General features: G+C 73.7%; 39 protein-coding genes, 4 tRNA genes and 1 riboswitch (1 of these 44 only partly in view). Of the genes, 24 read left to right on the top strand and 19 right to left on the bottom strand.

Features of this window, described 5'->3' with window-relative positions:
• Both ACUW6W_RS01860 and ACUW6W_RS01865 read left to right on the top strand, forming a co-directional pair.
• Positions 1 to 653: the 3' portion of a thioesterase family protein gene (locus ACUW6W_RS01860; RefSeq protein ID WP_036381633.1), read on the top strand. The gene continues 214 nt to the left of window position 1, outside the view; the window shows 653 of its 867 coding nt (coding positions 215-867); the start codon falls outside the window, past its left edge; its stop codon occupies positions 651 to 653.
• Positions 650 to 1,420 (top strand): lipoate--protein ligase family protein, encoded by a 771-nt coding sequence (locus ACUW6W_RS01865; RefSeq protein ID WP_036381636.1) that lies wholly within the window; start codon positions 650 to 652, stop codon positions 1,418 to 1,420. The genes ACUW6W_RS01860 and ACUW6W_RS01865 overlap by 4 nt, the downstream gene beginning before the upstream one ends.
• Positions 1,421 to 1,447: 27 nt before the next feature.
• Here ACUW6W_RS01865 and ACUW6W_RS01870 read toward each other — a convergent pair whose 3' ends face one another.
• The 3 genes from ACUW6W_RS01870 to ACUW6W_RS01880 are packed head-to-tail and all read right to left on the bottom strand — an operon-like array spanning position 1,448 to position 3,851.
• Entirely contained in the window at positions 1,448 to 2,068 is a 621-nt protein-coding gene (locus ACUW6W_RS01870; protein ID WP_036338950.1) for a uridine kinase family protein, read from the bottom strand.
• Positions 2,069 to 2,100: 32 nt separating this feature from the next.
• Complete coding sequence (locus ACUW6W_RS01875; protein ID WP_004167600.1) at positions 2,101 to 2,757, bottom strand: MBL fold metallo-hydrolase; 657 nt, start codon at positions 2,755 to 2,757, stop codon at positions 2,101 to 2,103.
• The gene (locus tag ACUW6W_RS01880) at positions 2,757 to 3,851 is read right to left on the bottom strand and encodes an S-(hydroxymethyl)mycothiol dehydrogenase (protein ID WP_454179695.1); all 1,095 of its coding nucleotides are present in this window, start codon (positions 3,849 to 3,851) and stop codon (positions 2,757 to 2,759) included. Before ACUW6W_RS01880 ends, ACUW6W_RS01875 begins: the two co-directional genes overlap by 1 nt.
• Positions 3,852 to 4,055: 204 nt before the next feature.
• Here ACUW6W_RS01880 and ACUW6W_RS01885 point away from each other — a divergent pair, with 204 nt between their 5' ends.
• The 4 genes from ACUW6W_RS01885 to ACUW6W_RS01900 all read left to right on the top strand — a co-directional run bounded on the left by ACUW6W_RS01885 (position 4,056) and on the right by ACUW6W_RS01900 (position 5,851).
• Positions 4,056 to 4,304 (top strand): hypothetical protein, encoded by a 249-nt coding sequence (locus ACUW6W_RS01885; protein WP_036313195.1) that lies wholly within the window; start codon positions 4,056 to 4,058, stop codon positions 4,302 to 4,304.
• A gap of 1 nt (position 4,305) precedes the next feature.
• Positions 4,306 to 5,157, top strand: coding sequence for an SOS response-associated peptidase (locus ACUW6W_RS01890; protein WP_036313197.1), 852 nt, complete (start codon positions 4,306 to 4,308; stop codon positions 5,155 to 5,157).
• A gap of 92 nt (positions 5,158 to 5,249) precedes the next feature.
• Positions 5,250 to 5,609: a hypothetical protein gene (locus ACUW6W_RS01895; RefSeq protein WP_020628069.1), complete on the top strand. Its 360-nt coding sequence runs from the start codon at positions 5,250 to 5,252 to the stop codon at positions 5,607 to 5,609.
• Positions 5,606 to 5,851 (top strand): hypothetical protein, encoded by a 246-nt coding sequence (locus ACUW6W_RS01900; protein WP_036313199.1) that lies wholly within the window; start codon positions 5,606 to 5,608, stop codon positions 5,849 to 5,851. Before ACUW6W_RS01895 ends, ACUW6W_RS01900 begins: the two co-directional genes overlap by 4 nt.
• Before the next feature lie 68 nt (positions 5,852 to 5,919).
• On the opposite strand, the gene ACUW6W_RS01905 is transcribed toward ACUW6W_RS01900, so the two are convergent.
• On the bottom strand, positions 5,920 to 6,390 hold the full coding sequence (locus ACUW6W_RS01905; protein ID WP_036313201.1) for a PKD domain-containing protein: 471 nt from the start codon (positions 6,388 to 6,390) through the stop codon (positions 5,920 to 5,922).
• A gap of 494 nt (positions 6,391 to 6,884) precedes the next feature.
• The gene (locus ACUW6W_RS01910; RefSeq protein ID WP_036313203.1) at positions 6,885 to 7,604 is read right to left on the bottom strand and encodes a DUF6318 family protein; all 720 of its coding nucleotides are present in this window, start codon (positions 7,602 to 7,604) and stop codon (positions 6,885 to 6,887) included.
• 473 nt (positions 7,605 to 8,077) lie between these two features.
• Here ACUW6W_RS01910 and ACUW6W_RS01915 point away from each other — a divergent pair, with 473 nt between their 5' ends.
• From ACUW6W_RS01915 to pgsA, 5 genes are all read left to right on the top strand, one after another.
• Entirely contained in the window at positions 8,078 to 8,404 is a 327-nt protein-coding gene (locus ACUW6W_RS01915) for a DUF6504 family protein (protein WP_036313205.1), read from the top strand.
• Positions 8,401 to 12,099, top strand: a complete 3,699-nt coding sequence (locus ACUW6W_RS01920; RefSeq protein ID WP_036313208.1) for a DNA polymerase III subunit alpha — start codon at positions 8,401 to 8,403, stop codon at positions 12,097 to 12,099. The genes ACUW6W_RS01915 and ACUW6W_RS01920 overlap by 4 nt, the downstream gene beginning before the upstream one ends.
• 109 nt (positions 12,100 to 12,208) lie before the next feature.
• Positions 12,209 to 14,227 carry a threonine--tRNA ligase gene (gene thrS / locus ACUW6W_RS01925; protein ID WP_049159811.1) on the top strand — a complete coding sequence of 673 codons (2,019 nt, stop codon included), beginning with the start codon at positions 12,209 to 12,211 and terminating at the stop codon, positions 14,225 to 14,227.
• Positions 14,224 to 14,904: an HIT family protein gene (locus ACUW6W_RS01930; RefSeq protein WP_036340811.1), complete on the top strand. Its 681-nt coding sequence runs from the start codon at positions 14,224 to 14,226 to the stop codon at positions 14,902 to 14,904. Before thrS ends, ACUW6W_RS01930 begins: the two co-directional genes overlap by 4 nt.
• Positions 14,904 to 15,515 carry a phosphatidylinositol phosphate synthase gene (gene pgsA / locus ACUW6W_RS01935; protein ID WP_063189619.1) on the top strand — a complete coding sequence of 204 codons (612 nt, stop codon included), beginning with the start codon at positions 14,904 to 14,906 and terminating at the stop codon, positions 15,513 to 15,515. The genes ACUW6W_RS01930 and pgsA overlap by 1 nt, the downstream gene beginning before the upstream one ends.
• Positions 15,516 to 15,539: 24 nt before the next feature.
• On the opposite strand, the gene ACUW6W_RS01940 is transcribed toward pgsA, so the two are convergent.
• Genes ACUW6W_RS01940 through ACUW6W_RS01950 form a run of 3 tightly spaced genes read right to left on the bottom strand, consistent with a single transcriptional unit; the run spans position 15,540 to position 17,455 of the window.
• Positions 15,540 to 16,058, bottom strand: coding sequence for an aminoacyl-tRNA deacylase (locus ACUW6W_RS01940; RefSeq protein ID WP_069941367.1), 519 nt, complete (start codon positions 16,056 to 16,058; stop codon positions 15,540 to 15,542).
• Between the two features lie 7 nt (positions 16,059 to 16,065).
• The gene (locus ACUW6W_RS01945; protein WP_020624761.1) at positions 16,066 to 16,524 is read right to left on the bottom strand and encodes a SufE family protein; all 459 of its coding nucleotides are present in this window, start codon (positions 16,522 to 16,524) and stop codon (positions 16,066 to 16,068) included.
• A 37-nt stretch (positions 16,525 to 16,561) separates the two neighbouring features.
• Positions 16,562 to 17,455: a sulfurtransferase gene (locus tag ACUW6W_RS01950; protein WP_063189621.1), complete on the bottom strand. Its 894-nt coding sequence runs from the start codon at positions 17,453 to 17,455 to the stop codon at positions 16,562 to 16,564.
• A gap of 222 nt (positions 17,456 to 17,677) precedes the next feature.
• Between ACUW6W_RS01950 and zapE the strand changes: the two genes are divergently transcribed.
• Positions 17,678 to 18,733 (top strand): cell division protein ZapE, encoded by a 1,056-nt coding sequence (zapE, locus tag ACUW6W_RS01955; RefSeq protein WP_081339234.1) that lies wholly within the window; start codon positions 17,678 to 17,680, stop codon positions 18,731 to 18,733.
• Positions 18,734 to 18,808: 75 nt separating this feature from the next.
• Here zapE and ACUW6W_RS01960 read toward each other — a convergent pair whose 3' ends face one another.
• From ACUW6W_RS01960 to ACUW6W_RS01980, 5 genes are read right to left on the bottom strand one after another with little or no spacing between them, the layout of a single operon-like run.
• Positions 18,809 to 21,514 carry a GNAT family N-acetyltransferase gene (locus ACUW6W_RS01960; RefSeq protein WP_063189625.1) on the bottom strand — a complete coding sequence of 902 codons (2,706 nt, stop codon included), beginning with the start codon at positions 21,512 to 21,514 and terminating at the stop codon, positions 18,809 to 18,811.
• The gene (locus tag ACUW6W_RS01965; protein ID WP_052520015.1) at positions 21,511 to 23,346 is read right to left on the bottom strand and encodes an IucA/IucC family protein; all 1,836 of its coding nucleotides are present in this window, start codon (positions 23,344 to 23,346) and stop codon (positions 21,511 to 21,513) included. The genes ACUW6W_RS01960 and ACUW6W_RS01965 overlap by 4 nt, the downstream gene beginning before the upstream one ends.
• Positions 23,343 to 23,987: a GNAT family N-acetyltransferase gene (locus ACUW6W_RS01970; RefSeq protein ID WP_223246401.1), complete on the bottom strand. Its 645-nt coding sequence runs from the start codon at positions 23,985 to 23,987 to the stop codon at positions 23,343 to 23,345. Before ACUW6W_RS01970 ends, ACUW6W_RS01965 begins: the two co-directional genes overlap by 4 nt.
• 5 nt (positions 23,988 to 23,992) lie before the next feature.
• Complete coding sequence (locus tag ACUW6W_RS01975) at positions 23,993 to 25,318, bottom strand: lysine N(6)-hydroxylase/L-ornithine N(5)-oxygenase family protein (protein WP_454179701.1); 1,326 nt, start codon at positions 25,316 to 25,318, stop codon at positions 23,993 to 23,995.
• Positions 25,315 to 26,910 (bottom strand): pyridoxal phosphate-dependent decarboxylase family protein, encoded by a 1,596-nt coding sequence (locus tag ACUW6W_RS01980; RefSeq protein WP_052833454.1) that lies wholly within the window; start codon positions 26,908 to 26,910, stop codon positions 25,315 to 25,317. Before ACUW6W_RS01980 ends, ACUW6W_RS01975 begins: the two co-directional genes overlap by 4 nt.
• 161 nt (positions 26,911 to 27,071) lie before the next feature.
• Between ACUW6W_RS01980 and ACUW6W_RS01985 the strand changes: the two genes are divergently transcribed.
• The gene (locus tag ACUW6W_RS01985; protein WP_049147987.1) at positions 27,072 to 27,962 is read left to right on the top strand and encodes a siderophore-interacting protein; all 891 of its coding nucleotides are present in this window, start codon (positions 27,072 to 27,074) and stop codon (positions 27,960 to 27,962) included.
• Positions 27,963 to 28,062: 100 nt separating this feature from the next.
• Here ACUW6W_RS01985 and ACUW6W_RS01990 read toward each other — a convergent pair.
• From ACUW6W_RS01990 to ACUW6W_RS02005, 4 genes are all read right to left on the bottom strand, one after another.
• Positions 28,063 to 28,136, bottom strand: a tRNA-Gly gene (locus ACUW6W_RS01990).
• 28 nt (positions 28,137 to 28,164) lie between these two features.
• Positions 28,165 to 28,236 (bottom strand) — tRNA-Val (locus tag ACUW6W_RS01995).
• 58 nt (positions 28,237 to 28,294) lie between these two features.
• A tRNA-Cys gene (locus ACUW6W_RS02000) sits at positions 28,295 to 28,365 on the bottom strand.
• 18 nt (positions 28,366 to 28,383) lie between these two features.
• Positions 28,384 to 28,457 (bottom strand) — tRNA-Gly (locus ACUW6W_RS02005).
• A 158-nt stretch (positions 28,458 to 28,615) separates the two neighbouring features.
• Here ACUW6W_RS02005 and ACUW6W_RS02010 point away from each other — a divergent pair.
• The 11 genes from ACUW6W_RS02010 to ACUW6W_RS02060 all read left to right on the top strand — a co-directional run bounded on the left by ACUW6W_RS02010 (position 28,616) and on the right by ACUW6W_RS02060 (position 38,743).
• Positions 28,616 to 29,602, top strand: a complete 987-nt coding sequence (locus tag ACUW6W_RS02010; RefSeq protein ID WP_044659673.1) for a PD-(D/E)XK nuclease family protein — start codon at positions 28,616 to 28,618, stop codon at positions 29,600 to 29,602.
• Positions 29,599 to 30,183 carry a peptide deformylase gene (gene def, locus ACUW6W_RS02015; protein ID WP_044659674.1) on the top strand — a complete coding sequence of 195 codons (585 nt, stop codon included), beginning with the start codon at positions 29,599 to 29,601 and terminating at the stop codon, positions 30,181 to 30,183. The genes ACUW6W_RS02010 and def overlap by 4 nt, the downstream gene beginning before the upstream one ends.
• Positions 30,184 to 30,197: 14 nt before the next feature.
• Entirely contained in the window at positions 30,198 to 31,280 is a 1,083-nt protein-coding gene (locus tag ACUW6W_RS02020; protein ID WP_230278126.1) for a methionyl-tRNA formyltransferase, read from the top strand.
• Positions 31,277 to 32,908, top strand: a complete 1,632-nt coding sequence (locus tag ACUW6W_RS02025) for an RsmB/NOP family class I SAM-dependent RNA methyltransferase (RefSeq protein WP_060973833.1) — start codon at positions 31,277 to 31,279, stop codon at positions 32,906 to 32,908. Before ACUW6W_RS02020 ends, ACUW6W_RS02025 begins: the two co-directional genes overlap by 4 nt.
• A gap of 16 nt (positions 32,909 to 32,924) precedes the next feature.
• Positions 32,925 to 33,596 (top strand): ribulose-phosphate 3-epimerase, encoded by a 672-nt coding sequence (gene rpe, locus ACUW6W_RS02030; protein WP_060973834.1) that lies wholly within the window; start codon positions 32,925 to 32,927, stop codon positions 33,594 to 33,596.
• An 89-nt stretch (positions 33,597 to 33,685) separates the two neighbouring features.
• Positions 33,686 to 33,830, top strand: a riboswitch (FMN riboswitch).
• Positions 33,831 to 33,912: 82 nt separating this feature from the next.
• Positions 33,913 to 34,617, top strand: a complete 705-nt coding sequence (gene pnuC / locus ACUW6W_RS02035) for a nicotinamide riboside transporter PnuC (protein ID WP_004167571.1) — start codon at positions 33,913 to 33,915, stop codon at positions 34,615 to 34,617.
• The gene (gene ribD, locus ACUW6W_RS02040; protein WP_044659919.1) at positions 34,614 to 35,747 is read left to right on the top strand and encodes a bifunctional diaminohydroxyphosphoribosylaminopyrimidine deaminase/5-amino-6-(5-phosphoribosylamino)uracil reductase RibD; all 1,134 of its coding nucleotides are present in this window, start codon (positions 34,614 to 34,616) and stop codon (positions 35,745 to 35,747) included. Before pnuC ends, ribD begins: the two co-directional genes overlap by 4 nt.
• Positions 35,748 to 36,404 (top strand): riboflavin synthase, encoded by a 657-nt coding sequence (locus tag ACUW6W_RS02045; RefSeq protein ID WP_044659920.1) that lies wholly within the window; start codon positions 35,748 to 35,750, stop codon positions 36,402 to 36,404.
• Positions 36,401 to 37,714, top strand: coding sequence for a bifunctional 3,4-dihydroxy-2-butanone-4-phosphate synthase/GTP cyclohydrolase II (locus ACUW6W_RS02050; RefSeq protein WP_044659921.1), 1,314 nt, complete (start codon positions 36,401 to 36,403; stop codon positions 37,712 to 37,714). Before ACUW6W_RS02045 ends, ACUW6W_RS02050 begins: the two co-directional genes overlap by 4 nt.
• Positions 37,711 to 38,193 carry a 6,7-dimethyl-8-ribityllumazine synthase gene (ribH, locus tag ACUW6W_RS02055; RefSeq protein WP_044659922.1) on the top strand — a complete coding sequence of 161 codons (483 nt, stop codon included), beginning with the start codon at positions 37,711 to 37,713 and terminating at the stop codon, positions 38,191 to 38,193. Before ACUW6W_RS02050 ends, ribH begins: the two co-directional genes overlap by 4 nt.
• A gap of 418 nt (positions 38,194 to 38,611) precedes the next feature.
• Positions 38,612 to 38,743 (top strand): hypothetical protein, encoded by a 132-nt coding sequence (locus tag ACUW6W_RS02060; protein WP_020624531.1) that lies wholly within the window; start codon positions 38,612 to 38,614, stop codon positions 38,741 to 38,743.
• Positions 38,744 to 39,009: 266 nt separating this feature from the next.
• On the opposite strand, the gene ACUW6W_RS02065 is transcribed toward ACUW6W_RS02060, so the two are convergent.
• Together ACUW6W_RS02065 and ACUW6W_RS02070 are read right to left on the bottom strand one after the other, a co-directional pair.
• Positions 39,010 to 40,017 (bottom strand): IS481 family transposase, encoded by a 1,008-nt coding sequence (locus tag ACUW6W_RS02065; protein ID WP_101967801.1) that lies wholly within the window; start codon positions 40,015 to 40,017, stop codon positions 39,010 to 39,012.
• A 113-nt stretch (positions 40,018 to 40,130) separates the two neighbouring features.
• A partial coding sequence (locus ACUW6W_RS02070) for a transposase (RefSeq protein ID WP_454179703.1) occupies positions 40,131 to 40,526 on the bottom strand: 396 nt, incomplete at its 5' end.

Genomic DNA, 40,526 nt, shown 5'->3' on the forward strand with positions numbered 1-40,526 from the left:
CTCCCGGGCTGCGGGTGGGACGGCTCTCCTACGACATCCTGGGCACGCTCTGGTCGGGCGAGCTCGAGGTGGTCACGCGCACCCTGCGTCCGGGCCGGACCATCGAGCTCGTCGAGTCCGTGCTCCACGCCCGGGGCCGCACCGTGCTGACCCTGCGGGCCTGGCTGCTGTCCACCTCGGACACCTCCGCCGTCGCCCAGCTGCCGGACGAGCCCCTCCCGCCGCGCTCGCAGGCGCAGTCGCACAACGCGCTCCACGGATGGGGAGGCGGGTACATCGCCTCCCTCGACGGCGTCATCCTGCCCGGCCACGGGCCGGGCCACGGCCGGGTGTGGCTCACCACGGACCGCGAGATGGTGGCGGGGGAGAGCACGAGCGACCTGGTGCGCCTGATCAGCCTCACCGACGCAGCCAACGGGATCGCCCCGGCCCTGCCGGCGAAGCCGGGCGGGTGGTTCTTCCCCAACGTGGACCTGCAGATCCACCTGTACCGCGAGCCCACCGGCCACTGGCTCGGCCTCGCGGGGCAGGTCACGGTGGGCCCGGACGGCGTGGGCCTGACCAGCACCGTCCTCCACGACGACGACGGCCCCTTCGCCCACGTCGAGCAGACCCTCACCCTGCGCTCCTGGCCGGTCGAGGGCGGCCTGTGAGTGCAGCTCCCCGGCTGCGCTGGGCTGTGCAGGAGCGGACCCTCGGGGCCGTCGAAGACCTCGACTGGGCCATGGGCGAGCTGGCCGTCTTCCGCGCCGCCGCGGCCGAGGGAAGGGCCCTCGACGATCTGATCCGCGTCTACGTGCCCGAACCGACGGTCGCGTTCGGCCAGCGCGACGCGCGGCTGCCCGGTTTCGCGGCCGCGGCTGCGGCGGCCCGGGCCCACGGCTTCGCGCCGGCGGTGCGCCGGGCCGGCGGGAGGGCGGCGGCCTACCATCACGGCTGCCTGGTGGTGGACCACCTGAGCCAGCAGGAGGACGCGGCACTCACCCAGCAGGCCCGGTTCGCCGAGTTCGCCGACCTGTTCGTGCGGGCGTTCGCGCGCATGGACGTGCCCGCCTCCGTGGGCGAGATCCCGGGGGAGTACTGCCCGGGCGAGTTCTCCGTGCAGGGTCCTGCGCCGACGTACCCGGTGAAGCTGGCCGGCTCCGCGCAGCGCGTGGTGAAGGGGGCGTTCCTGTTCTCCACCCACGTGGTGGTGTCCGACCCCGCTCCGCTGCGGGCCGTGCTCGTCGACGTCTACCGGGAGCTCGGCCTGGACATGGACCCCCGCACGGCGGGCGCGGCCGAGGACGTGCGTCCCGGGGTGAGCGTTCCCGCGTTCGCCGCGGCCCTGCGGGAGGAGTACACGGCGTGGGCGGCCGCCGCCGGGATCGAGGTCGTGGCCGAGCAGCTCGCCGTCCTCGGCGCGCGCACCTCCGGCTGAGGGCACGGACTGGCTGCGGGCGGGCCGTCAGGCCGTGAGATCCGCGATGATCTCCCGCTTGCGTCGCGGGGTGAAGCCGGCCGCCACGGCCGCCGCCCGGCGCGCCGCGTCCGTCCGGTACAGGGACCAGCCCCGCTGCACGAGGAACGGCACCGGCTTGCGGCGTTCGGCGACATCGCGCACGAACCGGCGGGCCGCCGTCGTGGTCCGCGCCTGGTCGATGTACCAGGCCGCGTAGCGGACTCCGGCCCGGTCCAGGGCGGCGGGCATGCGCTCGGCGAAGATGCCCTCCGCCACGATCACCCCGCCCGGCTCGAGCGCGACGGTGCTGTGCCCGCGGACGGAGGACGTGGAGATGTCGTAGTCGGGCACGCGCGTGGCGCCCTCCTCGAGCAGTTCGACGACGGCGTCCACGGCCGCCTGCTCATCCCACGTTCCGGGGTGGTCCCAGTCGATCTCACCGTAGGGGGTGCGCGGGAACACGGGGCCGGGCCCGCCCGCGGCGCCGTCGTCGGACTGCGGACGGTAGAACGCATCGAGCGAGAGGTGGGGCCGGCCGTGCCGCCGGGCCAGGTAGGACTTGCCGGAGCCCGACGCGCCGCCGAGCAGGATCACGGAGGGAGGGGGCGAGGCGGGGAGGATGGTCACGGGGGACCATTCTTCCCCACCTCGGCGCGTCCTCAGTGGCCGCGGTCGATCCACTCCTGCAGGTGCGGCTTCTCCGTGCCGATTGTGGTGGAGTCGCCGTGGCCGGTGTGGACCACGGTGGCCTCCGGCAGCGGGAACAGGCGCTCGCGGATGGACTCGATGATCGTGTCGAAGTCCGAGTACGAGCGGCCGGTGGCGCCGGGCCCGCCCTGGAACAGGGTGTCGCCGGAGAACACGACGCCGGTCGGGGCGCCGTCGTCGCCGGCCTCGCCCAGCGCGGGGGCGTACAGGCAGACCGAGCCGGGGGAGTGGCCGGGGGTGTGCAGCACCCGCAGCTCGACGCCGGCCACGCGCAGGACGTCGCCCTCGGCGAGCGCGCCGTCGGGCTCCTCGTCGGGGAAGACGTCGTCCCAGAGCATGCGGTCTGCGGGGTGGAGCAGCACGGGGGCGTCCACCATCTGGCGGAACTCCTGGACCTGGCGGATGTGGTCGTCGTGGCCGTGGGTGAGGACGATGGCCAGCACCTGGCGGCCGTTCACCTTCTTCCAGACGGCCGAGGCGTCATGGGCCGGGTCGATGACGACGCACTGCTCCGCGCCGCCGACGATCCACACGTTGTTGTCCACGTCGAACGTCTCCCCGTCCAGGGAGAACGTGCCGGAGGTGACCAGGTGATCGATGCGCGCCATCAGAGCACCACCACCGAGCGCAGGACGTCGCCGGACTTCATCGTCTCGAAGGCCTCGTTCACCTCGTCCAGGGCGATGGTCTCCGTGACGAACTCGTCCAGCGGCAGGCGGCCCAGGCGGTACTGGTCCACGAGCATGGGGAAGTCGCGCTCCGGCAGGCAGTCGCCGTACCACGAGGACTTCAGCGCGCCGCCGCGGCCGAACACCTCCGGCAGGGGCAGCTTCAGCTCCATGCCGGGGGTGGGCACGCCCACCAGGACGACGCGGCCGGCCAGGTCCCGGGCGTAGAACGCCTGCTCGTAGGTCTCCGGGCGGCCGACCGCCTCGATGACCACGTCGGCGCCGAAGCCGCCGGTCGCCGCGCGGATGGCCTCCACGGGGTCCTCGTCCTTCGAGTTCACGGTGTGGGTGGCGCCGAGCTCCTTGGCCTTGGCGAGCTTCTTGGCGTCGATGTCCACCGCGATGATCGTGGTGGCGCCGGCGAGCTTCGCCCCGGCGATCGAGGCCACGCCGACGCCGCCGCAGCCGATCACGGCCACGGACTCGCCGCGCTTGACCTCGCCGGTGTTGATGGCCGCGCCGATGCCGGCCATGATCCCGCAGCCGAGCAGGCCGACCGCGGCCTGTTCCTCGGGCGTGTCGACGCCGTCGACCTGGGTGCACTGCTTGGCGTGGACGAGCGTCTTGTCCGCGAACGCCCCGATGCCCAGGGCCGGGGACAGCTCCGTGCCGTCCTCGAGGGTCATCTTCTGGGTCGCGTTGTGGGTGTTGAAGCAGTACTTCGGCTCGCCCTTCCGGCACGCGCGGCACTCGCCGCACACGGCGCGCCAGTTGAGGATCACGGTGTCGCCGACCTTGACGTGGTCGACGCCCTCGCCGATCGCGGAGACCACACCCGTGGCCTCGTGGCCGAGCAGGTACGGGTACTCGTCCCCGATCCCGCCCTGCTGGTAGTGCAGATCCGTGTGGCAGACGCCGCAGGTCTTGATGTCGACGACGGCCTCGCCGGGTCCCGGATCGGGGATGACGATGGTCTCGACGGTGACGGGGGCGTCCTTCGCCATGGCGACGACGCCGCGGACCTTCTGGGACACGTTGTTCCTCCTGGTGGTGGGGTTCTGCCCGACGCCGCGCATGCGTGGGGCGGCGCGGCGTGCGGGCTCGTTCTGCCCATCCCATCACAGGACCCTGTGCGACGCATCGGTGAGCAGCCGGGGGCCTGGTGTGTGGCGTCACCGCAGTGGCCGGGGGAGACTGCAACCTGAGCCGCAACATCGATGTGAACGGAGGGGCGAACCGTGGCACGACATGGCAGAGACGAGGACGAGGCCCACGAGGCTCCAGCCGGGGCTCCGGCCGGTGCCGGCACGCTCGCTCAGTGGCGCATCCCACTGGTGGGGCTGCTGATCGGCGTCGGGCTGGGCGTGGTGTTCGGACTGGGCACCGAGAGGCCCTGGGGCACCGTGATCGGCTGCGCGATGATGGGCTTCGCCCTCGGCATCGCGTGGATGTATGTCGAGCGCGGCCGGGACGGGAGGGACCGCTGACGTGTGCGGCCGCTACGTGATGGCCCGCGCCACGAGCGACCTGGTGGCCCTGGGCGATGCCGAGGCGAATGAGGACCTGGTGCTGCGCCAGAGCTGGAACGTGGCGCCGACAGCCGAGGTGCCGATCCTCGTGGCGCACGCGGACGACGTCGGCGCCGGAGGCGCCCGTGGGGGCGACGGCGGTGCCGGGGTGACCCGGCGGATCCACGTGGCCCGCTGGGGCCTGGTGCCGCCGTGGGCGAAGGAGCTGTCCGTGGGGTCCCGTGCGTTCAACGCGCGCTCGGAGACCGTGGCCTCCAAGCCGACGTTCCGGGCCGCCGTCCGCGCCCGCCGCTGCGCCGTGCCGGTGGAGGGCTACTACGAGTGGAAGGCGCCGGAGCCTGGTGCCAAGGGTCCCGACGGGCGGGCCGCGAAGAAGCAGTCCTACTACGTGCACCCGGCCGGGGCCGGGGACGGCGAGGGGCCGGTCATCTGGTTCGCCGGCCTGTACGAGTGGTGGCAGGACCCCGAGGCCAAGGCCGCGGGGGAGGACGCCTGGGTCCTCTCGACGACGATCCTCACCATGGCCGCGCCCGACGCGGACGACGACGATCCGGTGCTCGCCGCGCTCGGCCAGCTGCACGACCGGCTGCCCGTGCCCATGGATGCCGAGACGATGGACCGGTGGCTCGCTCCGGACACGCTCGGGTCTGCCGAAGAAGCCGACGCCCTCGTGGGCCAGGTGTGCGCCGGCGCGTACGACGTCGCGGCGGGCTGGTCGCTGCGGCCCGTGGGGAGCGCCGTGGGGAACGTCCGGAACAACGGGCCAGAACTGATCCAGGAGATGAGAGAGCAGCAGGGAACGCTGCTCTGAGAGACGGGGCGACGGGGATGACCTGCCCGTGAGACGCGGAAGCGCGGTGCCGCGGTGAGGCCGGAGACGGTCATCTCCTGTTCACCCTGTCCGTGGGCGGCACCCCGGTGGCCGCCCTCGACGACGAGACCGCCGGCATTCCGGAGGGCAACAGAGGCCCCTCTGCCGGGCTCGTCTACGCGTGGGGCGAGCACAGCCGGGCCGACCCCGTGTTTGGGGACTACCCCGAGCGGGTCCTCGCGCTGAAGTACGCCGAGCCGGGCGTGGAGCTGCCATTGTGGTCCAAGCGCCAGGGCGACGACGCGTCGGTCGCGGAACTCTCGTGGGGTCCGCGCTGGGGCACCCTCTGGCGCGACACCGCGTTGGAATTTTCACCGGGTTTCACTACCTCGCCGACGCGACATACCCGACCGACGACCGCCTCGTTCGCGACTGGTCGCTGGACGGGGTGACCAGGAGTGAGGACGTCATCATCACCCAGGACGCGGAGCGGTCCGACGTCTTCGCACTCGTGGAGTCGCTCGCGGATGGGCAGAAGCCCCGGGCCCTGAACGTGCCGGCGGGGGAGGACGCCCACACGACCCCGGACACGGTCGAGACCGGGCGTGAGGTGCCGGCGGGCGCGCTCGGAGCGCTCGCGGCCGTCGGCGCGGGACTCGTGTTCCTGGCCCGGGGGTGGGTGCGCCGGGTCTGACGCACCTGCCCGACGAGTGGGCCGCGGGGCGGTGGACGGGAGACCGTCGGCCGCCCCGCGGTCTGTGCTCAGCCGGCCGGAGTGGATTCGATGGGGCCGGTGCAGCCCCAGGCTGAGGAGTCGACGCTGCAGTCATCGGCGACATTGCGGGTGATGGTGCGCCAGATGTCCGCGGTGACGGGGGCCGAGTCGAGGCTGATGGTGCCCGGGATGAGCACCCACTCGCCCCCGGCCTCCCGGTATTCGCCGATGTAGACGGTGGTGAGGCGGACCGTGTACTGCCCGGTGTCCTCGTACACGTGGCTCGTGGGGGTGGGGACGTTGAACTCCGGCTGGCTCTGGCCTGCGACCGAGGTGGTCTTGGTGGGGGACCCGTCCCCGTAGTCCCAGCGGAAGCTCACCGGCGTGGCGCGGAGTTCGACCTCGACCCCGTTGAGGGTGGTGACGAGCGTGCGCGTCTCGGCGTCTGCGTAGAAGTTGGTCTCCGCATTGCGGATCCCGCGTCCGCCATTGTCCGACCGGATCTCAGGCTTCAGCACGAGGAGCGTGCGGACCTCGTCGATGGAGACGGGCGGGGCGCCGTCTGTTGCTGGGCCTGGCGAAACCGCAGTAACGCATTCCGGCCGGCTGTAGTAGGGATCCCTATCTGGGCGAGTTGTGTCGACGAACTGCTCACGTACCCATGCCCCTTCTGGGCAAAAGGCCTCGGTCTGTTCGCGACACGTCCCAAAATCGGAATTGTTTTCTTGATTCGGGAAACAGGCGTCTACAGTGCGCTGCTCGATTGCCGGCTTTTCTCTGGCTCCTGGAGCGGTAACTTCGGATACCGGTTCGGAGGCCGGCTGAGGGGGCTGTGTTCGCGACTGTTTCTTGCACTGCGTTCGAATCCTAAATTCGACGTCTTCTCGCTTGCCGCTAATGGGAACATCGGTGCAGGTATTCGCGCGCTGTGCGTGCGCCGATGGCGCTTGAATCAGCGTTAGGGCGATGCAGGCAGTTGCTATTGCAATCAGAATACGCGAGATAGAAAGCATTATTGCGCATCCTGTTGATTTTGCATTTCATCGATCACCCAGTGGCCCTTGGAGGGTTCGTAGACTACGTCGGCCAGCCAGGTCTCGTCGTGAGTTTCCGCCCCACTGGCAGAGTCGTCTCTAACGCCCTGTGAGTCGAAGACATCTACAGCGGATGCGTCACGAACAAGAGTAGCGGTGTAGCCAAACTCTGACGGGGTGAGAGTTAACGATTTGATCGAGGTGTGCTCTCCCGTTGACCAGCCACCTTCTTTGTAGTGCTGGGCAGTTGAGTCGGATACGGCTTGGCAAAGCTCGCAGTATTCGCTGTATGTCGAATCAAAATCAGCAGTTTCCCCGGTCTGGTCGGTGTAGTAAATGGCCTCCCAGAAGTAGCGAATCGCCGCCTCGGCGCCCTCCTTGGTCTCTTCCTTCATGGCGGCGGGCATCTCCGGCTTGGGCACGTTCCGCGCGGGGCCGTCGGCAGACGCGGGCACGTATTCGCCGGACCCGCTCTCCGTGGCCGTGGGGGATGAGCTGACGCCCGCGGTCGCGCTCGTGCTCGCGGGCGCGGACGTCTCGACGGCGGGCTTGGCGGACGAGGGCGACGTCGTCGACGACTCGGCGGGCTCGGACTGCCCGCCGCAGGCGGTCAGCGTGAGCGCCAAGGCCACGCTGAGCGTGCCGGCCTGGGCGAATCGGTGGCGGCGCAGGGCGCGCCCGGGTGCGGTGAGAGACATTTCCCCTCCAACTGGATGTCCGTCGTGTGTCCGCGCCTCCCGCGCTGATCCCGCAGTGCGGTGCCCGTGGTATGCGAGGCCCGGTTGGTTCGGAGTATACGCAGACGGATTGTGGTCCTGCTCGCATTGTCCACAGGGCCGTGCCGGCGCACTTCTTCCGGCCCAGAGACGATTTTCTCGTGCATGTGCGCCCCAGGGTCGGGTTCGAGACCCACGGCCAGGACTCGGTCAGCCGGCCTCACGAAAGGGCGTTCCCGGCCTCGCCCGTCTCGGGGTCATGCGTCCTTAACGTGTCCGGCGGCTGCCCTACGTTCGCACCCATCGCATTCGAACACATGTTCGAGTACGATCGGGGGTGCGGCCCCACCTTCCCACTTCTTCCCCGCGTCCGGTCCGCCGGACGGGCCGCGCTCCCATCGCCCGACGGCACCCCGTCGTCGGTCCGGTCAGCAGTGCACAGGGAGAGAAGCAGAATGGGAGTCCTCACACAGTCGGTGGCGGTGGAGTGCGGGGCAGACGGCACCCCGCAGGGGCTGCGCTGGAACGGGCGGGACTACGTCCTCGCAGAGCGCCCCATGCGCTGGTTCGAGCGGCGCCGCTGGTGGGCGGAGGAGGTCCGCGCGGAGAAGGGCCGCGGCGCCGGTCTCGTGGACCACGAGATGTGGCGGCTGCAGGTCCGCCTGGCCCGGGCCGGCGCCGCGCCCCTGCAGACCCTCGACGTCGCCCACCACCTGGACTCCGGCCGGTGGCGGCTCGTGCGCGTCCACGAGCACGCCCAGGATCTGAGGCGGTCGGCATGAGCCGGGCCGCCGCGGCCGGACGCACCGTCGCACCCTTCGCCCACCTGCACGTCGCCTCCGCGTTCAGCGCCCACTACGGGGTCAGCTGGCCCGAGGACCTCGTGGCCGCCGCCGCGGCCGCGGACATGGACCTGCTGGCCTGCACCGACCGGGACGGGCTCTACGGCATGGCCAAACACGTGGGCGCCTGCCTGCGCCACGGCATCACCCCGATCGTGGGCGTGGACCTGGCCGTCCGGTGGAGCGAGGACGAGGACGCCGGCCGCGTGGTCGTGCTGGCCCGAGGAGGCTGCCACGGCTCCGGCTACCGCTCCCTGTGCGAGCTCGTCTCCGCCGCCCACGCCCGCACCACCGGGGGAGCGGCAGGTGGCAGCCCCTGGGCCAGCGTCGCCGAGCTCGCCGCCGCGGCGGCCGGCCGTGTCCCCACCGCCGCCAACCGGGACAACCCGCCCACCCCCGAGCTGTTCGTCCTCCTCGGCCCGGACTCGGACGTCGGCCGCCACCTGGCCCGCCGCCGGTACGCGGCCGGCCTCGCCGCCCTGCACCGCTGGAAGGCGGCCCTGCCCGCAGGCAGCCCCCACGCCGACGTCGTCACCCACCTCTCCGCCCCCGGCCGCCGCCTCGACACCGGGCACGCCGTGAAGACCCTCCGCGCCGCCCGCCAGGCCCGCATCCCCGCCGTCCTGACCAACGCCGTGCGCTACGCGGCCCCGGACGGTGCCGCCACCGCGGACGTCCTCGACGCCGTCCGTGCCCTCAGCTCCCTCGACGCCCTCCACGACCTGCAACCCAACGGGCAGGGCTGGCTCAAGTCCACCGCCGCCATGCACCGCATCGCCCACGAGGTCGCCTCCGCCGCCGACGACCGCCCTGCCCCCCTGCTCGAGGCCACCCGCCGCCTCGCCGAGGCCTGCGCGCTCGACCCCGAGACCGACCTCGGCTGGGGCGTGCCCCGCGTCCCCGAGGCCGCCGTCATCGGCATCGACGGCCCCCCGGAGCACGTGCTGCGCGCGCGCACCCGCACCGGCCTCCTCGCCCGCTACCCCCACCTCCACACCGGGGGAGGCCTCCCCGGCACCAGCCAGGCGGCCCGGGACCTGCAGGACCGCGCCGAACACGAGCTCGGCATCATCACCCGACTCGGCTTCTCCTCCTACTTCCTCACCGTGGCCGCCGTCGTCGACCTCATCGAGGGCATGGGCATCCGCGTGGCCGCCCGCGGCTCCGGCGCCTCCTCCCTCGTCAACCACGCCCTGCGGATCTCCCATGTCGACCCCATGGCCAACGGCCTGATCATGGAGCGCTTCCTCTCCACCGACCGCTCCACCCTCCCGGACATCGACATCGACGTGGAGTCCGCCCGCCGCCACGAGATCTACCATGCCGTCGTCGAGCGCTTCGGCGCCGAGCGCACCACCCTCATGAGCATGCAGAACGCCTACCGGGCCCGCGGCGCCGTCCGCGACGCCGGCCTCGCCCTCGGCATGCCCGAACCCGAGGTGGACGCCATCGCCAAGCAGCTCTGGCGCTTCTCCGCCTCGAACTTCCGCGAGGCCCTCCAGCGCATGCCCGAACTCGGCGGCCTCTCCCGCCGCATCGAGTCCGGCCGCGCCGAGGGCGACCGCCAGCTGGACCTGCTCGTCGACCTCACCGAACGCCTCGACCGCCTGCCCCGCCACATCTCCATGCACCCCTGCGGCGTCATCCTCGGCGACGCCGCCCTGCTGCACCGCACCCCCGTCCAGCCCTCCGGCATGGGCCTGCCCATGAGCCAGTTCGACAAGCACGACATGGACCCCATGGGCTTCCTCAAGCTCGACATCCTCGGCGTGCGCATGCAGTCCGCCATCGCCTACACGATCGCCGAGGTCGAACGCACCACGGGCGAGCGCATCGACCTCGAACAGGTGCCCCTGGACGACGACGCCACCTACGCGATGATCCGCACCACCCACACCCTCGGCTGCTTCCAGATCGAGTCCCCGGGCCAGCGCGAACTCGTCGGCAAACTCGCCCCCCGCGAGTTCAACGACCTCACCGTGGACATCTCCCTCTTCCGCCCCGGCCCCATGCAGTCCGACATGGTCCGGCCCTTCCTCGAACAGCGGCACGGCTGGGCACCCGCCCACTACCCGCACCCCGACCTGCGGCCCGTCCTCGCCGAGACCCACGGGGTCACCGTCTTCCACGAACAGGTCCTGCGCACCATGGACGTCATGACCGGCTGCGGACTGGCCCGCGCCGACGAGCACCGCCGCCTCCTCGGCGGCCCGCAGGAACACCTCGTCGAAGAGGCCTTCCGCACCGGCGCCCTCGCCCGCGGCTACTCCCCCGAAGTCATCGACGAGGTCTGGGCCACCCTCTCCGCCTTCGGCTCCTTCGGCTTCTGCAAGGCCCACGGCGCCGCCTTCGCCGTCCCCACCTACCACTCCGCCTGGCTCAAGACCCACCACCCCGCCGCCTTCATGGCCGCCATCCTCGAACACGACCCCGGCATGTACCCCGCCCGCCTCATGGTCGCCGAGGCCCGCCGCATGGGCATCCCCGTCCTGCCCGTGGACGTCAACGCCTCCTCGCGCCACGTCCACGTCGAGTGGGTCCCCGCCCACCCCGAGGTCGACGACGGCGCCCCCGGCCGCTGGGGCATCCGCCTGCCCCTCACCAGCCTCTCCGGACTCAGCGAAGCCGAGACCGACCGCCTCGACGCCGGCCGCCCCTACCGCTCCCTCGCCGACGTCCGCGACCGCGCCCGCCCCACCGCCCGCAACCTCGAACGCCTTGCCCAGCTCGGCGCCCTCGACTGCCTCCTCCCACCCGGCGGCGCCTCCCGCACCGACCTCGTCCACCACCTCGAACTCCAGCACTCCACCACCCGCGGCACCGCCCCCGGCCGCACCGCCCCGCGCTCGCGGTCCGCCCGTCCACGGCAGGTGGAGGGCCAGATGGCCCTGGACCTGCCGGACACCGAGCTCACCGCCCTCGCCCCGCTCTTCCCGGACCCGGCCCCGGCCGCCCGGGTCCGCACCGAGCTGGAGCTCACCGCCCTGGACGTCACCGCCCACCTCATGGACTCCCACGCCCCGTACCTGGACGCGCTCGGCGTCACCCGGGCGAAGGACCTGCTCGGGCTGCGCACGCAGTCCCGGGTGCTCGTGGCCGGGGTGCGTGTGGCCACCCAGACCCCGCCCATGCGCAGCGGCAAGCGGGTGGTGTTCCTCTCCGTGGACGACGGCACCGGCTGCGTGGACGCCTCCTTCTTCACCGAGGCCCAGCACGCCTCCGGGGAGATGCTCTTCTCCGCGCGCCTCCTGCTGATCGAGGGCACCGTCCGGCGCACCGGCGGCCGGGCCGTGTCCGTCCAGGCCGTGCGCGCCTGGGACCTGCACCGACCCCAGACGCTCCCGGACCCCGACTACCTGGACGCCACCCGGCAGCAGTGGCGGGACTGGCTCGCGGCGGACCGCCGAGCCGCCGCCGCGCGCCGCAGCGGCCGGGCGGGCACCGGGGCGCAGCCCCTGCCGGACATCCCGCACCACGGCACGGGCGGTTGGCCCGTGAAGGTGCGCACCGACGTCGGGCCGGCCGGCGGGGCCCGCCCCGGCCGCACGGCACCCGATCGGCCCGCTCCGGAGCACACCCCGATCCCGGTGCCCCACCCGGAGACGTGGGAGCTGCTGCCCACCCCGGACAGATGAGACCGTCCGCCTCCGTGCCCCGCCGTCCGGCCGCGCCCCTAGAATGGGACGCGGCCGACGGTGGCCCCCGTACGCCACCGATCCCGAAGCCAGACCTCGAAGGAGCACCGTGTCGGAGCCGAAGAACATCCTGCTGACCGTGGACGGAGAGCTGCGGGAGGTGACGCACGGCACCACCGGCCTCGACCTCTTCCGCGAGAAGCCGACCACCGCCGTCATGCGGGTGGACGGCCTGCTCTGGGACCTGGCCCGCGAGATCCCCGCCGGCGCGTCCGTCGAGTCGGTGGACATCACGGAGCCCGAGGGCCTCGAGGTGCTGCGGCACTCCACCGCCCACGTGATGGCCCAGGCCGTGCAGCAGCTGCGCCCGGGCGCCAAGCTCGGCATCGGCCCGTACATCACGGACGGCTTCTACTTCGACTTCGACGTCGACGAGCCCTTCACCCCCGAGGACCTCAAGCAGATCTCCTCGCTCATGCAGAAGATCGTGAAGTCCGGCCAGACCTTCCGCCGCCGCGTCGTGGACGAGGAGACCGCCCGCGCCGAGATGGCGGACGAGCCCTACAAGCTCGAGCTGCTCGGCAAGAAGGACGCCGCGGACACCGCCGGCGAGGGCGCCTCCGTGGAGGTCGGGGCCGGGGAGATCACCATCTACGACAACGTGGACCGCAAGACCGGCGACGCCGTGTGGTGCGACCTCTGCCGCGGCCCGCACCTGCCCTCCACCAAGCTCATCGGCAACGGCTTCGCGCTCACCCGCTCCGCCGCCGCCTACTGGCTCGGCAACGAGAAGAACAAGCAGCTGCAGCGCATCTACGGCACCGCCTGGGCCAGCAAGGACGACCTCAAGGCCTACCAGGAGCGCCTCGCCGAGGCCGAGCGCCGCGACCACCGCAAGCTCGGCGCCGAGCTGGATCTCTTCTCCTTCCCGGACGAGCTCGGCTCCGGCCTGCCCGTGTTCCACCCGCGCGGCGGCATCATCCGCAAGGAGATGGAGGACTACTCCCGTCGGCGCCACACCGAGGCCGGCTACGAGTTCGTCTACACCCCGCACATCACCAAGCAGCACCTCTACGAGGTGTCCGGCCACCTCGACTGGTACGCGGACGGCATGTTCCCGCCCATGCACATCGACGAGGTCCGTGATCCCGAGACCGGCGAGATCACGCGCCAGGGGCAGAACTACTACCTCAAGCCGATGAACTGCCCCATGCACAACCTGATCTACCGCTCCCGCGGCCGGTCCTACCGTGAGCTGCCGCTGCGGCTGTTCGAGTTCGGCTCCGTGTACCGGTACGAGAAGTCCGGCGTGGTCCACGGGCTCACGCGCGTGCGCGGCATGACCCAGGACGACGCCCACATCTACTGCACCCGCGAGCAGATGAAGGAGGAGCTGACCACCACGCTCAACTTCGTCCTCGACCTGCTCAAGGACTACGGCCTCAACGACTTCTACCTCGAGCTCTCCACGAAGGACCCGGAGAAGTTCGTCGGCTCCGACGAGATCTGGGAGGAGGCCACCCGCACCCTCGCCGAGGTCGCGGAGGCCTCCGGTCTGCAGCTCGTCCCGGATCCGGGCGGCGCCGCGTTCTACGGCCCGAAGATCTCGGTCCAGGCCCGGGACGCCATCGGCCGCACCTGGCAGATGTCCACCATCCAGCTGGACTTCAACCTGCCCGAACGCTTCGACCTCGAGTACCAGGCCGCCGACGGCACCCGTCAGCGCCCCGTGATGATCCACCGCGCCCTCTTCGGCTCCATCGAGCGCTTCCTGGGCGTCCTCACCGAGCACTACGCCGGCGCGTTCCCGGCCTGGCTCGCCCCCGAGCAGGTCGTGGCCATCCCGGTGGCCGAGGCATTCAACGACTACCTGGACGACGTCGTCGCGAAGCTGCGTGCCGAGGGGATCCGGGCGCGCCTGGACGACTCCTCGGACCGCTTCCCGAAGAAGATCCGCACCGCGGCCAAGGAGAAGGCGCCGTTCGTGCTGATCGCCGGCGGCGAGGACAGGGAGGCGGGCGCCGTGTCCTTCCGCTTCCGCGACGGCACCCAGGACAACGGCGTGCCGGTGGAGGAGGCGATCGAACGCATCGTGAAGGCGGTGCGCGAGCGCGAGGTCACCCCATGACCAGCCCCGGCACCGGCGGATCCGACGCGCGGGCGCAGGCCCGCGCGTCGGCGGACGCCGCCGCCACGGACGGCTTCGAGCTGCCCGGCGCCCCGGACGCCTTCGAGCGGTTCTGGAACGCCCACCGCATGGCGTACGTGTCCAAGGGGACGGGCCAGGTCAAGGACGAGCACACCTGCCCGTTCTGCGCGGCCCCGCAGCGCGACGATGAGGACTCCCTCATCGTCCACCGCGGCCGCACCGCCTACGTGGTGCTGAACCTGTACCCGTACAACCCCGGTCACCTGCTCGTCTGCCCCTACCGCCACGTGCCCCTGTACACGGACACCACCACGGAGGAGGCCGCCGAGATGGCGGAGCTGACCCAGACGGCGATGCTCGCCCTCGGCCAGGCCGCCGGCGCGTCCGGCTACAACCTCGGCATGAACCAGGGGGCGGTGGCCGGCGCCGGGATCGCGGCCCATCTGCACCAGCACGTGGTGCCGCGGTGGACCGGCGACGGCAACTTCCTGCCGATCATCGCCCGGACCAAGAACATGTCGCAGACCCTGGGGGAGACCCGGCAGATCCTCGCGGACGTCTGGGACCGGGCCGCCCGGGACCACGCCGCGCGCCAGGCGGCCAACGCCCGTGCCGCGGGCGAGCATCCTCGCCCGGGGGCCGGAGGCCCCGCCTGATGCTGGACCGTCACGCGCGCGGCGTCACCACCCGCCTGTTCACCCCGGTGGCCCGTACGCTCCTGCGGGCCGGGGTCAGTCCGGACACCGTGACGGTCGTGGGCACGCTCGGCGTGAGCCTGGGCGCGCTCGTGCTGTTCCCCCTGGGGCACCTGTTCTGGGGCACGCTCTTCATCACCGCGTTCGTGTTCTCGGACCTGGTGGACGGGATCATGGCGCGCGAGGCCGGGTCCACCGGCCGCTGGGGCGCGTTCCTCGACTCCACCCTGGACCGTGTGCAGGACGCGGCCGTGTTCCTCGGGCTGTGCCTGTGGGGCTTCGGCGTCGGCGCCGCACCCGCGGTCGGCGCGCTCTCCGGGGCCTGCCTCGCCCTGGGCATGCTCGTCTCCTATGTGCGTGCCAAGGCGGAGGCCCTCGGCTGGGACGCGCACGTGGGCATCGCCGAGCGAGCGGAACGGCTCGTGGCCACCCTCGTGGTCGCCGGCCTCACCGGCCTCGGTCTGCCCCCGGTCGTCCTGGCCGTCACCTTGGGGCTGCTCGCTGCCGCGTCCTTGGTCACCGTCGGCCAGCGCATGGTCGCGGTGCGCCGCCAGGCGCGCGACGACGCCTGACCGGTCCGCCGCAGGACTCGCCCGTCAGTCCGCCGCGATCTCCGCGACGACGGCGCCCGTCACCTGCACGAGGTCGGCGGGGGCGATCTCGACATCCAGGCCGCGTTGCCCGCCGGAGACGTACATGAGCTCCGCGTCGAGAGCGGAGGAGTCCAGGACGACGGGGTGGGGCCGGCGCTGGCCCAGGGGCGAGACGCCGCCCCGCACGTAGCCGGTCCGGCGTTCGACGACGGCCAGATCCGCCAGGGCGAGTCGCTTGACGCCCAGCACCGCGGCGGCGGCCCGCAGGTCCAGCTGACCGGACACGGGCACCACGCATGCGGCGAGCGCGCCGTCGGGGTCCGCCACCATCAGCGTCTTGAACAGTCGGTCGGCGGGCACGCTGAGCGCCCGGGCGACCTGGACGCCGAACCGCTCGCCGCCGGCGTCGAGGGCCACGTCGAAGGTGTGCAGCCGGTACGGGACCCCGGCGGCCTCGAGTGCGGCGACGGCCGGCGTGGCCGCCCCGTGCCGGGCGCCGCGATCCTTCTTGCGCTGGCCCACGGCGGACTCAGGCGATCCCGGCCTGCTCGCGCACGTTGCGCTTGATGCGGCCGAGCATGGCGGACATGCCGCGCAGGCGCAGGGGGGTGAGGGCCTTGGCCAGGCCGAGGCGGGTGGGGATGTCTTCGGGCACGTCCACGACCTCGAGGGCGCTCAGCCCGTCCAGGCCCTGGGTGAGCACGGAGGCGAAGCCGCGCGTGGTGGGCGCCTCCGGGGGAGCGGTGATGAAGAGGCGGACCGGGGCCTGCGGGCCGGGCTCACCCTCGAGTTCGACGGCCAGGAACAGCGGGGTCTGACACTCCACGACCTGCTCCATCTCGGCCTCGTGGCCGTCGTAGCGCTCCGGCAGCGCCGGCAGCTCGTCCGAGAACTCCAGCAGCAGCTCGAGCTTCTCGGGATCGGGCACCCCGGCGAAGTCGTCGATGATCTCGGCCAGGGCGGCGGGCACGGCGTGGTTCTCGGTCATGGTGTCCCAGTCTAGTGATCCACGCCGTGCCGGGGGCTCAGCGCGCGGGGGCCTCGCCCGGCTCTTCGCCGACGGCGATGGGCAGGCGCACGGCGTTGCCCCACTCGGTCCAGGAGCCGTCGTAGTTGCGGACGTCCTCGTGGCCGAGCAGGTACTTGAGCACGAACCAGGTGTGGGAGGAGCGCTCGCCGATGCGGCAGTAGGCGATCACGTCGTCGCCCTCCCGCAGCCCGGCGTCGGTGCGGTAGACCTGCTCCAGCTCGGCGCGGGACTTGAAGGTGCCGTCCTCGTTGGCCGCGGACGCCCACGGCACGGACGCCGCCGTGGGGATGTGGCCGCCGCGCAGGGTGCCCTCCTGCGGGTAGCCGGCCATGTGCGTGGTCTCGCCCGTGTACTCGGGACGGGAGCGGACGTCGATCAGCGGGGTGGTCCCGATGGCCTGCAGGACGTCCTCGCGGGCGGCGCGCTCGGTGTGGTCGTCGCGCTCGATCACCGGGTACTCGGCGCGGGCCACGGTCGGGACCTCGCGGGTGGTCTCGCGTCCCTCCGCGATCCACTTGTCACGGCCGCCGTCCATCAGGCGCAGGTCCTCATGGCCGTAGAGGGTGAACACCCACAGGGCGTAGGCGGCCCACCAGTTGGACTTGTCGCCGTAGAACACCACGGTGGTGTCCCGGGAGATCCCCTTGGAGGCGGCGACCTCGGCGAAGGCCTCGGGGCCGACGAAGTCGCGGGTGACGGGGTCGTTGAGCTCGGTGTGCCAGTCGACGCGCTGGGCGCCGGGGATGTGGCCGGTGGAGTAGAGGAGTGCGTCCTCGTTGGACTCGAGGACCACGACGTCCTCGTCGTCGACATGGTCGGCGACCCACTGCGTGGACACCAGCTTCTCGGGGTGGGCGTACTCGGAGAACTTCGCGGCGGTATCGGTCATGGCACTGCCTTCCTTCGCGTCGGGCGGGCCCGCACGGGCCCGGGGCGGGCGGCACGACGACGGCGGGTTCCGTGTCCGTGCCCTGCGCGACAGATTACGGCACATCGGTGTCACGTAAGAGGGTAGGGGCCCCTCAGTCCGGGACACGCGAGGTCACATGGGTCGGGTCCGCGGCCCGATAGCATGGCCCGGAATCCCCGTCGTCGACCCTGGGAGTGTCCCGTGGCTCAGATCGTCCACCTCGCCGACCGTTCGCCGCAGGTCACCCCGGACCAGCTGCTGGCCGGCTTCCACCCGTCGTACCGCTTCGGCACGGTGTCCTTCGACACCTACATCCCGGACCCCGCGCACCCCTCGCAGGCACAGGCCGTGGAGCGGCTGCGCCGGTTCGCGGCAGACCTCGGCCGGGGCGGCTCGGGCGGCGGGTTCCTCGGCGGCCTGTTCGGCGGGAAGAAGCGGGCGGCGGGGCCGGCCGGCATCTACCTCGACGGCGGCTTCGGCGTCGGCAAGACCCACCTGCTGGCCTCGACGTGGCACGCGGCCCCCGGGCCCAAGGCGTTCGGCACGTTCGTGGAGTACACCAACCTCGTGGGCGCCCTGTCCTTCCGCAAGGCGGTGGACGAGCTCAAGGAGTACACCCTCGTGTGCATCGACGAGTTCGAGCTCGACGACCCGGGGGACACCGTGCTGATGTCCCGGCTCATGCGCGAGCTGGCCGACGCCGGCGTGCGCCTGGTGGCGACCTCCAACACCCTGCCGGGCTCGCTCGGCGAGGGACGCTTCGCGGCGCAGGACTTCAAGCGCGAGATCCAGGTCCTGGCCGACCAGTTCGAGGTCATCCGCGTGGACGGCGAGGACTACCGCCACCGCGGCCTCTCCGCCGCCCCGTCGCCGCTGGACGACGCCGTCGTCGAGGCCACCGCCCAGGAGAACTTCCCCGACGCGGGCGTGCTCGCCGTGGACGACTTCGCGGACCTCACCGCGATGCTCTCCCGCGTGCATCCCTCCCGCTACCGCGAGCTCGTCAAGGACGTGGACGTGCTCGCCCTCCACGACGTGCACACCATCACGGAGCAGGCCACGGCCCTGCGCTTCGTGGTGTTCGCGGATCGCCTGTACGACAAGGACGTGCCCGTCCTCGCCTCCGGTGTGCCTTTCGACGCCCTGTTCACGCAGGAGATGATGCACGGCGGCTACATGAAGAAGTACTTCCGCACGGTCTCCCGCATGACCGCCCTGGTCCGGGAGGGACAGACGGGCGTGGCCGAGCACAAGTGAGCCACCGCCCCTGACCGGCAGGATGACGGCGCGCACCCGAGGCGGGTGCGCGGCGTCGCCGTGTGCGGGGCCGGGTCAGCGCACGTCGCGGAAGCACAGCGCCGCCCGCTTGCCCGGCAGCTCGACCTCCCGGTCCACCGTGAAGCCCAGAGCCCGGGCGGTCTTCACGGCCCGCGTGTTGCGGACGTCCGGCTCGATCACGAGCCGACGCGTGCCGGGGCGTGCGCCCAACCAGTCCACAATGCTCCGGTAGGCCGTGGCGCGGGCGCGCCCCTGCAGGCCGCCGGGGGCGGTGATGAAATGGAATCCGAGGTCCCCGTCCCGCACCTCGTAGGCGCCGCCGACCTCCTCCGCGCGAGGGTCGTAGGTCTGCACGAGGGCCACGAGGGTCCCGCCGTGCCACACGAGGTGGTTCGCGTGGGTGGGCTGGAACTCGAGGAAGTCGTAGACCTCCTCGACGTCCTGCACGCTGTGCCCGCGCATCCCGTAGAACTCCGCCCGCGGCTCCGTGACGAGTGCGTGGATCAGCGGGGCGTCCAGGGCCGGGCGGACGCGCGTCATGGTCAGGCCCAACGCCCCGACGCCGACCTCGGCCACGATGCGTCCCGGAGGGGCCCCGCCGGGGACGGAGCGGGCGGGTGCGACGCCGCTGCCGGCGGACGGGGGGACGGGACGGGACGGCACGGGCAGCAGGCGGCCGGCGGCCCACGCGTCCAGCTGATCCGTCACGTGCCCGCCTCCGAGACCGGAGGCGCCGAACGGGACGACCCACCGGCTGCGGGTGCGGTCGCCGAGGTCGAACACGACCCGGGCCACCGGCCCGCGGTGGGTGCCGACGGCCAGGCCGGGGGCGTGCGAGGTGGCGCAGACCGCGTCCGCGGTGCCGCCCACCCGGACGGACCCGATCGTGTCGAGCACGTCGGCGAGCCCCGGCTCGTCCGGCCCGCCGGGATGCTCGTGCGTGAACAGGAACGGGGTCAGGGCATGCGCCTCGCCCCAGGTCCGGGCCGCGCCGTCGGGGCCCGGCGGCTCGGCGGCGTCGTCGACGGCGGCGACGGCGGCCCGCACGAGGTCCCTCGTCGACGCTGTGATCCCCAGGGCCGCGCGCAGCGGCTCCGGCCCGCGCTCGGCGAGCGCCGCGCCGACCCATGCGGCGGCGTCGCCCCACGGTGCCCACGGGCCGCCGAGCAGGGCCCGCGAGGCGGGCGGCAGGTGCGCGATCAGGGCGGCGGCCACCTCGTGCTCCACGAGGAGCCACCAGCGGGCCGCGGCCGATCCGGCGGCGGCGTCGCCGGCCCACGCCGGGACGGACTCCGCGGCCAGCACGCCGTCCGCGACGAGCGCGTCGACGGCGTCGGCGAGCCAGGCCCGCGGCGCGCCCGGGGTCCGGGTGTCCGTCTGCAGGGCGGCCATCGCGTCCACGGTCCGCTCCTGCGGTGCCAGCGCCTCGAGGGCTTCCCGGATGCGGCGGGACCGCCACGGCGCGCACGCGTCCACGGTGAGGCAGGCGGTGTCCGGGTGGGGCTCGTTGGCCGCCACCACGACGTCGTCCGCCGCGGCCGGCGCGGGCCAGCGCACCCAGCGCTGATCGAGGGACCCGTCGGCGGAGCCCCGGCCCAGCGCGGAGGCCCGCGCCGCACCCCAGGCCGAGCGTCGATCCCGGCGCCGCACGGCCCCGGCGTGCCGGGTGAGCACCGTCCGCCGGTCCGCGACGATCACGCGATTGACCGGCTCGACGTGCCCGTCCAGCACCGCGCAGGCCTCCGCGGCGCTCGCGGCCGTGAGCAGCCGGCGCGCGCTCGGCAGGCCGGTGTCGGCGCGGTCCCAGGCGGGGAACCGCATGCTCACCGGGCCGGCGCCGGGCACGTCCACGAGCCGCCCGCGCGGGGTGTGGGCCACCCGCACGTCCACGGGGTCGCCGCCGCGCACGTGCACCCGCTCGGTCCGGGCGTCGAGGACCTCCGGCCCCTCGGGGGCGTCCTCGAGGACCATCTCGAGCGAGGACACCATCGCCGAGGTCGTCACCCACGCGACGTGCTCGGACTGCCCCACATGCGGGACGCCCGGCACACCGGGGAAGGCCAGGCCGACGACGTCGACGCGGTCCCGGGGACGCTCGGCCTCCACCACGAGGCGCACCTGCTGGTAGACGCCGGGCAGCTCGAGCAGCCGGTGCGGGTCGGCGGCCACGAGCGGAGCGCCCTCGGCGCCGACGCGCACCGCCCAGGCGTTCGAGCCGTCCGCGTCGGGGCGCGGCGAGATCAGCGCCGCGGCGAGCGCGGGGAAGCGCTCGGCCAGCAGGGTGCGGAACAGGGCGGCCGGCGCGTTGGTCAGCCAGACGTTGTAGCCCAGGTGCAGGGCGAGCGCCGTGTGCGGGTCGAACGGCAGCGGCTTCACCCCGTGGGCGGCGAACTCGGGCGCGCGCCGGGCCCCGGCGTCCAGCCCCGCGTTCACGCCGTCGGCGAACCGGGTGAACCAGGCCCGGTCCTCCGCGTCGTCGAGGGCGTCGAACGCCCGGCGGGCCGCGCCGTCCAGGTCCATCTGCCGGGCGGCGACGTCGTTCGCCACCGCCGGCGGGCCGAACACCTCGGCGCCCATGCCGGTGACCCGGCGGTGCTCGCAGTCGACCTGCCAGGCCCGCTCCGTCGCCACGTGCCACCCCTGGAGGTAGGCCAGCTCGGGCAGGGACGCGGCCACGAGCGTCGGCACGCCGTGCGCGTCCCGGTGGCAACGGCCCGCCACGTCACCCGTCGCCGTCCCGGTCCACGCGTCCGCGCTCATGCCGCGGCGTCCTGCCGGAGCTCCGCCAGCGCGCGGCGCAGCGGCGCGGACACCGGGTTGGCCAGGCGACCGGCGTAGAGCAGCGAGCCCGACGGGTCCGTCAGGTCCACCATCTGCGTGGCGTTCCGCAGCTGCAACCGGTTCAGGCACGAGTGCGCGAAGTCCTCCGCGTCCAGGCCGAGGCGCTCCACATCCGCGAGCCCCAGGGCCGTGTACTCGGCGAGGACCCGCCCCACCACGGCGTAGAACTCCTCCGCCGGCAGCAGGGCGTCCGCGTCCATCACGTCGGCCAGATGGCGCAGCACGCCGTCCAGCATGTCCGTGAAGAAGGAGAGGGAGAGGTCCTCGTCGGTGAGGTCGATGCGGATGCGCCGGGTCTGCTCCGTGAGCGGGACGCCGTCCGCGCCGACCACCACCTCCTCCCCGATGTCCTTGAGGAAGGCGCCGGTGACCCGTCCCTCCCGCAGGCGGAGCACGATGTTCTCCCCGTGGGGCATGAACACGGTCGAGTAGGCGGCGGCCAGATGCACCAGCGGGGTCACGTAGGCCGTCACCACCCCGTGCAGCCACTGCGCCGCCGTCAGCCCCGAGCGCTCCACGAGCGCCCCCGCCACGGAGCGGCCCCCGCCGTCCCGGTGCAGCAGCGCCGCCATGGTCATGACCCGCTCGCCCTCCGCCAGGCGCGGCAGCGGACTCTCCCGCCACAGGGCGGCGAGCATCTTCGTGTGAGGACCCTTCGAGCCCACGGCATGGAAGGCGTCCCCGGTGTACCCGGCCGAGGCGTACTCCCGCAGCACCCCGAAGCCCCACCTCGCGAGCAGGGGGTCGGAGTCCACGAGGTCGGCCACCACCGCGTTGATCGCCGGGGTGACGGACATGTACGCGGGGGAGAGGCCGCGCACGAACCCCATGTTCTGCACGGACAACGCCGTCTTCAGCTGCGGGGCGTGCGGGTCGCTCGCGTTGAACAGGGTGCGCACCGCCTGCATGGCCGTGAACGCGTCCGGGTCTTCGCCCACGTGCACCAGCCGCCCCGCGGCGAGGTCGGGGGCGAACGCCACCTGGATCCGGTGCTCCCACTGCCACGGGTGCACCGGGATCAGCGTGTACGCCTCCGGATCGACGTCGAGCGCCGCCGCCCGCTCCGCCCACAGGCCCGCCACCGCCTCGGTGATCGGCGGGGGCGGCGCCGGCACGGCGGCGCCCGCGCTCGCGGTCTTGGGCCAGGTCCACCGTCCCCCGAGCTCGGAGGGGAACGCGAGCCACACCGGGTGCAGCGCCCGCCCGCCCTCGGGGGCGAACATCGCGTACTCCGTGGCCCCCCAGCCGATGCGGCCGTTGGTGGCCACGAAGCCCGGGTGTCCCTCGCTCATGGCGGCCTCCACCGCCGTGTAGTCCGCGTCCACCAGGTCGGCGGCGGACGGGCGCTCGCCGGCCAGGGTGTGGCACCGGGCGGCGAAGGTGGAGGCGAGCTCCTCGAGATAGACGTCCAGCGCCTCGCCGGCCAGCCCGAGCACCTCGGCCGCGTCGAGGACGAAGCGGTCGACGGCCACCGCGTCCGGATCCCCGGCACGGCACACCGAGTCCGGATCCACGCCGAGGTGCTCGAGCGGGAGGGCACGCGCGGTGAACGTCCACCGCACCCCGCCCAGGGTGAGCGTGTAGGCGTGGCGGCCGGCGTCGTCGACCCGCTCGCCGCGCACCGGCGTCAGGAGCCGCTCATGGGTGAACTCGCGGATCGCCTTGGCGACGAGCAGCCGGTGGGCGTGCCGGGCGGTCGGCGCCGTCAGCGCGTCCAGGCGGGACGGGGAGGACGGGGGGACGGGGGTCATGCGGACACCTGCCTGTCGGGGGTGAGGAGGAGCGGGGGCTCGGGGAGGGTGAGGTCCAGCCCGGCGGCGAGGACGCCGATCCGGCTGGCAGTGAAGGACTCGGGCGTGGCGATCGAGAGCATCGCCGTCTTGGATCCCAGCGCCACGGGACCGAGCTCCGTGAACCCGGCGGCCAGGTTCTTCGCCCGGATGGCGGCGTTGCGCTCGTCCGGCTCGACGACGACGCGCCGCGCCCCCGGCTGGGCCAGGCACCAGCGCACCACCGCGGCCATCACCAGGTCCGTGGTCCCGGGCACCGGGGTGTCCGTCGGGGCGACGAGCACGTGCAGGCCGACGTCGCCGGGCGCGCCCGCATACCGTCCGGCCAGCTCCGAGTGGGCCGGGTCGTAGACCTCCACCAGGAAGGTCGCGGTCCCGTCCACGAGCCCCACGTGCGCGTGGTGGTGCGGGTGCGCGGCGATCGCCTCGTACTCGGCCACGACGTCGGCCAGACCCGCCTCCGTCATCTCCCAGTACACGGCGTGCGGGGACGTCACCCACCGGTGCAGCAGCGGATGGTCCTGCGCGCCCACGGGACGGAGCTCCACACGACGGGCCGCGCTCGCGGCCGCACCGTCCACGGTGGTCTGCGGCGGCGTCACGGCGCTCACCGGACGCCCGCCGCGACGGCACCGAAGTCCTGGAACGCGATCGACTCGGCCTGCGCGTAGACCTGGCGGCCGGCGATCGTGCTGAGGATGCGGCCGCTGTGCTCCGCCGCCATGCCCAGGTCCGGGCCGGTGAGACCCAGGGGCTGTTCGGCGGTGTTGTGCACGAAGATCCGGCGGCCGCTCACGTCGATCGCGTGGTCCGCGTTCGCCGTCGTCCGACCGTCCTCCGCGCGCAGCAGGTGCCGCACCGGCTCCAGGAACGGATGGTCCGGGTGGCGGTAGCCCGTGCCCGCGACGACACGGTCCACCACGCGCCCCCCGGTCACCCCGGTCTCCTCGTCGCGCAGGGTGACCTCCACCCGGGGCGCACCCGGGCCCGCGACCAGGCGGGCGTCCGTCACCGACGTGCCCGGCCACAGCCGGGCCGGGTCCAGCGGACCCACCTGGCGCTCGTACAGCGCGTGGTAGACGTCCTCGATCGTGTACTCGCTGATCCCCTTGTACAGGGACCGGTGGGATGCGTTGATCTCATCCCGCCGCGCCCGGGGCAGAGTGGCGAAGTGCCGCTCATAGTCCAGCGAGGTCAGCTCGAGCGTGAGCTGGCCGACCTCCATGCCGAAGAACCGGGGTGAGCGCGTGACCCACGTGAGGTCCGGGTGGCCCGCGTTCAGCAGGTCCAGGGCGCACTCCGCCGCCGACTGGCCGCTGCCCACCACCAGGACCGACCCGGCCCCGGCGATGTCCTCGCGACGGCCCATGTACTCACCCGTGTGCACCACGGGGGACGCGCCGACCCGGGCCGACTCCTCCGCGACGCGCGCGAGCGGCGCGGGCAGGGACGGCACCGTGCCCGTGCCCACCACCACGTGGTCGGCCCGGTGCGTGCTGGTCCCGGCCGCGGAGGCCGCCTCCACCACGAACTCGTCCGCCTGATCGTCCCACCGCACCGCCGTCACCGTGGTCGCGTAGGCGATGCCGGGCAGCTGGGCTGCCACCCACGCGCAGTAGTCCGAGAACTCCCGCCGCAGCGGGTACCAGGAACCCCGGATGTAGAAGCGGTGCAGCCGGCCCATCGCTTTGAGATACGCCAGGAACGAGTACGGGGAGGTCGGGTCCGCGAACGTCACCAGGTCCGCGAGGAACGGCACCTGGATCTGCGCGCCCGGCAGCATCATGCCCGGGTGCCACACGAACGCGTCGCGGCTCTCCACCACCTCCACCTCGACGTCGGGCAGCGGGTGGGCCAGCGTGGCCAGGCTCAGGTTGAACGGGCCCAGCCCGATCGCGAGCACGCGGCGGGGGGACGTGGACGCCGGGCTCATGCGCACACCTGCTCTCCGTGCTCGTCCACGCGCGCCGCGGACGGACGTGGCCCCGCCGAAGCGGGGAGCGTGCAGGACACGGCGACCGACGGGCCATGCGGACGGGTCCGCGCCACCCCGCGCCACCGATGACGGCTCGCCCGCACCGCGTCGACGTGCCGCAGCGCCGCCTCCTCCACGACGTCGACCAGCTCCTCCAGCTCGCCCGAGGTGACCGCGGGGTTCAGGATCGTGAACTTCAGATGGGGCACCCCGTCCACCACCGTCGTCGCGATCAGCGCGCGCCCGCCGGCCACGAGCTCCCGGTGCGTCGCCGCCTGCACCGCCGTGCACTCCTCCTCCGACAGTCCCTCGGCCCGCACCCGGAACAGCACTGTCACCAGCGTCGGATCCTCCAGCACCGCGAACGTCGGCCGGGCCCGCAGGATCCCGCACGCCTGCCGCGTGCGTTCGCGCGCCCCCGCGAACAGGGACACCACCGCCTCGGCCCCATGCTCACGCAGCGTCAGCCACAGCTTGAGCGAGTCGAACCGGCGGCTCGTCTGCAAGGACCGATCCGCCAGGTTCGGATGGACGCTGTCCTCCGGGTTCAGGTAGTCCGCATGCACCGTCACATGGCGCAGGCTCTCGGCGTCCCGCACCACCAGCGCGCTGCAGGCCAGCCCCACGTAGAACGTCTTGTGGAAGTCCATCGTCACCGAGTCCGCACGGTGCAGCCCCGGCAGCTCGTGGCGCGTCGCCGCGCTCGCGGCGAGGATCCCGCCCACGGCCGCGTCCGCATGGACCCACATCCCGTGGCGTTCGGCGACGTCGGCGATGGCCGGCAGCGGGTCGATGGCGCCGCGGTCGGTGGTCCCCAGCGTCGCGACGACGACCATCGGCACGGCACCGGCGGCCACCTCACGTTCGACCGCCTCGGCCAGGGCCCCGGGGTCCAGACGCCCGGCGGCGTCGGTGGGGACGACGACCACGGCGTGGCGACCCAGCCCGAGCAGGCCGGCTGCCTTGGCGATGCTGTAGTGCGTGGCGGCGCTGACGAAGACGCGCAGCGAGCCGAGCACCTCGGCGGGCAGGTCGGCGAGCCCGGCGTGGCCGGTGAGGCGCTGCACGGCGCGGCCGCGGGCCAGCGTCATGGCCTGCAGGTTGGAGGCCGACCCTCCGGAGGTGAAGACGCCGTCGCCCGCGGCGAACCCGCACCAGCGTCCGACCTCGGCCAGGAGCCGCTGCTCCATGAGCGCCGCGGAGCGGGCCTGGTCCCAGGACTCGACCGCCGTGTTGAGCGCCCCGAGCACGGTGTCCGCTGCGGTGCTGGAGAGCAGGACCGGGCAGTTGAGGTGAGCGGCATAGCGCGGGTGGTGGTAGGCGGTGGTCTGGTGGGCGTAGAGCTCCGCGACCTCGGCGAGGGCGTCGTCGAGGCTGCCCGTCGGCTGCGAGAAGTCGACGGCGCCGACGGCGTCGGCCAGGTGCGTCGACGGGGTGTCCGGGTGGACCCCCGCGCGGTCGTAGGCGGTGTCGACGGCCACCCGGGCCGCCCTGCCGGTGGCGTCGAGGTAGGCGGCTGGATCGCCGAGTCCGAACAGGCGAGGGAGCATGGGAGGGCCTTCCGTGAGGGGGTCGTCGGCTCCGGGCGGCGTGCGCCACGGACGTCCCGCACAGTAGGGAAGCCTTACCTAAGAAAGCAAATACGCAACAATGACGTGACGTATTCAAAGGGAGGACTCCAGCAAAGGTGAGGCTCACCTATGATGACCGGATGACGAGCTCCTCCGTCCTCCCCCCGCCTGCCGCCCGTCCCTCGCGTGTCGAGGCCCTGCAGATGAAGGCCTACCGCGGGCTCGCGGCCCTCGGCCAGGCGATGCCCGTTGACCGCGACGAGTATCCGCAGTGGACCATGACGGTCCGCGCCACGTGGCTGCTCGCCCCCCGGCTGCGTCGTCTCACGTTCGCCGCGGAGGAGTTCCGCACGTTCACCCCGCAGGGCTGCGACGAGTACTTCGGGCTGCTCACCCCGCCCCCGGGGCGGGCGCTCGTGATGCCCGATCCCGCGGCGCTCAATGCGCGGCGAGCGGTCGGGCGGATCCCCGAGGACGTGCGGCCGGATCTGCGGTGGTACACGGTCGCCGAGCACCGGCCCTCCGTCGGTGAGATCGACGTCGACGTCGTCGTGCACGACCATGCGGGCCCCGCCGGCACGTGGGCGCGCACCGCACGTCCGGGCGACGTCGCCGGCTTCCGCACCGGGACGGGCGCCTATCGTCTGCCGGCGGCGGGGGAGTCGCACCTCGTGGTGGGGGACGAGACCGCAGTCCCGAGCATCGCCGCCGCCCTCGCCGCGCAGCGTCGCACGCCGCGCGGGGGCCGGATGGACGTCGTCCTGGAGGTGCCCGGCCGTGACCACGTCCCCGCCCTCGAGGTCCCGGAGGGCGCCACGCTCACGGTCCTGCACCGCGGAGACGCCGTGCCGGGCGCCCTGCTCACGCCGCACCTCGAGGACCTCCCCGCCGCGCCCCGCGACCACGTGTGGGCGTGCGGCGAGCAGTCGCTCGCGACGGCGGCGCGGCGGGTGATCGTCCGCCGCGGCATCGCACCGAAGCGCGCGATCATGTTCAGCGGCTACTGGCGGGTGGACGGCCCGCGGCTCTGATCCCGTCCGACGGTCGGCGTCCGTGCTCCGAGCACGAGGCCGACCGCACGCCCCGGAACGACGAAGGGCCCCTCCGTCAGGAGGGGCCCTTCGTGTGGGGAGCGGATGACGAGATTCGAACTCGCGACCTCCACCTTGGCAAGGTGGCGCTCTAGCCAACTGAGCTACATCCGCCTGAGTCGATCGTCACGGATCGTCTCCGTGCGCGATACTGGGTTCGAACCAGTGACCTCTTCCGTGTCAGGGAAGCGCGCTACCGCTGCGCCAATCGCGCTCGTCCACCTCCGAAGAGGTGGTGAACATGCCGCCACTCCCGGTCGGAGAAGGCTGCGAGGTCGGGACGGGATTCGAACCCGCGTATACGGCTTTGCAGGCCGCTGCCTCGCCTCTCGGCCACCCGACCAGGGGTGAAGGTTGAGCGAGCGGATGACGAGATTCGAACTCGCGACCTCCACCTTGGCAAGGTGGCGCTCTAGCCAACTGAGCTACATCCGCGTGTCGGTGCCGCCGGGATCCGCTCGTCCGAGCCGCTCACCTGCGTTTTCCAACGAGAAAGAACTCTAGGCCATCTCCGCCCGGATGCAAAATCGGCGTCCGCTGGCGTGTCGGGCCACCCCGTCGGGGGTCCGCGGACCCTGCCAGAATGGCTGACCATGACCCAGCCACGCCTCGCGCATCAGACCCCCCACGGGCGCATGTACGCGCGCTCCCTCTCGGGCCTGCCCGAGGTCCCGTCCATCACCACCGTGATCGGCATGGAGAAGACGGACCTGGACGGCTGGGTCGGGTGGATGGCGGCCCAGTCCGTGACCCAGGATCCGCGCCTGGCGGAATCCGTGGGCTCCGCCGCGCGCCTGAAGCAGGTGGCCCGGCAGTCCGCCGACGCCGCCGCCCGCTACCGGGACGCCGCGGCCGAGCGCGGGGACCGCGTGCACGACTACGCCGAGCAGGTGGCCCAGCGCGCCCTCGGCCGCCCCCACACCATGGCGGAGGCCCGGGCCCGGCTGATCGAGCACGGCGAGGGCGCCTACGCGGACCGCTTCGACGAGTGGTGGGACCTCTACGACGTCCGGCCGATCGCGGCCGAGATCACCGTCTGGAACCACACGGTGGGCTACGCGGGCACGCTGGACCTCGTCGCCCGGATCGGCGGCCGGCTGTGCCTGATCGACTACAAGACGAAGGGCACGGGGCGGGACGGACGGGTCAAGGCGCTCGATCCCAAGGTGGTCATGCAGCTGACCGCCGGCCTGAAGGCGGAGGAGTCCCTGGTGGACCCCGAGGCCGGCACCTGGGAAGAGTGGCGGCACGGCCAGGCCGAGATGCTGCTCGGCGTCGCCCTGGGGGAGACCGAGGTCGCCGTGCACCAGGCCAACCCCGGTGTGCTGCCCCGCCACTGGCACAAGTTCTGGGCCCTGCGCCAGGTCTGGAAGCACGCGCAGGCCGTGGACGACGCCGGCCCCGCGCTCCGCGTCATCGGCCCGCCTCCGCCGTCGGTCCCGGCGTCGGCGGCCACCGGACTGCAGGCCGTGCGCGCCGCGGCGTTCGGCGGCGGCTCCCACGCCGCCCCGGACGTGGCGCCCGACGGGTCGTCGTCGCGCCCGGCGTCTGCCGAGGGCGGCGATAGGGTGACGGCGTGACCGTCCTGCCCGTCCGCACCATCCCCGACCCCGTCCTGCGCACCGCCGCGTCGCCCGTGCCCCCGGGCGCGGATGTGCGCGCCCTCGTGGCGGACATGATCGAGACGATGCACGCCGTCGGGGGCGTGGGCCTGGCCGCGCCCCAGGTGGGCGTGGGCCTGCGCGTCTTCGTGTTCGACGTCGCCGGCGTCGCCGGGCACGTGGTCAATCCCGTACTCGAGACCGCCGGCCAGGCGCTGCGGGAGCCGGGCGAGGGGTGTCTGTCCGTGCCGGGGCTGCGCTACCACCCGGCGCGCGCCGCCGAAGCCGTCGTCCGCGGCACCGACGTCGACGGGAACCCGGTGGAGCACCGGGGGACCGGCCTGCTCGCCCGCTGTCTCCAGCACGAGACCGACCACCTCGACGGGATCCTCTACGTCGACCGCCTCGACGGCGAGGAACGCCGTGAGGCCCGCCGCCGCATGCGCGCCGGCGAGGTGGACCGCGCCGCCCGCCGCATCGGGGCCGAGCGCGCGGCCGCCGTCAGCTCGGTCTTCGGCGCCCCCGCCGCCCCCGCCGCCGGAACAGGAGCCGCCCGATGACCGCCCCGACGCCCCTGCGCGTGCTCTACGCCGGCACGCCCGAGACCGCCGTGCCCGTGCTGCGCGCCCTGCTCGACTCGCCCCACGAGGTCGTCGGCGTGCTCACCCGGCCGGACGCCCCGGTCGGGCGCCGGCGGGTGCTGACCCCGTCGCCGGTCGCGGTCGTGGCCGAGGAGGCCGGCCTGCCCGTGCTCAAGGCCGACCGACTCCGCGGACCCGAGGGTGCCGATGCCCTCCAGGCGATCCGCGCGCTCGAGGCGGACGTGGCCGCCGTCGTCGCCTACGGGGCGCTCGTGCCCGCCGAGGCCCTGCAGATCCCGCGCCACGGCTGGCTCAACCTGCACTTCTCCGCGCTGCCGGCCTACCGCGGCGCCGCCCCCGTTCAGCGCGCCGTGATGGCCGGGGAGACCGAGATCGCCGCCGACGTGTTCCAGCTCGAAGAGGGCCTGGACACCGGACCCGTCTTCGCCCGACTCACCCGCCCCGTCGCGGCCGACGAGACCGCCGGGACCGTGCTCACCGACCTCGCCGAGCGCGGCGGCCCGCTCGTGATCGACGTGCTCGACCGCCTGGCGGCCGGCACCGCGACGGCCACGCCCCAGCGCGGCGAACCCACCCACGCGCCGAAGCTCACGGCCGCAGACGGCCTGGTGGACCCCGCCCGCCCGGCGGCCGAGGTGGCCGCCCGGATCAACGGCGTCACCCCCGAGCCCGGCGCCTGGGGCTGGCTGACCGCGGACGACGGCGCCGCCCCGGCCCGTTTCAAGCTCGACGGCGTCGCCCCGGTCCGCGCCGGCGACGACGGCTGGCCCTCCGTACTCGACGCCGCGGCTCCCGGGCAGATCCTGGTGGCCGCGAAGGCCGCCTGGCTGCGCACGTCCGGCGGGGCCGTCCGGCTCTCCCGCGTCCAGCCGGCGGGCAGGAAGCTGATGCCGGCCGCCGACTGGGCGCGCGGCGCCGCCGCCGGGGCCGCGCTGCTGGCCGGGGAGGCGCTCGCCCACCACGAAGAACAGGCCCGCCAGAAGGCCGCCGCCCGGGCGGCGGCACGCGAGGCCGCGCGGAACGCCGCGGCACAGGACGAGGAGGCACGCGCATGAGCCGCGAAGGACAGGCAGGACAGGGCCGGGGCGAGCGAGGGGCCCGCGGGGAACGCGGCCGCGCACCCCGGCCGGACGCCCAGGACCGCCGCGACGCGCAGGGGCGCACCCGCAACCGGGGTCGCTCGGGCGCGGGACGGAAGTACTCGGCGCAGGCGCCGTCCCAGCGCTCCCGCACCGCCGACCCGGCCCGCCGCGTCGCGTTCGGGGTGGTCCGCTCCGTCCACGCCGAGGACGCGTACGCGAACCTGGTCCTCCCGGCGCGCATCCGCCAGGCCCGCCTCGACCGGCGCGACGCCGGTTTCGCCACCGAACTCGCCTATGGCACCCTGCGCGGGCTCGGCCTGTACGACGCGATCCTGACCCGCTGCGTGGACCGCCCGCTCGAGCAGATCGACCCACCCGTGCTCGACGCCCTGCGGCTCGGCGCCCACCAGGTGCTGGGCATGCGCGTGCCCGCCCACGCCGCCCTCGACGCCACCGTCTCCCTCGTGCGCGCCGAGATCGGGGCCGGCGCCTCCGGGTTCGTGAACGCGGTGCTGCGTCGGGTCGCCGAACGCCCCCTCGACGAGTGGCTGGCCGACGTCGCCCCCGCCGACGGCGGCGACGCCGCCCTGGCCGTCCGAGCCTCGCACCCGGTGTGGATCGTCCGCGCGCTGCGCCAGGCCCTGGCCGCCCACCGCGGCACCCGCCACACCGCCGACCGCGACGCCGAGCTGGCCGCCCTGCTCGAGGCGGACAACGCCCCGCCCGTGGTCAACCTCGTCGCCCTGCCCGTGGCCGGCGGGGCCGAGGCGCTCGCCGCGGCCCTCGACGACGGCGCCGAGCCCGGGCCGCTGGCCCCGGACTCCGCCCTGCACTCCGGTGGCGACGCCGGCCGTCTGCCCGGGGTGCGCGAGGGCGTGCTCCGCGTCCAGGACGCCGGCTCCCAGCTCACCGCCCGTGCCCTGGCCCAGGCACCCGTCCCCGCGGCCGAGGGGCGGGCCGAGCGCTGGCTCGACCTGTGCGCCGGCCCTGGCGGCAAGGCGGCCCTGCTGGCCGCCCTCGCCGCCGAGCGGGGGGCGACGCTCGTGGCCAATGAGGTCGCCCCGCACCGCGGCGACCTCGTCCGGCAGGCACTCGCCGCCGTGCCCGCCGACGCCTGGACCGTCCGGGCCGGGGACGGTCGCACGATCGCCGACGCCCCCGAGGCGGCCCCGGCGTTCGACCGCGTCCTCGTGGACGCCCCCTGCACCGGCCTCGGGGCGCTGCGCCGCCGACCCGAGTCGCGCTGGCGCCGCACTCCGGCCGACCTCGCCGAGCTCACCGGCCTGCAGGCCGAGCTGCTCGACGCGGCGGTCTCCGTCCTCGCCCCCGGCGGCGTGCTCGCCTATGTCACCTGCTCCCCGCACGTCGCGGAGACCGTCGTCCAGGTCCAGGACCTCGTGCGCCGCCACCCCGAGCTGGAGCTGCTCGACGCCCGCACCGCCCTCGACACCGTCGCGCTCGACGACCTGCGCCTGGACGAGGCCGAACCCGCCGGCGCGCCGGAGCCAGCCGATGTGGTCGCCCGCACGGCCCAGCTCTGGCCGCACCGGCACGGCACCGACGCCATGTTCCTGGCCCTGCTGCGCGCCCCCGGCGCCTGACCGAGAGGACCCGCCCATGACCGCCCGCGCCCCGCGCCTGCACCCCTCGATCCTGTCCGCGGACTTCGCCCGCCTCGCCGACGAGCTGGCCCGCATCCCCAGCGCAGACGCGGTGCACGTGGACGTCATGGACAACCACTTCGTCCCGAACCTCACCCTCGGCCTGCCCGTGGTCGAGGCGATCCGACGCGCCACGGACCTGCCGCTGGACCTCCACCTGATGATCGAGGACGCCGACCGCTGGGCGCCCGGCTACGCGGAGGCGGGGGCCGAGTCCGTCACCTTCCACGCCGAGGCCTCGGCCGCGCCCGTCCGGCTGGCCCGGGAGCTGCGCGCGGCCGGAGCGAGGGCCGGCATGGCGCTGCGGCCGGCGACCGCGGTCGAGCCCTACCTGGACATGCTCCCGGAGCTGGACATGCTTCTGCTGATGACCGTGGAGCCCGGCTTCGGGGGGCAGGCGTTCCTCGACGTCGTGCTGCCGAAGATCCGCCGGGCCCGCCGCGCCCTCGACGGCGGGTCCGCCCCGCTGGCCCTCCAGGTCGACGGCGGCGTGAACCGGGAGACCATCGAGCGTGCGGCCGAGGCCGGGGCGGACGTGTTCGTGGCCGGTTCCGCGGTGTTCGGCGCCGAGGACCCCGACGCCGCGCTCGTCGGCCTGCGCACCGCCGCCGCCCGCGCCTGCCACTAGCCCGGCGACGCGCCCGCCCGCCGCGCCGGACGTCGCCCGGCGACGTCCGGCATGCGCGGCCGGCCGGGCGTGCGATACTGCTGGACAGCAACGTGCTCCGAGATGCGGTGGAAATCCGCACCGGCGGTGACAGCCCGCTAACCGCGCGGCCCGTCCTCATCCGAGGCGGTGCCGGGCGGCCTGACCGGTGGAATTCCGGTGCCGACCGTACAGTCGGGATGGGAGAGGCACGCGGCGGAGCCGTTCCGCGCCCTGCGCGGGAGGGCTGCGGAGCGCACCCCTCGGAGTCCCGATCCGAGGAGGTGGCGTCACGGTCATGGACTGGCTGGTGGACGCGTTCAACTGGACCATCCCGGTCGCCGGCGGCGGCCTGCTCATGCGCGAGGTGCTGGGCAACGTCTTCGGCCTCGCCTCCGCCCTGGGCGGCATGGCGCGCAGGGTCTGGGCCTGGCCCGTGGGCATCCTCGGCAACCTCATCCTGCTGACGGTCTTCCTCGCCTCCCTGTTCACGGGGGCCGATCACGCCACCCTGCTCGGCCAGGCCGGCCGACAGGTCATGTTCATCGCCGTCTCCGTCTACGGCTGGGCGCGCTGGCGTCAGGCCCGCCGGGGCCACGCCGAGGACGCTCCCGCCATCACCCCGGAGTGGGCCGGCTGGCGCGGGCGCGTGTTCCTCGTGACGGCCATGGCGGTCGGCACCGTCGCCCTCACCCCCGTGTTCCGCGCCCTGGGTTCGTGGGAGCCGGTGTGGGCGGACGCCTGGACGTTCGTGGGATCGCTGCTGGCGACCTACGGCATGGCGCGCGGCTGGGTGGAGTTCTGGCTGATCTGGGTGGCCGTGGACGTCGTCGGCGTGCCCCTGCTGTGGAGCACCGGCTACTACGCCTCGGCCGTGATGTACGCCTTCTACGGCGCCTTCACCCTGATCGGCTTCTTCGTGTGGCTGCGCGCCACAGACCGGGACAAGCCCGCCGTGGAGACGCTGCTGCCGGACGGCCCCGAGGGGGACGTCGCCCGATGAGCGCCGCCGAGACCCCGTCCGCCGACCCCATGGACCTCGCCGTCCGCGCCGCGCTGCGCGGTGTGCGCGGCGCCAACCCCCTCGTCGGGGCCGTCCTGACCGACGAGGCCGGCCGCGTCCTGGCCGTCGGCCACCACCGCGGACGGGGGACTGCCCACGCCGAGGTCGACGCCCTGACCCGCTGGCGGGCCGCCCGCGCCACGGATCCGGCCCTGGCCGCCCTCGACCCCGCCGGCCTGACGCTGCACGTCACCCTCGAGCCCTGTGACCACACCGGCAGCACCGGCCCCTGCTCGCAGGCCGTCCTGGACGCGGGGATCGGCGCACTGCGCTACGCCGTCGCGGACCCCACCGGTCACGACGGCGGCGGCGCGGCCCGCCTCGCCGCGCACGGGGTGCACGTCACCGGCCCCACCGGCGAGGCGGCCGCCCTCACGCTCACCGCCCGCTGGCGCGAGGTCCGCGACGCAGGCCGTCCGTGGGTGACCGGGCACCTCGCTCAGTCCCTCGACGGCCACGCCGCGGCCGCCGACGGCACGAGCCAGTGGATCACCGGCCCGGACTCCCGCGTCCACGCCCACGAGGTGCGCTCCCGCGTCGACGCCATCGTCGTCGGCACGGGGACCGTGCTGGCCGACGACCCCCGCCTCACCGCCCGTGACGCCGTCGGCGCCGAACTCGCGCACCAGCCCGTGCCCGTCGTCCAGGGTCACCGGCCCGTGCCCGACGGCGCCGCCCTGCGCACCCACCCGGTGGTGCTGGAGGTCCTCGACCACGACCCGCACGCCGTCCTGGCCGTGCTCGCGGCCCACCCCGGGCCCTGGCCCCACGGCCGCCGTGCCGAGCACGTGCTCATCGAGGGCGGGCCCCGCGTGCTCGGCGCGTGGCTGCGCGCCAGCCTCGTGGACGAGCTCATGGTCTACACCGCGCCCCTGCTGCTCGGCCCGGGCCGCGCCGCCGTCGCCGGCCTGGACGTCGCCACGCTGTCCGAGGGACTGCGCTGGCACCCCGACCCCGCGGAGGGCGGCCCCGTCCGTGCCCTCGGCGTCGACGTCTGGACCCACCTGAGCCCGGTGCCGGCCCCGCGCCTGCCCACCGCCCCCGCCCCGACCCGTTTCCAGGAGGACTGAGTGTTCACCGGCATCGTCACCCATCTCGGCACCGTCGTCGCCCTCGAGCACGACGCGGCCGCCGACACCGCCCTGCTGACCCTCGACGCCGGCGGCGCCCTCGACGGGCTGCCCGCCGGCGGCTCGCTCGCCGTCGACGGCGTGTGCCTCACGGCCCTCGACGAGCCCACGGAGCGCCCCGGCGTGTTCCGTGCCGACCTCATGGGCCAGACGCTGCGCATGACCAGCCTCGGCGACCGCGCCCCGGGGGACCGGGTCAACCTCGAGCGCTGCCTGCGCCCCACCGACCACCTGGACGGGCACGTGGTCCAGGGCCACGTGGACGGGACCGGCGAGGTCCTCGCGGTCACCCCGCACGGGGCCTGGACCACTCTGCGCATCGGCCTGCCCGCCCGCCTGGCCCGCTACGTCCCCGCGCAGGGGGCCATCGCCCTGCAGGGCGTCTCCCTCACCGTCACCGCCGTCTCCGACCCGGGCGCGGCCGCGCACTGGTTCGAGGTCGGCATCATCCCGGCCACGCTCGAGGCCACCACCCTGGGCGCCCTGCGGCCGGGCAACCGCGTCAACCTCGAGACCGACGTCCTCGCCCGGTACGCCGAGCGTCTCGCGCTCATCCCGTCCGCCCCCGCCGCACCCACCGAGGAGGCCCGCCCGTGAGCGAGCACATCCGTCTGGACCCCGTCCCCGCGGCGATCGCCGCGATCGCCGCCGGCCGGCCCGTCGTCGTCGTGGACGACGCCGACCGCGAGAACGAGGGCGACCTGATCTACGCGGCCGCCCTGGCCACCGACGAGGTCACCGCCTTCACCGTCCGCCACACCTCGGGCGTCATCTGCGCGCCCCTGCCGGCCGGCCTGGCCGACCGCCTGGCCCTGCCGCCCATGACCACCGTCAACGAGGACCCCAAGGGGACCGCCTACACCGTGAGCGTGGACGCCGCCGCCGGCGTCACCACCGGCATCTCCGCCGCCGACCGCACCCGCACCCTCCGCGTGCTCGCCGACCCCGGTGCCGCCCCCGGTGACCTGACCCGGCCCGGTCACGTGTTCCCCCTGCGCGCCGTCCCCGGCGGCGTCCGGGCCCGCCGCGGCCACACCGAGGCCGGCGTCGAGCTGTGCCGCCTGGCCGGCGTCGCGCCCGTGGCCGCCATCGCCGAGCTCGTCCACGACGACGGCACCATGATGCGCCTGCCCGCCCTGCGGGAGTTCTCCGACGAGCACGATCTCGTCCTCATCTCCATCGAGGACCTCGTGGCCCACCTGGAGGAGACGACGCCGGCCCTGACCGCCGTCCCCGCCGAGGCCACCCTGCCGACCCGGCACGGCCTGTTCCGCGTGAGCGTGCACGTGGACGCCGAGACCGGGGCCGAACACCTGCTGCTCGTGGCGGGGGAGACCGACCCGGAGCGTCCCCTCACCGTCCGCGTGCACTCGGAGTGCCTCACCGGCGACGTCCTCGGCTCCCTGCGCTGCGACTGCGGCCCCCAGCTCGAGGACGCCCTGGCCCGCGCGGCGATCGAGGGCGGCGCCGTCCTCTACCTCCGGGGCCACGAAGGACGCGGCATCGGCCTGGCGAACAAGATCCGCGCCTACCGGCTCCAGGAGGAGGGGATGGACACCGTCGAGGCCAACCTCGCCCTCGGTCTGCCCGCCGAGGCGCGCGACTGGGCCGGGGCCGCCGCCGTCCTCACGGCCGCCGGCCATCGGCGCATCCGCCTGGTCACCAACAACCCCGCGAAGGTCGCGGGGCTGCGGGCGGCCGGCATCGACGTCGTCGAGCGTGTCCCGGCCCCCACGCCCGTCACCGAGCACAACGTCGTCTACCTGCGCACCAAGCGGGACCGGATGGCCCACGCCCTGGCGGACCGCGTGCTCGAACCGCCGACGGCCACCGGCGGCCCCGCCACGCCGGCCGATGACCCGACCACCGACCCGACCCACCCCACCCACCAGGAGGACACCCCATGAGCGGCGCCGGAGCCCCGACCTTCACCCCCGACCCCGCCGCTGCGAGCGGCCTGAACGTGGCGATCGTCGCCGCCCAGTGGCACACGGAGATCATGGACGGACTGATCGCCGGGGCGCAGGCCGCCGCAGCGGACCTGGGCCTGGAGCCCGTGCTCGTGCGCGTGCCCGGCACCGTCGAGCTCACCGTCGCTGCGGCGCGGCTGGCGGAGCGCTTCGACGCCGTCGTGGTCCTCGGCGTCGTGGTGCGCGGGGACACCCCGCACTTCGACTACGTGTGCCAGTCCGTGACCCAGGGCGTGACGGAGGTCTCGGTGCGCACCGGCGTTCCCGTGGGCTTCGGCGTGCTCACCGTGGACACCGAGCAGCAGGCCCGCGACCGGGCGGGCCTGCCCGGATCCCGAGAGGACAAGGGACGCGAGGCCCTCGAGGCGGCCGTCCTCACCGAGCTCGCGCTGCGCTCGGTCACGCCACGGGACTGAGGGTGGCCGGGCGGGGCTGCCTGCTGGGTCGGCTGCTCTCGACGTGGACCCTGTCCCCGGGGCCGGTGGGGTGATCGCAGGCCGGTCAACCGGGCCCGTCCGGAACGCCGGCAGCCCCGCGCCGTCATGGATGGGGTCGGCCGGAGGGCGCGGGGACCCGACGATAGAGGCGGAGACGCGAAGCCCCCGCCCTTCGTCTCGCTCGCGGCATCCACAGCTCGTCGTCCACTGCCCCGACCGTCAGGGCGGGCCGTTGACCCCCAACGCGTTCACCGCCGCAGACGGGTGATCTATGCGGCCCGCCCCGCCTCGGACGACTGCGTCGGGGTGCACGGAGCCTGCCGCAGCGTGGCCGCGTTCAAACAGTCCATGGCCCTGCTGGGAGCTGCGCGAGACCGGGCTGCTGCTCACCCCCCTGGTGCCGGCCCGCTCCATCGTCCCCGGTGCACGTCTGGCCTGCGACTGGCTGGGCCACTATGAGAAGCGCGAACCCGTCGCCTCCGCCTACGCCGACCTGGCCGGCCTCATCTTCGAAAGGATCACCGCATGAACGAGAAGCAGCTTGAGCCCGACCTGAGTCTGCGAGCACAGCGACGCAAGCCCACCCCGGCCCCCCAGACCCCGGCTCCCGGAGCGGTGATCCCCGCAGAACCGGCAACGACCTCGGACCCGGCCGGTGGGTATGCGCCCCTGGCGCGGCGTGGGGCGCCGACCGCGGCCCTGAACGTGCGAGTGCCCGAAGCGATCCGCGACGCGGTGCGTCGAGAGGCCGCCACGAACCCGGCAACGCCCAGCCAGGCCGCGGTCATCGAAGCCCTAGTTGTAGGAGGGCATGACGTTGTTGACTCGGGTCGGTGCCAGTGAGGCCGGAGGGGCGTCTCCGCAGGAGGTATGAGGCCGATGATAGTTGTAGTGGTTCACCCACACCTGAAGGGCCTCACGCCGAGCTTGCTCTGAGGTATACGGGCGGGCGTAGAGGACCTCATCGACCATCAGCCGGTTGTAGCGTTCGACCTTCCCGTTATGGCGCGGGGTGTAGGGGCGGATCCGGTGGTGCCGGCCCCCGAGCGAGACCACCTTGGCGGTGAAGTCCGCGGCCCGGTAGTTGTTGCCGTTGTCCGTGATCACCCTGTCGATCCGGATCCCGTGGGCGGCGAAGAACGCCCTCGCCCGGCAGTAGAAGCTCACGGTCGTGGCCGCCCGCTCGTCCTCCAACGCCTCGGTGTACGCCAGGCGGGTGAACCCGTCGATCGCCGAGTGCAGATAGGTGTACCCGACCCGCCGGCCTGCACCACGCTTGGAAGCACGGCCTGCTTCACTTTCACGTCCGTGAGCACGCCAGCCGCCCCCGTCAGGGATCTTCCCGATCTTCTTCACGTCCAGGTGCACCATGTGCCCCGGGCCGCGGGCGGTGATCTTCTGCGGTCGTTGGCGCAGGTCCTCACCCGTGGGCGCGAGGTCTGGCAACCGGGAGATGCCCAGTCGGTGCAGCCACCTGCCCACAGTGCGCAGGCACAGCTGGTGGCCTTCAGAGACGAGGTGGTGATGGATGCGGCGGGCTGACCACTTCTCCCTGCGACGCAGGGTCTGGATCTGGGCCACCACCTCGGGGTCGAGCTGGGCAGGTGAACGGCGCGGACGGCTGGGCCGGTCGAGCAGCCCGGCCTCGCCCTCGGCGCGGTAGCGGGCCACCCAGGTGGCCACCGTGGGCCGGCTCACCCGGAACTCGGCGGCCACGTGGGACTGCGGGATCCCGTCGTGCAGGTGGCGGTGGACCATCCTGAGACGGCCGGTCGGGGTCAGGGGTGCGTTAGCGTGAGTCATGAGCGGGTCTCTTCTGGCAGGTGGGTTGTTGAGGAACTTCCATCCTGCGGGAGAGGCCCGCTCGTCTCATCTCAGCCCGTACCCCGTGGCAAGAACCTCATGACCCACAACACCTAGGGCATGTCTGACAATCGTTTGGACCATGCGATCACAGCATTCAGGACCACAGCGGACCGGTAGACGATCGCGTACTTGTCATACCGGGTCGCCAGACCCCGCCACTGCTTCAGGTGCGCGTACTGACGCTCGATGACGTTGCGGCCCTTGTAGGCGTCCGCGTCGAGGCTGACGGGGCGCCCGCCGCGGGCACCGCGCCGTCTGCGGTGGCCCTGCTGGTCGGCCGGTTCGGGGATGACCGCTTTGATCCCACGGGCACGTAGGTGGGTGCGGATCGCCCGGGAGGAGTACGCCTTATCGCCCAGCACGGCCTCGGGGCGGGTCCGGGGCCGCCCTACTGGCCGGGTCACGCGCAGCTGCGCCAGAAGAGGAAGCAGCATCGGGGAGTCCCC

This window comes from Micrococcus sp. 093350064-1 (assembly GCF_053627955.1).

Bases quoted from the DNA above. Each gene is read 5' to 3' on its own strand.
- ACUW6W_RS01875 (WP_004167600.1), bottom strand. From the start codon at position 2,757: ATGGCGCGCATCGATCACCTGGTCACCTCCGGCACGTTCTCCCTGGAC.
- ACUW6W_RS01910 (WP_036313203.1), bottom strand. From the start codon at position 7,604: ATGTCTCTCACCGCACCCGGGCGCGCCCTGCGCCGCCACCGATTCGCC.
- ACUW6W_RS01915 (WP_036313205.1), top strand. From the start codon at position 8,078: ATGGGAGTCCTCACACAGTCGGTGGCGGTGGAGTGCGGGGCAGACGGC.
- ACUW6W_RS01920 (WP_036313208.1), top strand. From the start codon at position 8,401: ATGAGCCGGGCCGCCGCGGCCGGACGCACCGTCGCACCCTTCGCCCAC.
- ACUW6W_RS01930 (WP_036340811.1), top strand. From the start codon at position 14,224: ATGACCAGCCCCGGCACCGGCGGATCCGACGCGCGGGCGCAGGCCCGC.
- pgsA (WP_063189619.1), top strand. From the start codon at position 14,904: ATGCTGGACCGTCACGCGCGCGGCGTCACCACCCGCCTGTTCACCCCG.
- ACUW6W_RS01945 (WP_020624761.1), bottom strand. From the start codon at position 16,524: ATGACCGAGAACCACGCCGTGCCCGCCGCCCTGGCCGAGATCATCGAC.
- ACUW6W_RS01950 (WP_063189621.1), bottom strand. From the start codon at position 17,455: ATGACCGATACCGCCGCGAAGTTCTCCGAGTACGCCCACCCCGAGAAG.
- ACUW6W_RS01960 (WP_063189625.1), bottom strand. From the start codon at position 21,514: ATGAGCGCGGACGCGTGGACCGGGACGGCGACGGGTGACGTGGCGGGC.
- ACUW6W_RS01965 (WP_052520015.1), bottom strand. From the start codon at position 23,346: ATGACCCCCGTCCCCCCGTCCTCCCCGTCCCGCCTGGACGCGCTGACG.
- ACUW6W_RS01975 (WP_454179701.1), bottom strand. From the start codon at position 25,318: ATGAGCCCGGCGTCCACGTCCCCCCGCCGCGTGCTCGCGATCGGGCTG.
- ACUW6W_RS01980 (WP_052833454.1), bottom strand. From the start codon at position 26,910: ATGCTCCCTCGCCTGTTCGGACTCGGCGATCCAGCCGCCTACCTCGAC.
- ACUW6W_RS01985 (WP_049147987.1), top strand. From the start codon at position 27,072: ATGACGAGCTCCTCCGTCCTCCCCCCGCCTGCCGCCCGTCCCTCGCGT.
- ACUW6W_RS02010 (WP_044659673.1), top strand. From the start codon at position 28,616: ATGACCCAGCCACGCCTCGCGCATCAGACCCCCCACGGGCGCATGTAC.
- ACUW6W_RS02025 (WP_060973833.1), top strand. From the start codon at position 31,277: ATGAGCCGCGAAGGACAGGCAGGACAGGGCCGGGGCGAGCGAGGGGCC.
- rpe (WP_060973834.1), top strand. From the start codon at position 32,925: ATGACCGCCCGCGCCCCGCGCCTGCACCCCTCGATCCTGTCCGCGGAC.
- pnuC (WP_004167571.1), top strand. From the start codon at position 33,913: ATGGACTGGCTGGTGGACGCGTTCAACTGGACCATCCCGGTCGCCGGC.
- ribD (WP_044659919.1), top strand. From the start codon at position 34,614: ATGAGCGCCGCCGAGACCCCGTCCGCCGACCCCATGGACCTCGCCGTC.
- ribH (WP_044659922.1), top strand. From the start codon at position 37,711: ATGAGCGGCGCCGGAGCCCCGACCTTCACCCCCGACCCCGCCGCTGCG.
- ACUW6W_RS02065 (WP_101967801.1), bottom strand. From the start codon at position 40,017: ATGACTCACGCTAACGCACCCCTGACCCCGACCGGCCGTCTCAGGATG.